Origin of the sequence: Thermus oshimai DSM 12092 (assembly GCF_000373145.1) — a bacterium.
Taxonomy (GTDB): domain Bacteria; phylum Deinococcota; class Deinococci; order Deinococcales; family Thermaceae; genus Thermus; species Thermus oshimai.
In genome coordinates, this window is sequence record NZ_KB890620.1 from 1 (window position 1) to 53198 (window position 53198).

A 53198-nucleotide genomic window follows, 5' to 3' on the forward strand; every position below is an offset into this window, starting at 1 on the left:
TTGGCCCCGGGGTTCCTGTGGCGGAAATCGGCCAGAGCCCCCGGTCCCCCCTCGTTATACCGTTTGACGGTGGCGTGGACCCAGCGAGGGGTGTGGCCGGTGAGCTCGGCGATCTCCCGGGCTCCCAGGCCCCGCTTGGCGTGGTAGACCGCCAGAAACCGCAGGCGGGCCACCGGGTCCTTCTCCTTCTTCACCCTCTCCTTGAGCTCCTGGAAGGTGAGGTGGTCAGCAACCGTCATGAAAGAAGGATACTATGGAAAAGGGTATAAGACGCCGAGGAAAACCAGAAGTTTCCGCATAAAGCCTCCTTTCGTACAGGGGGATTATACACCCCACCCGGCAGCGCCCAAGTATACCCCACCTTGGTGCCAAATCCCTCCACAACGCCTGGGGAAGAACGCTTTTCTTGGGGGCCTCAGCGGGGCGCTTAAGCCCAGCGCACCCAGCCCACCCGGCTGGTAACGGGGTGGCGGAGGGCCAGGCGCAGGCCGTAGGTGTAGCTTCCGGGCCTAGGGGGGCGGAAAAGCCCCCGGTAAACCCCGCCCTCCTCCCCAAGGGGCAGGATCTCCAGCTCCCCCGTGCTCCGCCTCAGGAGGAGCTGGACCTCGAGGAAGGGCCTCAAGACCCCAGGCACCTCCCCCTCCACCCGGGCCCGGACCTCCAGGGGGGTGCCGTTTAGGGTGAGGTCCCCGGGGGCCTCCACCCGGAGGGCCAGGGCGAAGAAGGCGGGCAGGGCCTCCCGGAAGGCCTTTAGGAGGGCCTCGTCCTGGGCCTTTTCCCCTAGGGCCTTGGCCTTCTGGTACAGGCCCCAGTACTCCCCCACCATCCTCTGGGCGCTGAAGCGGGGGCCCACGGTGCGCAGGCTTTCGTGGACCATGGAAAGCCACCCCGAGGAGTACCCCTCCGGCCCCTTGGCGTAGAAGAGGGGCAGGACCTCGGACTCCAGGACGTCGTAGAGGCTTTGGGCGTCGGCCATGTCCTGGGCCTCCTCGCTGGCGTACTCCCGCTCGTCCCCGATGGCGAAGCCGTTTTTGCCGTTGTAGGCCTCCGCCCACCACCCGTCCAGGACGCTCAGGTTCAGGGCCCCGTTCAGGGCGGCCTTCATCCCGCTGGTCCCCGAGGCCTCCAGGGGGCGGCGGGGGGTGTTGAGCCAAACGTCCGAACCGTGGACCAGGACCCGGGCCAGGTACATGTCGTAGTCCTCCAGGACCACGAAGCGGTCCTCGAGGCCAAGCTCCCGGATCTTGGCGACGAGTTCCCTCAGGTAGGCCTTCCCCGGCTCGTCCTTGGGGTGGGCCTTGCCCGCAAAGACCACCTGGAAAGGGTAGGGTCCCTGGAGGAGCTTAAGGAGGCGCTCCGGGTCCTTGAAGAGGAGGAGGGCCCGCTTGTAGGTGGCGAAGCGGCGGGCAAAGCCGATGGTGAGGACCTCGGGGTCCAAGGCCCGCTCCGCGGCCCTTAAGCGGCTTGGGCTTTCCCCGTTGCGCCGCCTTTGCTCGTAGAGGCGGCGGCGCACCTCCCGGATGAGGTCCCCCTTGAGCTCCTGGTGGATGCGCCAGAAGGCCTCCCCTAGCCCCTCCACCCGCCAGGTGCCGGGGTCCTCGGGGGCTTTGAGCCATTCCGGGCCGAAGACCTCCCCGTAGTGGCGCCGTAGCCTCGGGTGGAGGAAAGTCCAGGTGTGCACCCCGTTGGTCACGTGGCCGATGGGCACCTCTTCCAGGAGGAGGTCCGGCCAGAGATGGTGGAACATCCTGCGGGAAACCTCCCCGTGGAGGGCGGAAACCCCCCCGGCCTGGTGGGCGGTGGCAAGGGCCAGGTTGGACATGGAGAAGACCGTGCCCCAGGGCTTTTCCTCCCGGGCCAGGGCCAAGACCTCTTCCCGCCCCAGAAGGGGGTAGAGGAAGCCCAGATAGCGGTCCACCAGGTCCAGGGGAAAGGCGTCGTGCCCCGCGGGCACGGGGGTGTGGATGGTGAAGATGCCCCCGGCGCGCACCCGCTCTAGGGCCTCGGGGAAGGCCACCCCCTGGGCCACCAGCTCCCTTAGGCGCTCCAGGCCCAGGAAGGCGGAGTGGCCCTCGTTCATGTGGAAGGCCTCCGGGAAAAGCCCCAGGGCCCTCAAGACCCGGACGCCCCCGAAGCCCAGGACCATCTCCTGCTGGATGCGCATCTCCAGCCCCGGGGCGTAGAGCCTGGCGGTGATGGCCCGGTCCTCGGGGGCGTTTTCCGGCAGGTTGGTGGTGAGGAGGTAGACCGGCACCGCCCCCACCTGCACCCGGTAGGCCCCCACCCATACGGTGCGCCCCGGGAACTCCACCCCCACCCTAAGGGGCCGCCCCTCCCGGTCCCAAACGGGCAGGAGGGGAAGCTCCTCGGGGTGGAGGGGCTCGTAGACCTCCAGCTGCTCCCCCTCGGGGCTTAGGCGCTGGTGGAAGTAGCCCTCGTGGTAGAAGATCCCCACCCCCAAAAGGGGCAGGCCCAGGTCGCTCGCCGCCTTGATGTGGTCCCCCGCCAACACCCCAAGCCCCCCCGAGTAGATGGGCAGGGAGCTGTGGAAGCCGAACTCCGCGGAGAAGTAGGCGGTGAGGGGGCCTTCCACCTTGGGCTTGCCCTTCAGGTAGGCCCTCAGGGCCTCCAGGATGGCCTGGAGCCGGGCGGGGAAGCTGGTGGAGAGGAGGGCCTCGAGGCGGTGGGGGTCCACCTCCAGGAGGAGCTTGACCGGGTTGCCCCGGAAGCGCTTCCAAAGCACAGGGTCAATCTCCTGGAAAAGCTCCGCCGCCTCCGGGTTCCAGCTCCACCAAAGGTTATAGGCGAGCTCCTTTAGGCCCTTTAAGGGCTCCGGAAGCTCGGGCATGGCGGTGATGCGGCCCAGCACCCTCATGCCCCGGATTATACCTTTACCCTCCGCCAAAGCTCCGGGGTGAAGAGGAGGAAGGCTGGGAGAAGCTCGATCCGCCCCGCCCACATCTCCAGGATGAGGATGACCTTGGAAAGGGGGCTTAGCTCCGCATACGAGCCCATGGGGCCCACGGGGCCAAGCCCAGGGCCGATGTTGCCGATGGCCTGGGCGCTGGCGGTGAAGGCCACCACGAAATCCCCCTCCAAAAGGGCCAGGAAGAGGGTGCTGGTGGCAAAGAGGAGGGTATAGAGGAAGACGAAGACGGAAACCTGGCGGAGCACCTCCTCCCCCAGGCTCCGCCCCCCAAGCCTGAGGGGCAGCACGGCCTGGGGGTGGAGGGTACGGGTGATCTCCCGGCGCAGGAAGCCGAAGAGGACCAGCCAGCGCACCACCTTGACCCCCCCGGCCCCCGAGCCCGCGCTCCCCCCCACGAACATGAGGAGGACCAGGATGGCCTGGGCCGGCACCACCCACTGGGCGAAGTCCACGCTGGCGAAGCCGGTGGTGGTCACGATGGACACCACCTGGAAGAAGGCGTGGCGAAGGCTTGGCTCCAGGCCATAAAGGTGATGGGTGTAGAGGTACAGAGCGAGGAAAAGGGCGCTTACGAGGACGAGAACGGCGTAGGCCCTAAACTCCGCGTCCTTCAGGATGGGCCGCACCTCCCGGCCAAAGAGGAGGCGGTACTGGAGGAGGAAGTTCACCCCCGCCAGGAACATGAAGAGGGTCCCCAGCCACTGGGCCAGGGGGGTGTACTGGGCGAAGCTCTGGGGGTTGGGGCTAAAGCCCCCCGCGGGGAGGGTGGTGAGGGCGTTGGCCAGGGCCTCAAACCAGGGCATGCCCGCAAACCCGTAGGCCAGGAAGGCCAGCAGGGTAAGGAGGACGTAGACCCGGAGCACCGCCTGGGCGGTGTGGCGGAGCCTGGGGGTGAGGCGGTCCTTCTCCACCCCGGTGCTCTCCGCAAAGAAGGCTTGGCGGCCCGCCACCCGGAGCTGGGGCAGCACGGCCACGAAGAGCACCACGATCCCGATCCCCCCCATCCACTGGGCCAGGGCGCGGTAGAGGAAGAGGCTTTTCCCCCAGGTGGAAAACTCCTCGGTGAGGACCGTGGCCCCGGTGGTGGTGAAGCCCGAGACCGCCTCAAAGAGGGCATCCAGATAGGAAAGCCCCCCGGAAAGGGCGAAGGGCAGGGCCCCGAGAAGGGGCACGAAGAGCCAGAGAAGGCCCACGGAAAGGAGGACCTCCGCCCGGTTGGGCTGGGCCTGGGGGTGGCCGAAAAGGGCGAAGCCCCGGCCCAGGAGGAAGCCCAAGAGGGCGGCCCAAAAAAAGCCCGAGGCCTCCTCCTGAAGGGCCAAGGCCAGGAAGCCGAAGAGGAGGAAGAGGAGGCCGAAGCCCTGGGCGGTCACCCCCAGGAGGTACAGGGCGGCCCGAAACCCTCCCCTAGGCGACGAGACGGGCCACGACTTCATCCGCCACCTCCCGGGCGGCCACCAGGTAGACCCGGTCCCCGGGGAGGGCCTCGAGGTCCGGCCGGTAGAGCATCACCCGGTGGTCCCGCTCCAGGCCCACGGGCATGGCGTTGGGGCGGGCCAGGGCCTCGAGGGCCTTTGGGGCAAAGTCCTCGGGGAGCTCCACCTCCAACAGCTCAATGCTCTCCTCCATGGTGGACACGTGCTCCACCTCCTCCGGCCCCATCCAGTCCAGCACCGCCCGCACCGCCGCCTGGCGGGGGGTGAGGGGGAGGTCTATGCCCACCTGCTCAAAGAGCCAGCGGGTCTCCGAGCGGGAAACCCGGGTGATGACCTTCCGCACCCCAAGCTGCTTGGCAAGGAGCGAGGCCAGGAGGTTCTTCTCGTCGTTGTCCGTGACCGCCACCACCGCGTCCGCCTCGGCCATCTGCTCCGCCTGGAGAAGCTCCAGGTCCGTCCCGTCCCCCTGGATGACCAGGGCCCCCGGAAGCTCCTCCGCCAGCCACTCGCACCGCTCCCGGCTGGGCTCTATCACCACCGTCTCCACCCGGCGGCTCGTGAGCTCCCGGGCCACCATGTAGCCCACGTTCCCCCCGCCGATGACCATCACCCGGCGCACCCCCCGGCCGGTGGAGAAGTAGGCCTCCAGCTCGGGAAAGGCCGCGGGGGTGGCCACGAAGAGGATCTTGTCCCCAGGCTCCAGGATGAGCTCGGAATAGGCGGGGTGGACCGGGCTTAAGAAGGCCTGCCCCCGCACCACCCCCGCCACCAAAACCCCCTCCGGCCACTCCAGACCGGAGAGGAGGCGGTGGGCGTAAGGCCCCCCGGGCTTCACCCGGTACTCCACAAAGCGAAGCCGCCCCCCCGCCAAAAGCTCCACGTCCACCGCCTCGGGCACCAGGATGACCTCCACGATCTCCCGGGCCAGGGCCCTTTGGGGCCAGAGGACCTTGTCTATGCGGGTGCCCAGGATCTCCGCGGTCCTGGGGTCGGCCAGGACGTCCACGTACCCCCCCTTGCCCACGAAGCACAAGGCGGCCTTGGCCCCAAGCCCCTTGGCCAGAAGGGAGGCCAGGAGGTTCACCTCGTCGGAGTCCGTGGAGGCGATGAAGAGGTCGGCCCGCTCCACCCCCGCCTCCCTTAGGGTGTCGGGGTCCGTGGCCCCGCCCACCACCACCTTCACGTCCAGGTGGGCCAGGCGGTCCCGGGCCTGGGGGTTGCGGTCGATGACCACCACCTCGTGGGCCTTCTCCAGGGTGCGGGCCAGCTCCCCCCCCACCTCCCCACCCCCCGCGATGACGATGTACATACCGCCCCTATCCTAAACCTGGACCCCGTGGAGGTCGTGGACCTCCGCCCGGGTGATACGCACGGGGATCCTCTCCCCCACCCGCACGGTGCCGTCCGTCTCCACGTAGACCACCCCGTCTATGCCGGGGGCATCCCGGTAGGTGCGGCCCACGGCCAGGCCGGGCTCGGGGAGCTCGTCCACCAGGACCTCCAGAACGCTCCCCACCAGGGCCCGGTTCTTCTCCAGGCTGATCCTCTCTTGGAGCGCCATGAGCCGGGCGCGGCGCTCCTCCTTCACCTCCTCGGGCACGGGGCCGGGAAGGGCGTTGGCCTCCGCCCCTTCCACCTCGGAGTAGGTGAAGACCCCCACCCGGTCCAGCCGGGCCTCCTTGAGGAAGTCCAGGAGGATCTGGAAGTCCTCCTCCGTCTCCCCGGGAAAGCCCACGATGAAGCTGGAGCGCACCGCCAGGTGGGGCACCACCCGGCGCCACTCCTCCAGGGTCTTGAGGTGGCTTTCCGCCCCCCCGGGGCGGCGCATGAGACGGAGGATCCGGGGCGAGGCGTGCTGGAGGGGCACGTCCAGGTAGGGCAGGACCTTGCCCTCGGCCATGAGGGGGAGGATCTCCCGCACGTGGGGGTAGGGGTAGACGTAGTGGAGCCTTATCCAGGCCCCAAGCTCCCCCATGGCGGAAAGGAGGTCGGTGAGGTGGGCCCTTACCAGCCGGTCTCCCCAGAAGCTTGGCCGGTGGCCCAGGTCCGCGCCGTAGGCGGAGAGGTCCTGGGCGATGAGGAGGAGCTCCTTGGTGCCCGTGGCCACCAGGCGGGCGGCCTCGGAGAGGACCTCCGCCGCGTCGCGGGAGCGGAGCCCCCCCCGGAGCTTAGGGATGATGCAGAAGCTGCAGCGGTGGTTGCACCCCTCGCTGATCTTCACGTAGGCGTAGTGGCGGGGGGTGAGCTTCACCTGGGGGGGGATGAGGTCCAACAAGGGGTCGCGCTTGGGGGGCAGGACCCGCTGCACCGCCTCCAGGACCCTCTCCACCTCCCCCGGGCCCGTGACCTCTAAAACCTCCGGGTGCTTGGCCCGGATGACCTCGGGGCGGGCCCCCAGGCAGCCCGTGACCACCACCTTGCCGTTTTCCTTCAGGGCCTCCCCGATGGCCTCGAGGCTCTCCTCAATGGCCGGGGTGATGAAGCCGCAGGTGTTCACCACCACGAGCTCCGCCTCCTCGTAGGTGGGGCTCGTCTCGTAGCCTAAGGCCTTGAGGCGGGAAAGGATCTGTTCGGAGTCCACCAGGGCCTTGGGGCAGCCCAGGCTCACGAAGCCGATTTTCGCCATAGATCTCCCACGGGCCGAAGCCCTAACCATGGAGTATACCCTACCGCGAGGGGGCCTCAAAGCGGCGGGTTACGGGCCTGCCCGCCTCCCCCATGGGCCCAAGGTCCCTTCCCCCAAGGAAGACCCGCACCGCGGCCGGGTTCCCGGCCCGCACCTCCACCGGCAGGGGGAAGGAAAGCTCCGCCCCCACCTCGGGGATGCCCTCGTAGAGCCGCCTCTCCCCTTGGGTCACGCGAAGCCAGCTCCGCCCCTCCAGCCGGAGGACCAAGCCCCCCTCCCCTGGGGGAGGGGAGGCCGCCTCTTCCCCCTCGGCCCTCGGGGCGGGCAGGGGCTTAAGGGTGAAGCGGAGGGCGAGGTCCCGCTCCAGAGCCAGGGTCTCCTCCAGGGGCTCGTACCCGGGAAGCTCCAGGCGCAGGACCCGCCTCCCCCCTTCCAGGGGCGGGGTGGCGAGGGGGGTCTGGCCCAGGTAAAACCCGTCCAGGTAAGCCCGGGCCCCGGGGGGCTCCGTTTCCAGGCGCAGGACGTGGCGCCTGGGGGTGGGGGGTGGGGCCTCGGGCACCTCCACCACCGGGGCCGGCTTGGGGCGGAGGAGGAAAGCGCCCCCCAGGGCGAGAAGCCCGAGGAGGAGGAAGGGCCAAAGGGGGAAGCCTCGCCTGGGGGAAGGGGCCGGGGGAGGTTCTTGGGGCTTTGCCGGGTAGAGGGCCAGGAGGGGCTCGGGGTCCAGGCCCAAAAAGAGGGCGTAGCGGCGGAGGTAGCCCTTGGCCAGGGGGGGCTCGGGGAGCTCCTCGAAGCGGCAGGCCTCGAGGGCCTCCAGAACCTTGACCTTAAGGGAGAGGGCTTGGGCCGCCTCCTTCAGGGAAAGCCCCTTGGCCTCCCGCGCCTCCTTAAGCCTCACCCCTAGCTCGCACACACGCCTATTCTAGCCCCGAAAGGGCCAGGCTCACCCGGGCGGCCAGGCGGGCGTTCTCCAAGAGAAGCCTCCGGTTCACCCGATCCGTCTCGCCCCCCGAAAGCTCGGAAAGCCGCCTTAGGAGGTAGGGGGTGAGGGCCTTGCCCCTAATCCCTTCCCGGGCCGCCATGCGGTTCGCCTCCTCCACCCACCCCGCCACCTCCCCGTACGGGAGCCCTTGGGAGACGGGGTTCAGGAGGAGGACCGCCCCCAGGCCCAGGGCCCGGGCCTTTTGGAGGAGGAGGGCCGCCTCCAGGGGGGTTTCCACCCGGGCCGGGAGGGGGTAGGGGGAGTCGGGGCTGTAGAAGGCGGGGAGGCGGTCCGTGCGGTAGCCCACCACGCTGACCCCCAGGGTCTCCAGGCGCTCCAGGGTGGCCTCGAGGTCCAGGATGGCCTTGGGCCCCGAGGCCACCACCAGGATGGGGGTGCGGGCGAGGGCCACGAGGTCGGCGCTCTCGTCAAAGGGCTCGGGGTGCACCCCCCCGATCCCCCCGGTGGCGAAGACGGGGATCCCGTGGCGGTGGGCCAGGTGGACCGTGGCCGCCACCGTGGTCCCGGCGCTCTTGCCCTGGAGGGCCAAGGCCGCCAGGTTCCACAGGCTCGCCTTCTCCGCCCCGCCTTGGGCCAGGCGGGCCATCTCCTCTTCCTCGAGGCCCACCCGCACCGCCCCCTCCACCAGGGCGATGGTCCGGGGGATGGCCCCTTCCGCCCGCACCGCCTCTTCCAGGGCCAGGGCGGTTTCCAGGTTCAGGGGGTAGGGCAGGCCGTGGGTGAGGAGGGCCGACTCCAGGGCCACCAGGGCTTCAGGCATGGGGCCAGTATACCTAGACCTCGGGCCAGACCAAGACCTCCTCCCCCACCCTAAGCCCGTGAAAAAGGAGGTGCTCCGGGGGAAGGAAAAGCTCCACCCCGAGGCCAGGCCGGGGGTGGACCTCCAGGGGGAAAAGCCTCTCCCCCGCCTTCACCCACACCCGGCGGAAGGGGCCAAAGTGGGCCTTCCAAGCCTCATGGAGCAGGGCCTCCAGCTCGGGACGCTTTCCCCCCAAGGCCAGCCGGAGCCGGGCGGTCTTGGGGGTGCGGGGGCTTACGGAGAGGAGGCGGAGCCGGGCCAGCTGGCCCAGGCGCTTCAAGACCTCCCCCAGGGGCAGGCCGGTGCGGGCGGAGAGGTCCAGGGGGCTGTCCGCCTCCTTCAGGGCGAGGAGGAGGGCCAGGGTCTCGGGGTCTAAGGTGGCCCGGGCGGCCCAAGGGGAGGGGGTGAGGCGGTCAAAGGGGCCCACCTCCACCCGCTCGTCCAAAAGCTGGACCGCCCGGAAAAGGTAGGCCTCCAGGGGGGCCTCGAGGGTGGTGCGGGAGGCCCGCACCGAGAGGAGGAAGCGGAAGGCCCCCTCCTTCCTAAGGAGGATCTCCAAGAAGGCCTCCGGCCCCTCCTTCTCCCCCAGGTGGGCGTGCACCGGCCGCCCCTTTTCCAGGTAGACCTCCCCCTCCACGGGCCCCGAGGGGCGAAAGAGGAGCTGGAAAACCCCCGTCTTTCCCCCCTGGGCCAGAAGCTGGAGGAGGTCGATGGGCCCAAGAAGCCGGAAGTCTCCCTCCACCCCCTTAGGATACGCAGGCGGAAAGGGCGCGCCTTAAGGCGGGAAGGTAGCCCGCCCCGAAGAAATGCACGTGGGCCAGGAGGTAGTAGATCTGGTAGCAGGAAAGGGCCCGCCGCACCGCCTGGGGGATGGGGTAAAGGGCCTCGTAGGCCCGCCAGAAGGCCTCCGGAAAGCCCCCGAAAAGGCGCATCATGGCCAGGTCCACCCCCCTTTCCCCCACGAAGGGGGAGGGGTCCAAAAGGGCAGGCCCCCCCTGGGCGAAGTGCACGTTCCCCCGCCACAGGTCCCCGTGGAGGAGGACGGGCCCCTCGGTGGGAAGGGGCTTCTGGAAGGCCCGCTCCACCTCCTGGGCTAGAGCCCCCAGGAGGGGCCTCGTGGCCTCCAGGAAGGGCAGGACCCGCGCCTCAAAGAAGAAGGCCCTCCAATCCCTCCCCTCCCCCCCAGGGAGGGGAAAGGTGCCGAGGAAGCCCGGCTCGGCCCTATACCCTTCCCGCCGGGCGCGGTGGAGCCGGGCCAGGGCGTGGGCCAGGGCCTCCCAGTCCTCCGGGCCCGGAGGGAGGTATTCCAAAATAAGCCCCTCCTCCCCCACCCAGTAGACCCTGGGCACCCGCACCCCCGCCTCTTCCAGAGCCCTAAGCCCCCGGGCCTCCGCCGGGAAAAAGCCCGGGGGAGGATGGGGGTGGAGCTTCAGCACGTAGGGCCCCGCCCGGTAGACCCGGGCGATGTCCCCCCCGGAAAGGGGTTCTAAGGGGTAAGGGGGAAGCCCGGCCCGTTCAAGAAGGTCCAACCCAGGCCTCCAGGTGGCGCTTCAAGGCCTCCTCCAGGAGGAGGGCCACCTCCCGGCAGTCGTGGAGGTCCCCGTAGTAGGGGTCGGGCACCTCCCCCCCGCCCAGGGGCTCCAGGACCAGGCGCACCTTACCCTCTGCCTCGGGGAAGCGCCTTAGGACCTCCCGAAGGTTCTCCCGGTCCATGACCAGGAGGTGGTCAAAGCGGGCCACGTCCTCCCGGGTAAGCTGCCGGGCCACGTGGGGGAAGTAGGCCCCCTTCTCCTCCAGCACCCGCCGGGCCCTGGGGTCCATGGGCTCCCCGGCGTGCCAGGCCCCGGTGCCCGCGGAGTCCACCTCAAACTGGGCCTCGAGGCCCCCTTCCCGGATCAGCTTGCGGAAAAGCCCCTCGGCCAGGGGGCTACGGCAGATGTTGCCCAGGCAGACGAAAAGCACGCGGATGGGCCGCTCCACAAGCCCCATCCTACACGAACCCTTGCAGCTTCGGCGGGGCGCTCAGTAGGGAAGCTCCGCCCCCACCTCCGTCCCTTTCCCCGGCTCGGAGCGCACCCAGAACCGCCCCCCCCGGGCCTCCACCCGCTCCCGCATCTGGGTGAGGCCAAACCCCCCCAGGGCCCCCGCCTCGGGGTTCTGGAAGCCCCGCCCGTTGTCCCGCACGAGAAGCCTCGCCCCCCGCTCCCCCAAAGGCTCCAAGACCACCTCCACCCGGCTTGGGCGGCCGTGCTTGGCGGCGTTGGTGAGGGCCTCCTGCAGGACGCGGAAGAGCACCAGCTCGCTGGCCTGGGAAAGCCCCACCCCCTCGGGCAGGGCCAGGTGGACCCGGAAGCCCGCCTGCTCGGCGAAGGCCTGGGCGTAGCGGCGCACGGACTCCAGGAAACCGTAGCGCTCGAGGTCTATGGGCCTCAGGGCGAAGATGCTCCGCCGCACCTCCCGGATCTGGGCCCTTAGGGTTTCCTTTACTTCCCCGAGAGCCTTCAGGGCCGCCTCCCTGTCCTTGTCCAAAAGCCTTTCCACCAGGTCCAGCTTGAGGGCCATGAAGGCCAGGCTCTGGGCGATGCCGTCGTGGATCTCCCGGGCGATGCGGTTCCGCTCCTCGTTGATGGCCAGCTCCTCCGCCCTCAGGTAGGCCTGGGCGTTCCGCACCGCCAGGGCCACCTGGGAGGCCAGGAAGGAGAGGAAGGGGATGCGCCGGGAAAGCCCCCCTCCCCGGAGGACCAGAACCCCCACCGCGCCCCGGGCCTTTAGGGGGATGGCCAGGGTGTCCGGGGCCACGAAGAGGGGGCCTTCCAGGGCCCCCCGCCAAGGGCCTTCGGGGAGGAAGGGGTGCGGGGGGAGGTCCAGGCCCTGGACCACCCGGGGCACCAGGAAGCCCTCCTCGTCCAGGAGGAGGACCCCACCCCCCTCGGCCTCCGCCCAAGCGCGGATCCTCTCCAGAAGGCCCTCCAGAAGCCGCTCCAGGTTGGCCTCCGCCTTCAGGGCCTGGTCCACCTCGTAGAGGGTGAGGAGGTCCCGGCTCTTGGCCACCACGGACTGGAGGGCGCTGGCCACCTCGTGGGCCAGGACCTCCAGGAAGGGCCGGTCCGGCCCGGGGGCGCAGGCCTCCAGGTACCCCCTGAGCCCGGGGAGCTCCACCCGCACCCCCCCGCACTCCTCCCCCGAGCGCACCCCCTCCGCCTCCACCGCCACGGGGAAGCCGAGCTCGCCCTCCAAGGCCCGGGCGATGCGGAAGACGGCCTCCTCCAGGTTCTCGCTCTCCAAGGCCTCGCGGAAGACCCGCCCCGCGGCCCTTAGGCGCCGGTTCGCCTCCTCCAACGCCCTTTCCGCCCGGGCCTTCTCCAGCACCTCCTGGGCGATCCACTCCAAAACGGCGAAGGTCACCAAGGGCCCCACCAGGCCGTAGAAGCCGAGGCGCACCCAAAAGGCGAAGTCCGCGTGGCGGTAGGGCAAAAGGGCCACCTCAAAGAGGACCACCGCCAAGGCGATGAGGGGCGGCAGGACCCTCTGGGCCAGCCGCACCAACCCGTAGAGGCTAGTCCCCAGCATCCTTCCTCCCCATGGCGTAGCGGCTTTGGTGGAGGAGCCCCCTCAGCATCTGCACCTCTCCCGGGGTGAGGAGGGCCTTGTGGAAGATGCGCCTCAGGCGGCGCATGGCGTAGGGAAAGCGGTTTTGGTCGGTGAAGCCGATCTCCAAAAGGTAGCGGCCTAGGTCCTCAAAGAGGGCCTCCAGGGCCCTAAGCTCCGCCACCTCTTCCTCCTCGGACTCGGACCCCTGGGCTACGAAGAGCTCGTAGGCGAAGACCACCACCGCCTGGGCCAGGTTCAGGCTGGGCTGTTCCGGGGCGGTGGGGATGGAGCCGATGAGGTGGGCCAGGTCCAGCTCCTCGTTGGTGAGGCCGAAGGTTTCCCGGCCGAAGACCAGGGCCGCCTTGCCCCGGGTGCGCCTTAGGATCTGGGCCACCTCCTTGGGGGTGCGCACCGGCGCGGGGTAGAGCTCCCGGGGGCGGCCCGTGGTGGCCACCACCAGGTGGACCCCCTCCAGGGCCTCCTCCAAGGAGCCCACCGCCTTGGCCCCCTCCAGAACCTCCTGGGCGTGCACCGCCAGCCAGTAGGCCTCCTGGGCCCAGGGCGGGCCCACCCTGGGCCCCGGGTTCACCACGTAGAGCTCCTTTAGGCCGAAGTTCCGCATGGCCCGGGCCACCGCACCCAGGTTCATGGGCTCCTGGGGCTCCACCAAGACGATCCGCACGTCCGCCACCGAAGCCTCCTTTCCTTAGGGCACCTCTGGGGGCGGCCCTTCCATAGGTGCCTCCACCGAGGGGGGAGGCAGGGGCTCGCGGCCCCGGGGGAAGTACACCGCCACCCCGCTGGGGGAGGGGAGGCCGGAAAGGAGGTCCACCCGCACCGCCACCAGGCCGGGGGGCGGGGGGAGGTCCCCCCCCGGGCGGCCCCTCAGGGCCTCGGCCACGAAGGCCCGCCAGATGGGGGGGTTGACCACGGAGCTGGAGGGCTCACGCCCCCCCATGCGCATGGGGCGGTTGTCGTCCCGGCCCACCCAGACCACTGCGGAAAGCCCCCGGGTCACCCCGGCGAACCAGAGGTCCCGGGCCTCGTTGGTGGTGCCCGTCTTCCCCCCCACCACCCGCCCCGGGATGCGGGCCCCCTTGGCCAGGCCCCTCTCCCCCAGGTCGTACACGTAGCCCTTCAGGAGGTCCCAGCCCTGGTAGGCCACCTCGGGGGAGAAGAGGCGCACCCGTTCGGGCGCGGCCTGGTAGAGCACCCGTCCCTTTGCGTCCTCAACCCGGCTCACAAACTGGGGGGCCACCCGGTACCCCCCGTTCACAAAGGCGGCGTAGGCCGCCGCCAGGTCCAAGGGGGTGATGGAGGCCCCGCCGATGGCGATGGCCAAGGTGGGGTAGCGCACGTAAAACCCCGCCCGGGCCAGCCTCTCGGCCACCTTCTCTATCCCCACGCTGTGGGCGGTGTAGACCGCGGGGAGGTTTAGGGAAAGGTCCAGGGCGTAGCGCAGGGTGATCTCCCGGTTCAGGAAGGTGCCGGAAAAGTTCTTGGGCCGCCAGACCCCGTCCTTCTGGCTGGGGTCCGGGAACTCCAGGGGCCGGTCGGGAACCAGGGTGGCCTGGGTCCAGCCGTTCTCCAGGGCCACCGCGTAGACGAAGGGCTTCACCGCGCTCCCCGGGTTTCTCAGGGCGCGGGTGGCCCGGTTGTACTCGTCCCCCGCCCGGCGGACGCCCCCCACCAGGGCCAGGACCTCCCCCGTTTCCGGGTCCAGGCCCACGATGGCGAGCTCCGCCCCTTCAGGAAGCCGAGCCCCTTTGGCCGCGGCCTCCGCCGCCCGCTGCATGACGGGGTCCAGGGTGGTGTAGACCTTAAGCCCCCCCTCCCCGTAGACCTTCTCCTTGCCGAAACGGGCCTCGAGGAACCGCCGCACCTCCAGGACGAAGTGGGGCGCAAAGCGGAAGTCCACCGCCTTCAGGATCCTGGCCTCGGGGTCCACAAGCTCCGCCTCCAGGAGGTTCCCCTCCCCGTCGTAGCGCACCCGCCAGCCCTTGGGGGCGACGGGCTCCCGCCAGGCGGCCTCCGCCACCTCCGGGCTCACCCACCCCTCGGCCACCATCCCGTCCAGGAGGAGGCGCATGCGGGCCCGAACCCCCTTGAGGTCGGCGTAGCGGGCGTTGGGGGCGGGGACGATGGAGGCCAGGTAGAGCCCTTCCGCCAGGGTCAGGGCCGAGGGGTCCTTGCCGAAGTAGGCCTCCGCCGCCCCCTTAAGCCCCACCGCGTTCCCCCCCCAGGGGACCACGTTCAGGTACATCTCCAGGATCTCCGCCTTGGTGTAGCGCCGCTCCAGCTCCAGGGCCAGGGCCCACTCCTTGAACTTCCGCTCCAAGGTGCGGGCCTGGGCCAGGTCCTTGAGGAGGGTGTTCTTGATGACCTGGGTGGTGATGGTGCTCCCCCCCTGGAGGTCGCCCTGGAGGATGGCCCAAAGCGCCCCCAAGAGGCGCACCGGGTCCAGGCCGTAGTGGCTGAAAAAGCGCCGGTCCTCCGAGAAGACCAAAGCGGCCAAAGCCGCGGGGGAAACCTCGGAAAGCCGCACCAGGCTCCGGTGGATGGCCCGCCCCTCCTCCACGCTGGCCAGCGCGGCCAAAAGGGAGCTGTCCCGGGCGTAGAGGGTGGAGGTGGCGGTGAGGCGGAGGCGGTCTAGGGCCTCGAGGTCGGGGAGGTCCCGGGTGAGGGCGTAGGCCAGGTACCCAAGCCCGGCCCCCGCCCCCAGGAAGGCCGCCAGGAACACGAAGAGGAGGAAGCGCAAAACGCGCATGCTGGGGAATAGTTTACAAGGACCCCGGGCTCAGCCCGCCTGGAGGAAGCCGAGGAGCTTCTCCCGGGTGAGGGGCTTCTCCAAAGGCCGCACCCGCACCACCTCCGCGGTGGTCCTGAGCTTTTCCTGGGGTTCAATGATCACCCCCAAGGGGATGTCCTTCAGGCGGCGCACATGGCGGATGCGGCTGGCCACGGCGAAGGGGTCCACGTCCAGATCGGTGTCCAGGAGGATGGCCCTCGGGGTGTGGTCCACAAGCCAGAAGAGCCCCTCCCGGGCGGAATCAAAGTAGACCACGGGGATGCCCTTTTCCATAAGGACCAGCTCCAGATAGGCCCTCAGGGCTTCGTTACGGCTCATGAAGAGAAGGGCATCCGATAAGGCCGCCACGGGTCCAGCTTACCCATGGGGTGCGAAAACCCTATGAAAAAAGCTTGGCTGGGGCGCGTGGACTCGAACCACGACCGGCGGATCCAAAGTCCGCTGTCCTGCCATTAGACGACGCCCCAGCACGGGCCCTAGGCCCAAAGGGATTGTAGCCCAAGGGGAGGCTTCCGTCAAACGTTGAAGAGGATGTAGAGGACATCCCCGTCCTGCACCTCGTAGTCCCGGCCCTCGAGGCGCACCCAGCCCCGCTCCTTGGCCCGGGCCCACCCCCCGGCCTCCACCAGCCGGTCCCAGGGGATGACCTCCGCCCGGATGAAGCCCCGTTCCATGTCCGAGTGGATCTCCCCCGCGGCCTCAGGGGCCCTAGCCCCCCGGCGCACGGTCCAGGCCCGCACCTCCTTTTCCCCCGCGGTGAAGAAGGTGATGAGGCCAAGGGCCCTGTAGCCCGCCCGGGCCAGGCGCTGGAGGCCGCTTTCCTTAAGGCCATAGCTTTCCAAAAGCGCCCGGGCCTCCTCCTCGGGAAGCTCAGCCAGCTCCGCCTCCAGCTTGGCGGAGACCACCACCACCTCCGCCCCTTCCTCTGCCGCCTTGGCCTTCAGGGCGGCCACGTGGGGGTTCCCCTCCCCTTCGGGCAGGTCCTCCTCGGCCACGTTGGCCACGTAGATCACGGGTTTGGCGGTGAGGAGGGGGGTTTCCTTGAGGAAGGCCCTCCCCTCCTCGTCCAGGGGGTAGGTGCGGGCGGGCCTGCCCCCCTGGAGGTGGGCGTAAAGCCCTTCCGCCGCCCTAAGGAGGGGCTCCTTCTCCTTCTGGGCCCGGGCTTCCTTCCTAAGCCTCTCCAGGCGCCGCTCCAAGGTGGAAAGGTCCGCGAGGAGGAGCTCGGTTTCCACCACCTCCGCGTCCTCCAAAGGGTCCACCCGGCCCATCACGTGGACCACGTTGGGGTCGGGAAAGCACCGCACCACGTGGGCGATGGCCGCCACCTCGCGGATGTGGGCCAGAAACTGGTTGCCAAGCCCCTCTCCCCTATGGGCCCCTTGGACAAGCCCGGCGATGTCCACGAACTCCACGTGGGTGGGCACCACGGGGGGCAGGCGCTCCCCCTTGGCGAAGACCTTCTGCAGGGCGTAAAGCCGCTCGTCCTCTAGGGGCACCACCCCCACGTTCTTGTCGATGGTGGCGAAAGGGTAGTTGGCGGCCAGGGCGTTCGCCCGGGTGAGGGCGTTGAAGAGGGTGCTCTTGCCCACGTTGGGTAGTCCCACAATGCCTACGGCTAGCATCTTCACCCCAAAAAAAGGCCCCGCACGGGGCCTACCGCATCCTACCACGCCCTTTGCGTATGATGGCAGGGTATGGACCTCGAGGCCCACATTGACCACACCCTCCTAAGCCCCACGGCCACCCCGGAAGAGATCCTAAGGGTGGCGGAAGAGGCCCTCACCTACGGCTTCTTCGGCCTCTGCATCCCCCCAAGCTACCTGCCCCTGGTGCGCCGGGCCTTCCCCGAGGCCCCGTTCCGGCTGGTGACGGTGGTGGGCTTTCCCTTGGGCTACCAGGCCAAGGAGGTGAAGGCCCTGGAGGCCGCCTGGGCCCGGGCCCAAGGGGCGGACGAGATCGACATGGTGGTCCACCTGGGCCGGGCCAAGGCCGGGGACTACGCCTACCTGGAGGCCGAGGTGCGGGCGGTGCGGGAGGCGGTGCCGGGCGCGGTGCTCAAGGTCATCCTGGAAACGGGGTACTTCGGCGAGGAAGCCCTCAAGGCCATGGCCGAGGCCGCCATCCGGGGCGGGGCGGACTTCCTCAAGACCTCCACCGGCTTCGGCCCCCGGGGGGCCACGGTGGAGGACGTGAGGCTCCTTAAGGCCGTGGCCGGGGAAAAGGCCCAGGTGAAGGCCGCCGGGGGCATCCGCACCCGGGAGGCTGCCCTGGCCCTCCTGGAGGCCGGGGCCAGTCGGCTCGGCACCTCCAGCGGGGTGGCCCTGGTGGCGGGCGGGGAGGGGACGGGGTACTGATGGCCAAAAGGAGGAAGCCCACCATCGGGGGCCTTCCGGGGTACCTGGTCCTCCTGGTCCTCCTCCTGGTCTGGCTCTTCCAGGAGCTAAGGCCCGCCCTGCCCCCACCGGAGGAGAGGGGGCCTCTAGAGGTCTTCTTCATGCCGGAGGAAGGGGAAAGGGCCAAGGCCCAGCTCATCGGCCTCCTGGAGGGGGCCCAGGAGGAGGCCCTAGGAGCCTTCTACGAGTTCCGCGACCTGGGGATCGCCCGCGCCCTCCTTTCGGCCAAGGGGCGGGGGGTGGCGGTGCGGATCTACGGGGAGAGCGACCACCGGGAGGACTTCCGCCGCTACTTGGTGGCGGCCAGGCTGGGCCAGACCCAAGAGCCCCCTAGGGTGACGAGGAGCCTCCTCCAAACCCACCTCCGCCCCTTAGGGGGGGATTGCGAGGAGATCGCCGGGATCCCCGTCTGCTTTGACGAGCGGGAGGGGTTCATGCACCATAAGGTGCTGGTGGTGGACCGGAAGGCGGTCTTCACCGGCAGCACCAACATGACCTGGAACGCCTTCGCCCGCAACAACGAAAACAGCCTCCTCCTCACCTCCCCCACCCTGGCGGAGGGGTACCGGCGGGAGGTCCTGGCCCTCCTGGAGGGGCGCAAGGAGGGCCTAGGGGAGCCCGTGGCCTTCCGGCTGGAGGGGGGGGAAGGCCTTCTTGAGGGCACGGCCTACTTCAGCCCCGCCGGGGGGGAGAGGGCATGGAGGGCCATCCTGGAGCGGATCCGTTCGGCGCGGGAAGAGATCCTGGTGGCGGCCTTCGTGCTCACCGACGAGGAGATCCTAAAGGCCCTCGCCGAGGCCAAGGCCCGGGGGGTGAGGGTGCAGGTCCTCCTGGAGACCCGGAACCTGGACTCCAGCCGGGAAGAAACCCTCCTCCGGGCGGGCATCCCCGTGCGCCGGGACGGCAACCCCTACACCCTGCACCACAAGGTGATGGTGGTGGACGGCCTCTGGGTCATCACCGGGAGCTACAACTTCTCCTACCGGGCGCGGGCGGTGAACAACGAAAACCTCCTGGTCCTGAAGGGCGAGGCCCTGGCGGAGCGGTACCGGAAGGAGGTGGAGAGGCTTTGGGAAGCGGGGTCAGCCCTAGAGCTACCTTGAAGCCCCCTTTAATCCTGGCCTCGGGAAGCCCCAGGCGGAAGGCCCTCCTCGAGGCCCTGGGCTACCGGGTGGAGGTGGTGGTGCCCGGGGTGGAGGAGGAGGCGGAGGGCCTCCCCCCTGAGGCCCTGGCCCTGGCCCTGGCGGAGCGCAAAGGGCAGGGGGTGGCGGGGGAGTGGGTCCTGGCGGCGGACACGGTGGTGGACCTGGAGGGGAAGGCCTTAGGGAAGCCTAGGGATCCGGAGGAAAACCGGGCCTTCCTCCGGGCCCTTTCGGGCAGGGTCCACCGGGTGCACACCGCCTTCTACCTCAGGACCCCAGGGGAGGTTTTCCTAGAGGTCCACACCGCCAAGGTGCGCTTCCGGCCCTTAAGCGAGGAGGAGATCGCCTGGTACGTGCAAAGCGGCGAGGGGCTGGACAAGGCGGGGGGGTACGGGGCCCAGGGGCTTGGGATGGTCCTCTTGGAGGAGATCCAGGGGGACTTCTACACCGTGATGGGCCTCCCCATCGCCCGGGTCTTCGCCCTCCTCTGGGAGAGGGGGTTCAGGCCGTGAGCGAAAACGCCCTCCGCCGCGGGCTTTTCCTCCTTTTCCTTTTCCTGGGCCTCGCCCTTTCCGCCCTCACCCGGCCCCTCACCCCCAAGGTGGCCCTCCTCCTCTCCCCCCTCACCGCCCCCCTGCCCCAGCTGGGCCACCGCCTGGGGCAGAACCTCCGGGCAGGCCTTTCCGCCCTCACAAACCGCCAGGACCTCTACGCGGAGAACCAGGCCCTGAAGGAGGAGCTCGCCCTCCTCCGCTCGGAAAACGCCCGGCTCCGCCTCGAGGTGGAGCGCCTGGCCCGGGCCCTGGAGGTGAAGGCTAAGGCCCCGGGGGTGGTGGCCGTGGCCCCGGTGATCGGGGAGGACCTCTCCGGCCTCTACCGGAGGCTCCTCCTGGGTATGGGAAGCCGCCAGGGCCTCCGGCCGGGGATGCCCGTGGCCGCCCCCCAGGGCCTGGTGGGCCTCATCGTGGAGGTGGAGGAGGACCGGGCCTTGGTGCGCACCCTCCTGGACCCGGAAAGCCGGGTGGGGGTGCGGCCCGAGGGCACGCCGGGGCGGGGGGTGGCCCGGGGGGCCCCCCCGGACCGGCTTTTGGCCGAGTTCCCCCCCACGGTGCCCCTGAAGCCCGGGGATCTCCTCCTAAGCGGGGCCACCTTGGGCCTTTTCCCCGACGGCATCCCCGTGGGCCGGGTGGAACGGGTGGAAAGGGTCCAGGGGGGGCTTAAGCAACAGGCCTGGGTGCGGCCTCTGGTGGAGCTTTCCCTCCTGGAGGAGGTCATCGTGCTAAGGCCCCTTTAGAGGTGGAAGGATGCGAGCCCTTCTCCCGCTCCTTGGCGCCCTCTTCCTCTTGGGGCTTTTCGCCACCCTCCTCCCCGAGGGCTGGCCGGGCCCCGACCTCTTCCTGGCCTACGCCCTCTGGTACGCAGGGGCAAGGCCCTACTTCCTTGGCCTCCCCGTGGCCTTCGCCTTAGGCCTCCTCCAGGACCTCCTGGGCTTCGGCCTCCTCGGGCTCCACGGGGTGGGGCTCCTCATGGCCACCTACGCCCACTACGCGGCAAGCCGGCGCGTGGTGGCGGGGGAAGCCCTGGGCATGGGGCTGGCCTTCCTCTACGCCTTCCTGGCCAAATGGGCGGGGTACTTCCTGGTGGCCTACTGGCTCCGGCTGGAACCTCCCCCCCTGGCCCTGGGGAGCCTCCTCCTGGAAGGGGCCCTCACCCTCCCCTTCTACCTCCTCCTAAGGCGGCTATGACCGGAAGGCTTTACGCCCTCACCGCCTTCTTCCTCCTGGCCTTCGCCCTTCTGGGGCTCAGGGCCTGGCAGCTCCAGGTGCTGGAGTACGAGCGCTACGCCACCCGGAGCCTCGGGAACTACCTGAAGACGGAGGGCATCCCCGCCCCTAGGGGCCGGATCCTGGACCGGAAGGGCCGGGTCATCGCCCAGGACCGGGTGGTGGTGGACCTGGTCTATATGGGGGGAGAGGTGGCCTTCAAGGAGCGGCTCCTCCCCCTTCTCGGGCTTAAGGAGCTCCCCCGGGTCCAGGGCCCCACGGTCCTCAAGGCGGGGGTGCCCGAGGGGCTGGTGCCCACCCTGGCGGAGCTCACCGCGGGGCAGGAAAACCTAAAGCTTGTGGAGCGGATCGAGCGCACCTACCCCAACCCCATCTCCGGCCCCGTGCTGGGCTACGTCCTCCTGGCCAACGCCGAGCAGGTGAAACGGGGGTATAGCCCCGATGAAGAGGTGGGCCAGGCGGGCCTCGAGGCCGCCTTGGAGCCCTACCTAAGGGGCAAGCGGGGGGTGCGGGCGGTGGAGGTGAACGTCCGGGGGGAACGCCTTAAGGAAACCGTGTTGGAGGAGCCCACCCCCGGGCAGGACGTGGTCCTCACCCTGGACCTGGACCTGCAAAAGGCGGCGGAACGGGCCCTGGAGGAGGCCCTTTCGGACATCAACGCCGGGCGCAGGGCCAAGGGGCTTCCCCCCGCGGGGAGGGTCAAGGGGGCCATCGTGGCCCTGGACCCCCGCACGGGGGAGGTCCTGGCCATGGCCAGCGCCCCCTCCTTCAACCCGGCCCTTTTCGCCCAAAGGCCGGTGCCCAAGGCGGTGGAGGCCCTCCTAAGGGACAAAGACCTCCCCCTCCTGAACCGGGCGGTGCAGCCCTACACCCCGGGCTCCACCTTCAAGCTGGCCACCAGCTACGCCCTCCTGGAGGAGGGGTACGTGGGCCCGAGCACCTCCTACCGCTGCTCCCCTTACCTGGTCTACGGGGGGCAGGTGCGGCGGAACTGGGCGGGGCGGGACATGGGCCCCATGACCGTGCGGGAGGCCATCGCCTGGAGCTGCAACACCTGGTACTACCAGGCGGTGGCCCAGGACCCCTTGGGGGTGGTGGACCGCCTGGCCCGGCGGGCGGGCCTCTTGGGGCTTGGGGAGGCCACCGGGCTGGAGATCGCGGAGAGGACGGGCCTCCTCCCCACCCGCGCCTGGAAGGAGGAGGCCTTGGGGGAGCCCTGGTACCCGGGGGAAACCCTTTCCGTGGCCATCGGCCAGGGGCCGGTCCTGGCCACCCCGGCCCAGATCGCCCGGATGCTCGCCACCATCGCCCAAAGCGGCCGGAAGCCCCGGCTCCACCTGGTGAAGGCCATCGGGGGGAAGGAGGTGGCGCCAAAGGTGGAGCGGGTGCCGGGCAGGTTCTGGAGCGTTCTCCAGGAGGGCCTAAGAAAAACCGTCACCGAGGGCACCGCCCGCCACGTCCTGGGGGAGTTTCCCGTCCCCACCGGCGGGAAGACGGGCACCGCGGAAACCCCTGGCAAACGGGCCGGGCTGGAACACGCCTGGTACATGGGCTACGGCCCCACAGACCCAGGAAGCCCCTACCCGCCCCTGGTGGTGGTGGCCTTCTTTGAAAACGGCGGGGAGGGGAGCCGGGTGGCCCTCCCCGCGGTGAGAAAGGTCATGGCCGCCTACTGGAAGGTAGAATAGCGCCATGCGGCTTCGCGCCACCCCCAAGGCCCTGGCCCTCCGCCTGGACGGGGGGGAGAGGCCGGAGGAGATCCGGGCCCTGGCCCTCCCCGAGGGGTTACCCCTGGAGGTGGAGGTGGCGGGCCCCGTGGGGCAGGAGGTCCTGGAGGCCCTTCTCGCCCTAGGGCGGCCCTTCACCCTGGTCCCCCCCCGGGGCCGGGCCCCTTCCGGCACCCTGGTCCTGGCCAAGACCCTGAGGGCCGGGGAGCGGGTGGAGCACCCGGGCACGGTGGTGGTCCTGGGGGACGTGAACCCCGGGGCGGAGGTGGTGGCGGGAGGGGATGTGATCGTGGTGGGCAAGCTCCGGGGCCTGGCCCACGCGGGGGCCCTGGGGGACGAGGAGCGCTTCATCTTCGCCCTCTCCTTAGAGGCCAAGCAACTCCGCATCGCCGGGCACCTGGCCCAAGCCCCAGAGGGGGAGGAGGGGCGGGGGCCGGAGCGGGCCCGCCTTCTGGAAGGGCGGATCGTGGTGGAGCCCTGGGCTAAAACGAGATAGTGCCCGCCTCCACCCCGTAGCGCTTGAGGATCAGGTAGATGGCCCAGCCCGAAAGGGCCACGTAGATCCAGATGGGCACCAGGACCCTAGCCCAGCGCTTGTGCAGGGTAAACTCCCCCCTAAGGGCGCGCCAGATCACATAGAGGGCCAAAGGGCCGTTCAGGGCGGCGAGAAGGGTGTGGGGAATGAGGAGGAGGAGGTAATACGCCCACCGCCAGGCCTCCGGGCCCCCGTAGGCGGTGGTGCCGTACAGGGCCCAGCGGGTGAGGTAGAAGACCAGGAAGAGCGCGGCCAAAAGGGTGGCGGTGAGCATGACCCGGTGGTGGTTCACCCGGTCCCCCCTCCTGATGAGGACCACGCCCCCCACCAGGGCCAACCCCGAAAGGACGATGCTCCACACGGCAAGCAGGCTGATGAGCTCCTTCATGCACCCTCCAAAAGCTTCTCCGCCAGGTTGCGCACCGCCTCGAGGCGGGCGGTGCGGGCGTAGCTGTACCCCCGAAGGAGGTCTTCTTCCCGCCTCAGGGCCTGGTAGAGGCGGAGGTAGGCCAGGGCCAACAGGGCGTCCCGCTCGGGGGAAGGGGGCTTGCGGTGGAGGAGCTTGGCGATCTCCTTGAGGCGCTCCGCAAACCGGGCCTCCCCGGGGGTGTCCTTCAGGGCCCGGGCCAGGTCCTCCAGGGAAGAAAGGCCCCGCATGGGGAAGAGTCTACCATTTAGGGAATCCTGCGCACCGTGCGGTTCCCCGCCGCGTCCACGGCGATGAGGCTGGCCCCGGCGGGGGCCTCCACCGCAAACGGCACGGAAGGGCCCTGGGGGAGGGAAAGGGGGGTGTACCGCTCCCCCACCCTCAGGACCATCCGCGCCACCCCCACGTTGTCCTCCGCCTGGCCAAAGACCCGGTAAAGGCCCCCCTCCCGCTCCACCCGCTCCACCCGGATCCTGGGTGGGGCCGCATCCAGGACCAGGGGGATGACCCGCTCCCCCCGGTTCCCCGCCCCGTCTTGGGCCTGGAGGCGCACCTCCACCTGGCCCGAAACCGGGGCCTGGAGGCGGAAGCGGAAGCGGGCAAGCTTCTTCCCCTGCTCCCCCTCCGGCAGGACCGGCTGGCCGTTCACCCACACCCCCACCACCCCCGAGGGGTCAAAGGCGTAGCCCTCCGCCTGGATGTTCCGCCCCGGGGCCACCCCGCTCCCCGCGGGCTCCACCAGGCCGATCTGGGGGGGAAGGGTGTCCGGCCGGGCGCAGGCGGAAAGAAATAGCGCAAGAAAAAGACAGAGGGGACGCCAACGCATCCCCTCCATCCTAAACCAAGGCTAGCGGAAAATCAGGCCTACGCGGCCAGCAAAATCGGGATTAAAGCCTCTCCAGTTGGCCAAATCCCCGAGGCCAATACCCACCCCCACCTGAAGCTCCCCGTAAGCGCTAAAGGGCATGCCCGGCAAGCGGTATTCCACCCCGGCCAAGCCATGGGGGAAAAGGTAAGCCCCCGTAAAGCCCATAACGGACCAAAACCCCACCCCTCCCCCCAAGCCGTAGTACCAGGCCAGGTCCACGCTCGGCCCGGCTTCCAGCTTGGTCTTGGCCAGAATCAACCCCACGTCTCCTCCAAAGCCATACCCGCTCAGACCCGCCCCTAAACGCAGATTACCCGTTTGAAGCTGAAGTCCAAGATACGTGGGCCAACCGGAATAAACACCATACCCTTCTGACTGGGCCGCGGCTAAAGACAAAACCCCAACTAAAAGAACACCTGCAAGAATCCTTTTCATCGCTTTACCTCCAAAGCCAGTATACACCCTGCAATTACGTAGTGTAAAGCGCATTAATGCGCACATACCCCTCCGTCAGGTCGCACCCCCAGGCCTCGGCCTGGAAGGGGCCTTCCTTGAGGTCCGCCTCCACCACCACCTCCTCCGCCCGCATGGCCTGGCTGGCCTTCTCCCGGTCAAAGGGCAGGGCCCCGCCCCGGTAAAGGGGGATACCCTGGAGGCGGATCTCCACCCTAAAGGGGTCAAAGCGGGCCCCGGAGTTCCCCAGGGCGGCCAGGATCCGGCCCCAGTTGGGGTCGTTCCCGTAGAGGGCGCTTTTCCAAAGGGGGCTTGCCGCCACCGCCCGGGCCGCCCGCCTGGCCTCCTCCTCCGTGGCCGCCCCATAGACGCGCACGGTCATGAGCTTGGTGGCCCCCTCCCCGTCCCGGGCGATCTTCCGGGCCAGCTCCCGGGCCACCTCCTCCAGGGCGGCGAAGAAAGGCTCCAAGGGGACCTCCCCGTAGGCCCCGTTGGCGAGGACCACGGCCAGGTCATTGGTGGAGGTGTCCCCGTCCACCGTGACCTGGTTGAAGGTGCGGTCCACGATGCCCTTCCACCTTTCCCTAAGAACCTCCTGCGGCACCCTTGCGTCCGTCACCAGGAAGGCCAGCATGGTGGCCATGTTGGGGTGGATCATCCCGCTCCCCTTGGCCACGCCCACCAGCCGCGCCCCCTCCACCTCCCTTTCCGCCACCTTCACCGCCAGGTCCGTGGTGAGGATGGCCTCGGCGAAGGGGTCGGCGAAGGGGCCGAGTTCCAGCTGGGGAAGCGCCTTTTCCACCTTCTCCACCGGCAGGGGCACGCCGATGACCCCCGTGGAGGCGGTGAGGACCTCCTCCGGGGAAAGGCCGAGCCGAAAAGCGGCAAGCTCCGCCAGGCGCTCGTCGTCCCTAAAGCCCCTTTCCCCCGTGGCGCAGTTGGCGTTCCCCGCGTTCACCACCACCGCCCTTAGAGGGCGCCCCTCCGCGTAAAGGCGGCGGCCCCGGTGAACGGAAGGGGCGGCGGCCCGGTTCTGGGTGGCCGCGTAGGCCCATAGAGCGGGAAGCCCCGAGGCGAGAAGGGCAAGGTCCGGTTTCCCTGAGGGCTTGATCCCCGCCCGCACCGCCCCCATGCGGAATCCTCTCGGCAGCGTTACGGCCATAGCCCCTCCTTGGGCAGGGCGGTGTCCTCGGGAAAGCCCAGCATGAGGTTCAGGTTCTGCACCGCCTGCCCCGCCATGCCCTTCACCAGGTTGTCCAGGGCGGCGAAGACCAGGACCCGCCCCGTGCGCCCCTCGTAAAGGGGCTTCAGGTCCGCCCGGTTGGAGCCCAGGGTGCCCTTGGTCTGGGGGAGGTCCTCCAGAACCCGCACGAAAGGCTCCCCCGCGTAGAAGCCCCGGTAGAGGGCGTCCAGCTTGCCTTGGTCCCAGGCCCCTTCCACCTCCGCCTCCGCCGTGACCAGGATCCCCCGGGTCATGGGCACCAGGTGGGGGGTGAAGGAAAGGCGCACCTCCCCCCTCGCCCCGTGGGTGCGGGGGGTGCGGCCTTGGGCCAGGAGGCGGCCCAGGTTCAGCTCCATCTCGGGGATGTGCCGGTGGGTGCCCCCCACCTTGTAGGGCTTCAGGTTCTCGTTCACCTCCGCAAAGAAGGTCCCCTCCCCTTCCCGGCCCGCCCCCGAGACCCCGCTTAGGCCCACCACGAAGGCCCCCTTCAGAACCCCTTCCGCCGCCAGGGGGGCCAGGGCCAGGGTGGCCGCGGTCACGTAGCAGCCAGGGTTGGCCACCAGCCTGGCCTCCCTAAGCTCCGCCCGGTGGAGCTCGGGAAGGCCGTAGACCGCCTCCTGGTAAAGCCCCGGGCTCTTGTGGGGGATGCCGTACCAGGCCTCGTAGACCTCCGGGGGCAGGCGGAAGTCCCCGGAGAGGTCAATGGCCCGCTTGCCCGCCCTAAGGATTTCGGGCACCAGCCCCATGGCAAGCCCGTTGGGCAGGGCCAGGAAGACCACCTCCGCGCGCCCCACCACCTCTTCCTGGGGAAGGAAAAGGCGCTCGTCCCAAAGCTGGGGCCAGGCGGCGGAAAGGGGCTTCCCCTCGTATTTCCGGCTGGAAAAGCCCACCAGCTCCACCCCGGGGTGGCCTTGGAGGAGGCGGAGGAGCTCCGCCCCCCCGTACCCCGAGGCCCCCAGAATCCCCACCCTCACCATGGGATCTCCAGAAGGGTTTCGGGGAAGGCCAGGGGGGCCACCCTTTCCCCAGGGCTAAGCCAAAGCTGCTCGCGGTAGTGGTCGCCCTGGGGACCGCGGAAGGCCAAAAGGCGATATCCGGGCAAATCCACCACCCAAACCTCGGGTATCCCCGCCTGGGCGTAAAGGGGAAGCTTCCGCCCCAGGTCGTAGTCCAGGGTGGATTCGGAGAGCTCCACCAGGAGAAGGACATCCTCCGGGTTAGGAAGCCTTTCCGCGTAAGGACCCGGCCGTAATAGCAAAAGGTCAGGCTCCAGATAGGTGTCCGGAGGGATGAGCAAGGGACCTTGCGGCTGAACAATGGCTTGGGGGAAGCGTTCCACAAAAAGCCGGTTAAGGCGGTTTAAAAGGTAAGCGTGCTTGGGTCCAATGGGCGCCATCTGGTATAGCTCCCCTTTGAGGAGCTCCACCCCCCTTTCGGGAAGGGGGAGCTTGAAGAACTCCTCCAGGCTAAAGCGGTAGGGCCGGACCATACCCCTACTTTAGCAGGGCGAGGAGGACGGCCTTGGCGGTGTGAAGGCGGTTTTCCGCCTGGTCGAAGACCCGGCTTCTCTGGCCGTATACCGCCTCCTCCGTGGTCTCCTCCCCATAGTGGGCGGGGAGGCAGTGGAGGAAGATCCCCTCGGGGGCGAGGAGAGCAAGGAGGTCCCCGTTCACCTGGAAGCCCCGGAAGTCCTTAAGGCGCTTTTCCCGCTCCGCCTCCTGGCCCATGCTGGTCCAGACGTCGGTGTAGAGGGCGTGGGCTTGGAAGGCGGCCTCCTTAGGGTCGTGGGTGAGGAAGGCCCCGGCGCGCCTGAGGAGCTCAGGGTCCGGCTCGTAGCCCTTGGGGGTGGCGACCCGCACCCTTAGCCCCACCAGGGGGGCCACCTCCAGGAGGGAGTTCAGGACGTTGTTCCCATCCCCCACCCAGGCCACCTCGAGGCCCCTTAGCCCCCCAAAGGCCTCCTTCAGGGTGAGGAGGTCCGCCAGGGCCTGTAAGGGGTGGGCCCGGTCGGAGAGGGCGTTCACCACGGGGATGCGGGCGTGGCGGGCAAGCTCCTCCACCGTGGCGTGGGCGTAGACCCGGGCGGCGATGCCCTCCACGAAGCGCTCCAGGTTCTTGGCGATGTCCCTTACCGGCTCCCGCTCCCCAATGCCCACCTGCTTCTGGTCCAGGTAGACCGCGTGCCCCCCCAGGTGGGCCATGGCCACCTCCAAGGTGGTGCGGGTGCGCAAGGAGGGCTTCTCAAAGAGGAGGGCCAGGGTCTTGCCCTTCAGGTCCTCCCCCCGGTAGCGGGTGGCCTTGAGCTCCTCCGCCAGGGCCAGGAGGTTCTGGATGGCCTCGAGGCCGTAGCCTCTGAAGTCCAACAGGTCCTTGGGTAAGGTCAGGGCGTCTCCCCCCATGAGGCTTATAGCATACCGCCTCCTTGCAAACTTATGCAAGGGTGCCCCTACGCCCGGCTCCAGGGGACGTAGAGCACAGGCACGGGGCTCACGAAGGGCTCCGCATAGTCCACCCCCAGGTAGTTGCCCCAGTAGCGGCGCAGGGCCTTCCTGGCCTCCACCCCCTTAGGCCCCACGGTCTCGCTCGCCGCCTCCCCGGAAAACTGGCTCCGGTAGGCCAAAACCGCCTGCTCCCAACGGTCTATGAAGGCGGAGATCTTCACCAGAAAGCTCGGGGTGAAGGGGTGGTTTCCGGGGTAAAAGAAAAGCCGCTCCACCCGGTGGGGCGCGCCCTCCAGGGGGGCCTTGGGGAGGGCCGAAAGGTGGACCGCGGCCACGGAGAGGCGGCTTGCCGCGGTGTGGTCGGGGTGGCGGTCGGCCTCGAGGGGGGCAAAGACGATGCGGGGCCTGAGCCGCCTTAGGGCCCCCGCCAGGGCCAGGCGCTCCTCAGGGCCATCCCTCAGGCCCCCATCGGGAAGGCCCAGGTTCCCCCGGAAGTCCAGGCCCAGGATGCGGCTCGCCGCCTCCACCTCCTTGGCCCTTTCCTCCGGGGTGCCCTTGGTGCCCATCTCCCCCCGGGTGAGGTCCAGGATCCCTGTGGAAAGCCCCTCGGCCTTGGCCCGGGCCAGGGTGCCCCCGCAGCCCAGCTCCCCGTCGTCGGGGTGGGGGGCGATCACCAAGAGGTCAAGCACCCTTCACCTCCACCTTCTCCCCAAGCCGCCTTTCCGTGCCTTTCTGAAGCCTTTTCAGGTTCTCCCGGTGGGTCCAGAAGATGAGGACGGCCATGAGGAAGACCGTAACCACCTCCCAAAAGGGACGGCCCAGGGCCAGGGCCAGGACGGAAGCCGCCACCCCCCCAGCCATGCTCCCCGCGGACACGTAGCGGGTGATGAGCATCACGCTCACCCCGATGGGGAAGGTCCAAAGGGCCAGAACCGGGTCCAGGAAGAGCAGGGTGCCGAAGCTGGTGGCCACCCCCTTCCCTCCCCTAAACCCCAGGAAGAGGGAGTAGTTGTGCCCCAGCACCGCGGCCAGGGCCACCCCTCCGAGAAGCCAGCCCTCCACCCCCACCGCCCGGGCGATGAGCACGGCAAGCCCCCCCTTGAACACGTCAAAGAAGGCCACCACCAAAGCGGGGCCCGGACCCAGGGTGCGGAGGACGTTGGTGGCCCCGATGTTGCCGGAACCCACCTTCTGGATATCCACCCCGTAGGTGCGGGCCACCAGGACCCCTGCGGGGACGGAGCCAAAGAGGTAGGAAAGAAGGAGGACGAGGAACACCTCCATGCCCCCATCCTACGGGAAACCTAGCTGCTCGCCGAAGCGTAGCTCCTCAAGGCGAAGCGGAAAAAGGCCCGGGCAAGGAGGAAGAGGAAAAGGGCTAAGGCCAAGGCCAAAAGAAGAGGAGCCTCCCCCCGGCCCAGGGCCACCTCCGCGGGCACGGTGGTGAGGAAGGCCACGGGCACCACAAAGGTGAAGAAGACCCGGTAAAGGGCGGGGTAGGCCCCCACGGGAAAGCGGCCCGCCTCCAGGAGGCCCCTCAAGACCTCGGTGGCGTTGTAGATCTTCACGAACCAGATCCCCGTGGTGGCCAGCATGAACCAGAGGCTGTAGAGGATGAGGCCCCCAAGAAACCAGAAGAGGGCGAAGAGGGCGTAGTCCGGGAATCCAAGCCCAAGCCGCCCCCCGGCCCAAAGGAGGAGCCCCACCCCGAGGAGGACATCCCCTAGCCCCCAAGGGGAAAACTCCCGCAGGGAAAGCCAGAACTGGGGGTCTATGGGCTTCAGGAGGACGAAGTCCAGGGTGCCCCGCTGCACGTGCTCCACGATCTTGTTGAGGTTCGGGGCCAGGAGGACGCTCGCAAGGCCCTGGAGGAGGGTGAAGGCGGCCATGACCAAAAGGGCCTCCTCCAGCCGCCACCCCCCCGGCCGGTACCCCCCCTGGTAGAGGAGGAGGAGGCCGAAGAGGCTCCCAAGAAGGGTGAGGGCCGAGGAGAGGAGGCCTAAGAGGAAGTTCACCCGGTACTCCATCTCCGCGGCCAGGCTCAGGCGGAGGAAAAGGCGAAGCACCCTTAGGTAGCGCATACCCCCTCTAGCTTAGACTGGAAAGGTCATGGAGGCCGTCGTCCTTGCGGAAGACCTCACCAAGCACTACCGGGTGGCCCTCAAAGAGGAAGGCCTCCTGAGCACCCTGCGCCACTTCCTCTTCCGCCGCTACCGGGAGGTGCGGGCGGTGGAAGGGGTGAGCTTCCGGATCGCCCCCGGGGAGAGGGTGGGCTTCCTGGGGCCCAACGGGGCGGGCAAGACCACCACCTTGAAGATGCTGACGGGCCTCGTCCACCCCACCCGGGGAAAGGCCCTGGTGGCGGGGCACGTGCCCTGGCGGCGGGAGAAGGCCTTTCTCAAGAAAATCACCCTGGTCATGGGGAACAAGCAGCAACTTATTTGGGACCTCCCCGCCCTGGACTCCTTCCGCCTGAACGCCGCCATCTACGAGATCCCCGAGGGGGAGTTTAGGAGGCGGGTGGGGGAGCTTTCCGAGATGCTCGGGCTTACGGGAAAACTCCACCAGCCGGTGCGCAAGCTCTCCCTGGGGGAGAGGATGAAGGCGGAGCTTCTGGCCGCCCTCCTCCACCGCCCGGAGGTCCTCTTCCTGGACGAGCCCACCCTGGGCCTGGACGTGAACGCCCAGGTGGCGGTGCGGGAGTTCCTAAAGGCCTACAACGAACGCTACGGGGCCACCCTCCTCCTCACCAGCCACTACATGGCGGACATCAGCGCCCTGTGCGAACGGGTCCTGGTCATCCACCGGGGGCGCCTCCTCTACGACGGGGCCCTGGAGGGCCTCCTGGAGCGCTTCGCCCCCTACCGGGAGGTGGGGCTCGTCCTGGCAAGGCCCCTCCCCAAGGAGGCCCTCCTCCCCTTTGGGGAGGTGCGGGAGCTTGCGGGCCAGGAGGCCAAGCTCCTCGTCCCCCGGGAGCGGCTTACGGAGCGGGTGGCGGAGATCCTGAGGCGGCTTCCCGTGGAGGACCTCGAGGTCCGCGAACCCCCTTTGGAGGAGGTCATCGCCCGGGTGTTCCAAAAGGCGGAGGTGGGCCCGTGAGGAAGGCCAAGACCCTCCTCCAGGTCTACCTGGCCTACATGCTGGAGTACCGGGCGGAGCTGGTGCTCTGGGCCCTCGCCGGGGTCCTCCCCCTCATCCTCATGGGGGTCTGGATGGAGGCGGCGGAAGGAGGGGGCTTCCCCTTGACCTCGGGGGAGTTCGCCCGCTACTTCCTCATGACCTACCTGGTGCGCCAGCTCACCGTGGTCTGGGTGGTGTGGGAGTTTGAGCGGGACGTGGTGGAGGGGAGGCTTTCGTTCCGCCTCCTGAAGCCCCTAGACCCCTTCTTTGAGCACCTGGCGGCCCACGTGGCGGAAAGGCTCGCCCGGCTCCCCTTCGTCCTCCTCCTCATAGGGGTCTTCTTCCTCCTCTTCCCCGAGGCCCGCTTCGTCCCCGCCTGGGATGACCTCTTCCTGGGCCTCCTCCTCACGGCCCTGGCCTTCCTCCTCCGCTACCTCATGCAGTACACCACCGCCCTCCTCACCTTCTGGAGCGAGCGGGCCAGCGCCCTGGAGGAGGTCTTCTTCCTCCTCTACCTCTTCCTTTCGGGCACCATCGCCCCCCTGGAGGTCTTCCCGGAGACCGTGCGCGCCCTCGCCCTCCTCACCCCCTTCCCCTACCTGGTCTACCTCCCCGCGGCCACCCTGGCGGGGCAGGAGGTGGCGCTTTGGCCGGGGGTGGGGGTGGTGCTCCTCTGGGGGGGGTTCTTCCTCCTCCTCTCCCGCCTCCTCTGGCGGCTCGGCCTCAGGCGCTACTCGGGCATGGGGGCATAATGGAGGCGTGGCCACCCGCTACCGCTTCCGCGTGGAGGAGTACGAGCGAGCCTTCCGGGGGGTGCCCCGCGTGGAGCCTACCAGATGAGCCCTCTGGGTCCAAAGCACTTCCTCATGGTCCTGCACCTGGACCATAGGCTCAAGGAGGCCCTAGGGGGAAAGGCCCTGGTGGCGGTCCAGTCCCCTTTGCGCCTTTCGGAAGACTCCGAACCCGAGCCCGACCTCATGGTCCTGAAGGGCCCCCTGGAGCGCTACGGGGAAAGGCTCCCCACCCCGGAGTTCTATACCCCGGAGGAGCCGGTAAGCCCCCTGGCCTTCCCCGGGGCTAGCCTCCCCTGGAGCCCGTAAGGGCCCGCTCCAGAAGGGGCTTGAGAAGAGCGTAGGCGTAGCCGTCGGTGAGGGCCTTCAAGGAGGCCTCGAGGATGTTCTCGCTGGCCCCCACGGTGGCGAAGCGCTCCTCCCCCCTTCGCATCTCCACCAGGACCCGCACCCCGCTGTTCGTGCCCGCCTCCTGGCCCGAGAGGATGCGCACCTTGTAGTCCGCAAGCTCCACGTCCGCAAGCTCGGGGTAGAAGCCCAGGATGGCCTTGCGGAAGGCCCGGTCCAGGGCGGAAACGGGGCCATAGGGGCTTTCCGCCGCGGTGTGCTCCAGGCTCTCCCCCACCCGGACCCGCACCGTGGCCTCGGCCCAGGCGGTGGAAAGGCCACTCCCGTGCACGAAGACGGAAAACCCCTCCACCTGGAAGGGCAGGCCTCCCCCCTTCATGCGGTGGGCCAGGAGGTAGAAGCTGGCCTCCGCCCCCTCAAAGGCGTAGCCCTCGTACTCCAGGGCCTTGACCTCCTCAAGGAGCCGCTTCGCCTCCTCCTTGGAGAGGTCCACCCCCACCTCCTGGAGCTTGGCCAGGAGGTTGGAGCGCCCCGAGACGTCGGAGACCAGAAAGCGGCGGCTATTGCCCACCCACTCGGGGGGAATGTGCTCGTAGGTGCGGGGGTTCTTGAGCACGGCGGAGACGTGCACCCCCGCCTTGTGGGCGAAGGCCGCCTCCCCCACGTAGGGGGCGCGGCGGTTCGGGGTGAGGTTGGCCCGTTCGTCCACGAAGTGGGCGAGCTCCTTGAGCCCCCGAAGCCTTTCCGGAGGGATGGCGGGGATGCCGTACTTGAAGACCAGGGTGGGGAGGAAGGAGGTGAGGTTCAGGTTGCCGCACCGCTCCCCGTAGCCGTTAATCGTGCCCTGGGCGTGGGTGGCCCCGGCCCGGACCGCGGCCAGGGCGTTGGCCACGGCGAGCTCCGCGTCGTTGTGGGGGTGGATGCCGATCCTCACCCCGGGGAAGCGCTCCACCACGGTCTTGGTGATGGCGTAGACCTCCTCGGGGAGGGAGCCGCCGTTGGTGTCGCAGAGGACCAGGGTGTCCGCACCCCCCTCCAGGGCCGCCTCCAGGGTGGCGAGGGCGTAGCCGGGGTCCTCCTTGTACCCGTCAAAGAAGTGCTCCGCGTCGTACACCACCCGCCGGCCCCTCTTTGCAAAGAAGGCCACGGTGTCCCGGATCATGGCCAGGTTCTCCTCCAGGGTGGTCTCCAGGGCCTCGAGGACGTGCAGGGTCCAGCTCTTGCCGAAGAGGACCACCACCGGGGTCTCCGCCTCCAGAAGGGCCAGGACGGAAGGGTCCTCCTCGGGGAGGAGGCCCTTCTTTCGGGTGGCCCCGAAGGCCGCAAGCCGGGCTTCCCCCAGGTCCACCCCCTTCATGCGGGCGAAGAACTCCGCGTCCTTGGGGTTGGAGCCGGGCCACCCCCCCTCAATCAAGTGGACGCCGAAGGCGGCAAGCCTCCTGGCGATGGCCACCTTGTCGTCCACGGAGAGGCTCACCCCCTCCCCTTGGGTCCCGTCCCGTAAGGTGGTGTCTAGGATCTCCACCATGCCGCTTTTCTCCTATTCCGGGCTCCCAAGTACCCCACCCAAGCTTGCGCTTCGGTGGGGTGCTTAGACCCCGCGGTGGACCTCCTCTATGGAAGGCGGGTGGCGCATGGCCCGGCCCGAGGCCAGCTTCCCCGCGGCGTCCAGGAAGGCCCGGGCACTGGCCTCGATGATGTCCGGGGAAACCCCCACCCCCACCGCCTGGAGCTCCCCCAGGCGCAGGCGCACCGTCACCTGGCCCAGGGCCTCGGTGCTTCCCGTAATGGCCTCCACCCGGTAAAGCTCCAGCTCCGGCCTAAGCCCGATGGCCTCCTCCAAAGCCTTGTACACCGCGTCCACCGGCCCGTCCCCGGTGTGGGTGGCCACCTTCTCCCCGCCTGGGGTCTTCACCTTCACCGTGGCCGTGGGCAGGAGGCCGGAGCCGGAGAAGAACTGGACGTGCTGGAGCTCAAAGAAGGTGGAGGTGGGCTCGCGCTCGCTCTCCACCAGGGCCTGGAGCTCCTCCGCGGAAAGGGGGCCCTTCTTCTCCGCGATCTCCTTGAAGCGGGCGAAGAGGACCTTGAGCTGCTCCTCCGTGAGGTCCTTGTAGCCCAGATCCTCCAGGGCCTTCTTGAAAGCCGCCCGGCCGGAGTGCTTGCCGAGCACCAATACCGCGGGGCGGCGGCCGATGAGCTCCGCGTCCATGATCTCGTAGGTGCCCCGGTGCTTCAAAACCCCGTCCTGGTGGATGCCGGACTCGTGGGCGAAGGCGTTGTCCCCCACGATGGCCTTGTTGGGGGGCACGGGCATGCCGGTGTAGCGCTCCACCAGGCGGGAGACGCGGTAGATCTCCCGGGTGTTCACCTTGGTGTAGGCCTTGTAGAAGTCCCGGCGCACGTAAAGGGCCATGACCACCTCCTCCAGGGCGGTGTTCCCGGCCCGTTCCCCGATCCCGTTGATGGTGCACTCCACCTGCCCGGCCCCGTTCTCCACGCCCGCCAGGGCGTTGGCCGTGGCCATGCCCAGGTCGTCGTGGGTGTGGGTGGAGATGATCACGTCCCGCCCCCGCACCACCTCGTCCCGGATCCTGCGGATCAGGGCCCCGTACTCCTGGGGCGTGCCGTAGCCCGTGGTGTCGGGGATGTTGATGGTGGTGGCCCCGGCCTCAATGGCCACCTCGTAAAGCCGCTTGACGAACTCCCAGTCCGCCCGCATCACGTCCTGGGCGGAGAACTCCACGTCGTCCACGTACCTCCTGGCGTAGCGGACCATTCTATCCGCCATCTCCAGGACCTCCTCCTCCGTCTTCCTCAGCATGTACTGCAGGTGGACCTTGGAGGCGGAGGTGAAGACGTGGATCCTGGGCTTCTCCGCCTTCTCCAGGGCCTTGGCCGCCTGGTCAATGTCCAGGGTGTGGGTGCGGGCGAGGGCGGCGATGATGGGGCCCTTGACCTCGGTGGCGATGCGGCGCACCGCCTCAAACTCCATGGGCCCCGATACGGGGAAGCCCGCCTCAATGATGTCCACGTTGAGCCGGGCGAGGGCCTGGGCGATCTCCAGCTTCTGGTCCAAGGAGAGGGCCACCCCTGGGCTTTGCTCCCCGTCCCTGAGCGTGGTGTCAAAAATCCGGATGTGCCGTTCCTTTTCCATCTTCCTTCACCTCCCTAAACGCGCACAGGGGCCACCGAAGGGGCCCCGTCCAAGCCCTTAGCCTACCTCCTCCAGTACCCTGGCCTTGAGGAAGGGCATCATGGCGCGAAGCCTCGAGCCCACCTCCTCAATGGGGTGGGCCGCCCAGCGCTTGCGGTTGGCCTCCAAGACGGGGCTTCCCACCTGGTTCTCCAGCATCCACTCCCGGGCGAACTCCCCCGTCTGGATCTGGCGCAGGATCTCCCGCATGCGGCGCTTGGTCTCCTCCAGGGGCACGGCGAGGTCGCCCCGGGTGTAGTCCCCGTACTCGGCGGTGTTGGAGATGGAGTAGCGCATCCCCTTAAGCCCCGCCTCGTAGATGAGGTCCACGATGAGCTTCACCTCGTGGACGGTCTCAAAGTAGGCCATCTCCGGGGGGTAGCCCGCCTCCACCAGGGTCTCAAACCCCGCCCGGATGAGCCGGGTAAGCCCCCCGCAAAGCACCGCCTGCTCCCCGAAGAGGTCCGTCTCCGTCTCGTCCTTGAAGGTGGTGGCGATGACCCCGGCCCGGGCCGCCCCGATGGCCTTGGCGTAGGCGAGGGCGGTGGGGAAGGCGCTTCCCGAGGCGTCCTGGTGCACGGCCACGAGGGCCGGGACCCCGCTTCCCTTCTGGTACTCCGAGCGCACCAGGTGGCCCGGGCCCTTGGGGGCCACCATCCAGACGTCCAGGTCCTTGCGGGGTTTGATCTGGCCGAAGTGGACGTTGAAGCCGTGGGCGAAGGCCAGGGCCCCGCCCTCCTTGAGGTTGGGCTCCACCTCCTCCCGGTAGACCTGGGCCTGCTTCTCGTCGGGGAGGAGGACCATGACGACGTCGGCCTCCCGCACCGCCTCGGCCACGGGGAGGACCCTAAGCCCTGCGGCCTCCGCCTTCTCCCAGCTCCTAGACCCTTTGCGCAGGCCCACGCGCACGTCCACCCCCGAGTCCTTGAGGTTCAGGGCGTGGGCGTGCCCCTGGGAGCCGAAGCCCAAGACCGCCACCTTCTTGCCCAGGATGAAGCCAAGGTCCGCGTCGTGCTCGTAGTAGATCTTCATACCGCCTCCTTCTTCTCCCGCACCTTCAAGACCCGGTCTCCCCGGCTCATGGCCACCGCGCCGGTGCGCATGACCTCGAGGATCCCGTAGGGTCTCAAGGCCTCAATAAAGGAGTTGACCTTCTGGGTGTCCCCGGTGAGCTCCAGGATGAGGCTCTTCTGGGCCACGTCCACCACCCTCGCCCGGAAGGCCTCCTGGATGTCCTTGACGGCGAGGCGCTCCTCGAGGCCCGCCACGTGGACCTTCACCAGGCAGAGCTCCCGCTCCACGTGGGGCTCGGTGTGGTCCGTGACCTTGAGGACCTCCACGAGCCGGTTGAGCTGCTTCTCCACCTGCTCCAGGGTGCGGTCGTCCCCGGAGACCACGAGGCAGATCCGGGAAAGCCCCGGCAGGTGGGTGGTGCCCACGGCGAGGCTTTCCAGGTTGAAGCCGCGCCTTGCGAAAAGGCCCGTGATGCGGTTCAAGACCCTGGGGTGGTCCTGCACCAAAACGGAGATGACGTGCCTCACGCCCCCACCTCCTCCTTCTCCTCGGGAGGCTCAATGATCATGTCCTCGGCCGCGCCCCCGGCGGGGATCATGGGGAAGACCCCCTCCTCGTGGTAGACCTTGAACTCGGCCACCACGGGGCCGTCGGCGTTCAGGACGGCCTCCACCCCCTTCATGAGGTCCTCCTTCCGCTCCACCCTCACCCCCTTGATCCCGTAGGCCTCGGCGAGGCGGGCGAAGTCGGGGTTGGAGTCCGCCAGATAGACCTCGCTGTAGCGCTTGGCGTGGAAGAGGTCCTGCCACTGGCGCACCATGCCCAGGTAGCCGTTGTTCAGGATGACGACCTTCACGTCCAGCTTGTACTTCACCACCGTGGCCAGCTCCTGCAGGGTCATCTGGAAGGAGCCGTCTCCGTCAAAGTCAATGACGAGCTCCTCGGGGCGGGCGATCTTGGCCCCGATGGCGAAGGGAAGCCCCACCCCCATGGTGCCGAGGCCCCCGCTGGTGAGGAAGCTCCTGGGCCTGGTCACGGGGAAGAACTGGGCGGCGAACATCTGGTGCTGCCCCACCCCCGTGGTGACGATGGCGTTTCCTCCCGTGGCCTCGTGGAAGGCCCGGATCACCTCCTGGCTTTGCAGGTGGGGCTTGGGCTTGTAGCGCAAGGGGTAGCGGGTGCGCCAGTCCTCCAGCTCCCGCCACCAGGCGGCAAGCCTCAAGGCCTTCGCCCCCTTGAGGAGCTCCTTGAGGACGAGCCTCGAGTCCCCCACGATGGGGATGTGGGTGCGCACCACTTTGCCGATCTCGGCGGGGTCTATGTCCACGTGGATGATGGTGTGGGCGTGGGGCGCGAAACGGGAGACCTTGCCCGTGACCCGGTCGTCAAAGCGGAGGCCGATGGCGAGGATCACGTCCGCGTGGTGGATGGCCCGGTTAGCGGCCACGGTGCCGTGCATCCCCGGCATCCCGAGCCACAAGGGGTGGTTCCCGGGAAAGGCCCCGAGGCCCATGAGGGTGGTGATCACGGGAAGCCCCGTCTTCTCGGCGAAGGCGAGGAGCTCGGCGTGGGCGTGCTGCGCCCCACCTCCCACCATGAGGACGGGGCGCTCCGCCTTCTCCAGGGCGTCCAGGGCCCTTTCAATCTGCTTGGGGTGCCCCTTCAGGGTGGGCTTGTACCCGGGGAGGTCCAGCTTCACGTCAAAGCTCCCCGTGAACTCCGCAAGCTGCACGTCCTTGGGGATGTCAATGAGCACGGGGCCGGGGCGGCCGGTGGCGGCGATGTGGAAGGCCTCCTTCACCACCCGGGGGATCTCGTTCACGTCCTGGACCAGGTAGTTGTGCTTGGTGATGGGCATGGTGACCCCGGTGACGTCCGCCTCCTGGAAGGCGTCGGTGCCGATGAGGGCCCGGGGGACGTTCCCGGTGATGGCCACCACCGGGGTGGAGTCCATCATGGCGTCCGCGAGGCCCGTGACCAGGTTCAGGGCCCCGGGGCCCGAGGTGGCCATGACCACCCCCACCCGGCCCGAGGCGCGGGCGTAGGCGGTGGCCGCGTGGACCCCGCCCTGCTCGTGCCGCACCAGGATGTGGCGGATGGGGCTATCGTAGAGGGCGTCGTAGGTGGGCATGATCGCCCCGCCCGGGTGGCCGAAGATCACCTCCACCCCTTCCCGCTCCAGCGCCCTTAAAAGTGCCTCCGCTCCCTTCATGGACCCCTCCTTAAACTTGAAACCCCCCGGTTGGCCCGGGGGGTTATGGGATGCGCCCTAAAGCGCTACGCCCTACCCCCCGCTGGCCCTACGATTAGGACCAGGGCTAGGGATAGGGCGAGTCCGGAACGCATCTTGCCGCTAAGGATAGCCCCCTAAGGCCTTGGTGTCAAGCCCCGCACCCGGGCGGCGATGGCGGTGAGGGCAACCCGGGCGTGTTCCCGGCCGTTCTCAATGAAGACGGAGCGGGTGTCAGGCCCGTAGGCGCAGGAGCCCACGGCGAAGAGGCCGGGGATGGAGGTCTCCCACTCGGAAGAAAGCCAGGGCCTCTCCCCCTCGTAGGCCACCCCCGCCTCCCTAAGGAGGCGGTCTTCCGCCCGGTAGCCGATGAGAACCAGCACGAAGTCGGCGGGCAGGAACTCCCGCCCTTCCGGGCGGCGAAGCCAAAGCCCCTCCGGGGTGATGGCCTCCACCCGGGCCTCCATGACCGCCCGGATGCTCCCCTCCTTGACCCGGTTCTCAAAGTCGGGGAGGAGCCAGTACTTCACCGAGGGCCTGACCCACTTTCCCCGGTGGACGAGGGTGACCTTCGCCCCGCCGCGGTAGAGGTCCAAGGCCGCCTCCACCGCCGAGTTGGACCCCCCCACCACCGCCACCTCCCGCCCGAAGAAGGGGGCGGCCTCCTCGTAGCGGTGGAGGACGTGGGGGAGGTCCTCCCCCGGGACGCCCAGGCGGTTCGGGTTCCCGAAGTAGCCCGTGGCCACCACCACGTACCGGGCCGAGAAGGCCCGCTCCCCCTTGCGATCTTTGGCCAGGACCTGGAAGGCCCCCTCCCGGCCCCGGATGCCCAGGACCTCGGTGTAGGTGAGAACGCTTAGCCCCTCCCGCTCTGCCACCCGCTGGTAGTAGAGGAGGGCCTCCTTGCGGGTGGGCTTGGGACCTTGGGCGACCAAGGGATGGCCCCCGATCTCGATGTTCTTGGCCTCGGAGAAGAAGACCATGTCCCGGGGAAAGCGGTAGACGGTCTCCGCCACCGTGCCCCGCTCCAGGACCAGGTGGGAAAGGCCGAGCCGCTTGGCCCAAAGGGCGGCGCAAAGCCCCACGGGACCCGCGCCCACCACGAGGACGTCCACCATGGCCCTGAGTTTACGGCAACGGGCGGGCCTCCCCCGTGGGGTGGCTCACAAGGGCCCAGGATCCAACGCCTCCCCCATTTGGGGGTGGTGAAGCGCCAAACCGGGGTCTACGCTGGCAACCATGATGCGGAAAGGGGTCGTTACCCCTATTACCCTCGTGGTGCTGATGGTGGTCTTCACCAGCCTCCTCGCGGCCACGAGCTACATGACCCTGGGAACCCTCAAGGGAAGCGCTGTGGAACGGGCTTCCTACCAGGCCTTCCTGTTGGCGGAAAGCGCCCTTGACGTCTTCCCCAAGCTCGTCCGGTGCGGCCAACCCCCGCCCTCCACCTATACCCTCACCGTCTCCGGAGGGCCCACCGCCTCGGTGACCTACGTCTACTCCGAAGGGTCCGCCGGCGCCGCCTTCAGCGGCGGGGAAGTTACGGTCCAGGCCGTGGCGGAGTTCGCCGGGGCCAAGGCCAGGGTCCAGCAGACCTTCACAGGAAGCTGCGGCATCGCCGGGGCCATCCCCGCGGCCCTCACCTCCCGGCCGCGCATAGAGGTCAGGGGAAATGCTCAGGTCATCGGCCAGGACTTTGCCCAGGCCACCGGCCTTCTTACCGGGGTCACCCAGGTAAGCCTGACGGCGAACCTTCCCCTGCTTCAGAACCTAACCCAGGGCGGAAGCCTCAGCCTAAGCGTCCAGGACGCGAGCCTAATCCTTCCCGGAAGCTACGTGCAGATCCCCACCGGAGGCACCCCGAAGACCTACCGGGTGGAGGGCAAGAGCGGAAACACCCTCACCCTCACGCCCCTCTTCACCCCAAGCCTCACCGACGTGATCCTACCCTCGGCCCCAGTCAACCTGGTCCAGTTCGGGGTGAAGGCCTACGATCCGGGTACCAACACCCTGACCCTCTCCGACGCCCGGGGACTGGTCCCGGGGCAGACCGTAAAGGTGAGTAGCTACCAGGGCACCGTCCAGAGCCTTGACCTGGCCACCGGGAAGGTCACCGTGGCCTGGAGCGGGACCCCTCCCCCCGACATCGCCGAAGGCACCCCCCTGGTCCCCCAGGTGCTGGGGGCAGCCAGCAGCCTGACCATTGATACCAGGGGTGGGGGACAGGTTCTTCATGGAACGGCGCCCAACTCCCCCATGGTCCCCTCCGACCCCGACGAGCTCTTCCGGCGGGTCTTCGGCATGTCCAAAGACGCCTTCAGGGCCCTCTATCCGCCTGTTTCGGCCTCCTCCTTCAACGGGACGTTGGCCAACTGGGAGCTCAAGGTGGTCCAGGGAACCGTCAACCTCACCGGAAGCAACCGGCTTTGCGGCCGGGGCATCCTGGTGGTCTTCGGCAACCTCACCGTAAACGGTTCCTGCGGCCAGGGCTTCCAGGGCCTCATCTACGTGGCCGGGGACTACGACCAGCAGGGCAACGCCGTCCTCACGGGAGCGGTGGTGGTGGAGGGCGTGGCGAACCTCCAGGCCTGCAACGGCAACGAGTGCTGGACCCAGATCGCCGGGACGGGGCAGGGGGGCGGCAAAATCGTCTACGACCCTCTGGTGCTCCAAAGGCTCCGGGTGGCGAGCCAGGGGTCGGCCCAGGTGGTGGCCAAGCAGGGTAGCTGGAGGAGGCTGTGAGGCGGGGTCTGAGCCTGCTGGAAGTCCTCGTGGTCATGGCCATCCTGGGGGTGCTTCTGGGCCTCGCCGTCCCCAACTACCTCCGCTGGCGGGCCCAGGCGGAGCTGGACGAGGCCGCCCGATCCCTGGCCCAGGCCTTCCAGTACGCCCGGGCCGAGGCCAAGCGCACGAATAGCCCGCGTTGCCTGAAGGTCTTCCCGGAGGGGTGGGCCCTGGGCCAGGACTGCGACAACCTGAACGCGCCCACCCAACGCTTCCGCCAGGCCCAGGTGGTCGGGAGCAACCTCGGCCTGCCCGTGGGCGTGGCCTTCTTCCCCCCTCATGGCACCACGGACGCGCCCCTAAAAAAGTTCACCCTCCAGCACACCCGCTACCCGGACCTTAGGCGCGACGTGAACGTGATCGGCGTCATCGGAAAGGTGGTGGTGCGGTGAAGAAGGGCTTCTCCTTGGTGGAACTCCTCGTGGCCCTGGCCATATTCGGCCTGCTCAGCGCCGCCATCCTCTCGGGGCTTTTGGGCGTCTTCCGGGTGAACCGAAGCGCCGGGCTGGAAACCCGGGCCGTGGTGGTGGCCAAGGACTACCTGGAGCGGGCCCGGAGGGAGAGCACCTATAACGGCACCACCCTAACCCTCCCCGCCCTCGGCCAGACGGGCGGCTTCTCCGTGACCGTGAGGGCGGCGGGGCGCATGGACCCTGGGGACCCTCTCACCTTCACAACCTGCTCGGGAAGCCCCGGCACGGGCTACTCTTGCGCCGTGAGCTGCCAGCAGGGCACCTCCCCCACCGCCTGCCGCCTGGTGGCGGTGGAGCTCACTTTGCAGGGCGGGGGCAAAACCTACACCTTCTACCGGGAGTGGGCGCCATGAGAAGAGGCTTCACCCTACTGGAAATCCTGGTGGCCCTGGCGGTGCTCGCCATCTTCACCGCAGCCCTCCTGGCCTTCACCCAGGGGACCCTGGCGGCCAACCGCGCGGCCCGCAAACAGGCCCAGCTCCTGGAGGAGCTCAAGGATGCCGCCGGGTACCTTGCGGACACCCTCCAGGAAGCCCAAGCCGTGGTCTCCGGGGCCACCGTGAACGGAGCGGCGTGCCAGCCGCCCACCTGCCTGGCCGCCCTCCTCCCCGACCCCAACAACCCCGGCCTGTGCGCCCTTAGGGCCTACCGCCTCGAGCCCCGCTCCACCCTGGGCCCGGACTACAAGGCCCCCGACCCCTGGGCCGACGCCAACACCTACGTACTTCGGGAGTACCGCCTGGGGAAGCAGGCTTGCACCGCCGCCACCTTCACCAACGCCCAGCCCTACGTGGTGCTGGACCTGGTGGACAACGACCCCAACCTCCCCTTCTTCCAGGTGCAGACGGCTCCCCGCCTCGCCCTCACCCTGAACCTGCGGCTTAAGGCCAGGGAGGGAAACCGCCTCCTCTACGTGCCCGGCCCGGGGCAGGTCTACACCGTGCGGGTCTACCCCAGGAACGCCCCCTAGGCCTTCACACCGCTTTCACACCCCTCCCCCATCCTGAGGATGACCCCCCAAAGGGGGGGTTGACAGGGGCAAGGGGCGGGCGGGAGAATGGCCCCAGAAAGGAGGTGAGAAAGGGGTAAGAAGGCTGAGAGAAGGCAGGGCCAGGTAAGAGGCAGGCAAGTCGGCTTCAGGCACTCATGGCCGCGCGATAGCATAAAAGCGCGGAAAGCTAAAAGGAGAAGAAGGCATGCGGAACGCGAAAGGTTTCACCCTGATTGAGCTCCTGATCGTCATCGCCATCATCGCCATTTTGGCTGCGGTGCTGATCCCCAACCTCATCGGCGCCCGGAAGCGGGCCTTTGACGCGGCGGCGCTCCAGTGCGCCCGTACCATTGCCCTGACCGCGGAATCCAACCGCACTAGTTCCACAAGTCTCAACTACAGCTTTACTGAAGATGACGTAAATGCCCTAGACCCGAAATCTTGCGATGGCATGACGATTACAGGATTACCGGTTAGCGATGCGCCAACCTTCAACATCACGGTGAAGCATCCCAATGGCCTTACCACCTATGCAGTTGAGGGTGATAGTAACGGTGTAAAGGTGGAAAAGCAGTAGCGTTAGCACACTCCTCCTAGGGTCCTCCCAGCTTAACTGGGGGGACCCTTCTGTAGCAGTTTTCGCCAAACTCGTTCCTTCGCGGCCCAGCTCATGCACGGCGAGCCCATGACCCCGCAGACATCCCTTTCCTCCTAAACCCTGGCGGAGCTATGCCAGCGGTACGGGGTGCGGCGGCTCCTGCTCTTTGGCTCCTTCGCCCGGGGAGAGGCGGAGGAGGAAAGCGACCTGGACCTCCTGGTGGAGTTCCTCCCTAGGCGCACCCCGGGCCTGGGCTTTGCGAGGCTTCAGGAGGAGCTGACCCATATCTTCGGGCGCAGGGTGGAGCTCCACACCCTGGGAAGCCTGAGCCCTTACAGGTCCTGAGGGAGGCCCGCCCCATCCATGAGGCGGCGTAGCCTTTTGGCGGTAAACTCTAGGCATGGGCGTGGCCAAGGCGGTGCGGCCCCTCACCCTGGGGTAACCTCCCCAGGCCCGGAAGGAGAGGCGCCGTCATTCTCCACCCCACACCCCCGGCCTGTGCTAACTTGAGGGCAATGACCACGGAGGAGCGCCTCTACAAGCTGGAGGGGATCGTGGAGGGGGTCATGGCCACCCTCCCGGGCCAGGTCACCTCCCTGGAGGGGCGGGTGGACCTCCTCCGCCAGGAGGTGAAGGCGGAGATTGGGGGCCTGCGCCGGGAGGTGGAGGAAAAGTTCAACGGCCTCCGCCAGGAAATCAAGGCAGAGATCCAAAGCCTGCGGCAGGAGATGAAGGCGGAGACCACCGAGCTGCGCGGGGAAATCCAAAGCCTGCGGCAGGAGATGGCGAGCCTCCGCCAGGAGGTGAAGGCGGAGATCAACACCGCCTTCAACAAGCTCATGCTCTACTTCACCGCCCTGGCGGCGGCCCTGGCCGTCCTCACCTTCCTCCGCTAAGCCACCGGGCGGCGCATGGGTGGCCGTCCCGCCATGAGGCGGCGTAGGCTTTCCGGCCTGCGCTACACTCTAGCCATGGGCGCGGCCAAACAGGTGCGGCCCCTGACCTTGGAAGAGTACCTCGCCTTGGAGCGGGAAGCCCCGGTGAAGCACGAGCTGGTGGAAGGCTTCCCCCACGCCATGGCCGGGGCCAGCGATCGGCACAACCGGGTGGTGGTGAACCTGGTCCTGGCCCTTGGCCCCCTGGCTCGGAAGCGGGGCTGCCGCCTCTATGCCAGCGGCATGCGGCTCAAGGTGGACGCGGCCACGGTCTACTACCCGGACCTCATGGTGGTCTGCCAGGAAGACCCCGGGGAATACTACAAGGAGAAGCCCTGCCTGGTGATAGAGGTGCTCTCGGACTCCACGGAGGCCACGGACCGGAGGGAAAAGCTCCGCAAGTACCTGAGCCTGCCCACCCTCCAAGCCTACCTCCTCCTGGACTCCCGTACCCCCCGGGCCTTCGGCTACTACCGAGAAGGAGAGGGCTGGGTGTACCGGGAGGCAGAGGCAGGCACGCTTCCCCTCCCCTGCCTAGGGGGGCACCTGGACCTCGCGGAGGTGTACCAGGGCCTCTAAGCCAGGCTAAAATGAAGGGGTCATGGCCTTGCCTACCCCCGTCTCCCCCCAAGCCCTGGCGGAGCTATGCCAGCGGTACGGGGTCCGGCGCCTCCTTCTCTTTGGTTCCTTCGCCCGGGGCGAGGCCGACGAGAAAAGCGACGTGGACCTCCTGGTGGAGTTCTTTCCCGGTCGCACCCCGGGCCTGGGCTTCGCCAGGCTTCAGGAGGAGCTGACCCGTATCTTCGGGCGCAGGGTGGACCTCCATACCCTGGGGAGCCTGAGCCCTTACCTCCGGGAAGAGGTCCTGAGGGAGGCCCGCCCCATACATGAGGCGGCGTAGCCTTTCCGACCGCGTCCGGCTCCTTCACATGCGGGACGCTTGTAGGCGTGCCCTGGAAATCGCTCGGGGCAAAGATCTAAGAAGCCTCGTCCCAGAAGAAGAAACGTCCCTCGCCCTCGTCCGCCTCTTGGAAATCCTCGGCGAAGCAGCCAGGGGCATTTCCGAGGACTTCAGGCGCCTTCACCCCGAAATCCCCTGGCGGGAGATTGTGGCCACCCGCAACCTCCTTATCCACGAGTATTTCGGTGTGGACATGGAGGTGGTTGCGACCATCCTGGAACAAGACCTCCCCCCACTACTAGAGCGGTTAGAAGTCCTCTTGGCAACCCTGGACCAGCCCGGGCGCTAGGCACGCCCTTTGGGACTGGATATGTGCCCCTCAAATCCCCACTCCTTCGTAGATAGCCTCTAGAGGGAACCGGGCTTCCAGGCAAGGCACCTCCACCTCCCCTTCCCCCTCCCACAGACGGTAGAGCCAGCCCTCCCCCTGGCGAAAGTAGCCCTCCACCCGCCTTTCCCGGGAGTCCACCAAGAGGTAGGTCTGTAGGCTTGGGATCTCCCGGTAGCGCCAGAGCTTCTCCCTTCGGTCTATGGCCTCGGTGGCCTCGGACACCACCTCCACCACCAGGCAGGGGGCCTCCTCGTAGTGGGTGTGGGGCGGAACCCCCTGGCAAACCACCATGAGGTCGGGGTAGTAGAAGGTCCTGGCGGAGACCCGGAGCTTGACGGTTTCCGTGTAAATCCGGCACCCCTTGGCCAGGGCCTCGGGCCTGAGGAGGGCGTAGAGGTTGCCCACAATGCGGTTGTGGGAAAGGCTTGCCCCCGCCATGGCGTAGGGTACGCCCTCCACGAGCTCATGGCGCACCGGGGACCGCTCCTCCAGGGCCAAGTAGGCCTCGGCGTCCAGAAGCTCCAGAGGCCTCGCCGCCTCGCCCATAAGGGCATTGTACCCTCCCTAGGCGGTGCGCTCCAGGTCCCCCTCGAGGGCCCCCACGGGCTCCACGTAAAGGGGCGCGAAGGGGGCTTCCTGGAAGAGGCGCACCCGGCCCAGGCGGCAGGCCTCGAGGAGGGCGGCGAAGCCCACCGCCTTCTCGCCCCAGGTGGCAAGCGGCAGGCTCTGGAAGGCCACCCGGCCCCGGATCGCCCCCTTGAGCCGCTCCCAGGCCTCCCGCACCCCGAAGGCCTCCCGGGGAAGCCGGAGAACGGCCCTGCGGAAGCCCTTCGCCGCCTCGGCCAAAGACTTTGGGGAAAGCCTCAGGGCGGGCCTGGGCAGGGGGGGCGGGGCCACGGGGAGAAGCCGCGCCCGCCGCTCCAAGCGGGCCTCGAGGAAGGCCACCATCTCGGAGAGGTCCACGAGGACCTGGACCAGGGGGGCCTCCTCCCCCTCCTCCTTGGGGAGGAGGGCCCTTTCCGGGGAGAGCTTCAGCACCAGAAGCTCGGCGAGGAGGGGGAGGAGCTCGCTTTTCGTCCGCAGGTCCTCCGGCACCTGGGCCAGGGCCTGCTCCACCACGGAGAGGACGGGGATGGCCCTGGGGGAAAGCCGGCCCCGCCTCAGGGCCTCCCTCAGGGCCTCCGGGGTCCCCTCAAAGCCGGGAAAGGCGATGCGGATCACCGGAGGACCGGGCGCTTCTTGGGCAAGAGGAGGCCTACCTTCTCCCGCACCTCCTCCATGGTCGCCTGGGCCACGGCCCTGGCCCGCTTGGCGCCCTCCAAAAGGGCATCCATCACGTAGTCCGGGTCCTTCTTCAGGGCCTCGGCCCTTTCCCGGATGGGGCGCAGGGCCTCCATGAGGTGGTCAAAGAGGATCCGCTTCACCACGTAGGTCCCCACCCCCGCCTTCCGGTACTCCTCCTTCAGGGCCTCCACCAGGTCCTTGGGGGCGAAGTAGGAGAGGTAGGTGAAGACGATGGTGCGCTCGGGGTCCCCGGGGTCGGAGAGGCGGATCCTCTGGGGGTCGTCGGGGAGATGCTGGATCTTCTGCCAGATGCTCTCCTCAGGCTCCAGGAGGCCGATGGTGTTGCCCAAGGACTTGCTCATCTTGGCCTTGCCGTCAATCCCGGGAACCCGGGGGGCCTCGGGGTTTAAGAGGGCCTGGGGTTCGGGGAAGGTCTCCCCGAAGAGGTGGTTGAAGCGGCGGGCGATCTCCCGGGTGAGCTCAATGTGCTGCACCTGGTCCTCCCCCACGGGGACGGTGTCCGCCTTGTAGATGAGGATGTCCGCCGCCTGGAGCACCGGGTACATGAGGAGGCCAGACCAGACGGTCTCCTGCTTGCTGGCCTTGTCCTTGAACTGGGTCATGCGGGTGAGGTCCCCCAGGGGGGTTAAGGTGGTGAAGACCCAGGAGAGCTCGGTGTGCTCGGGCACGTGGGACTGGACGAAGAGGGTGACCTTCTCCGGGTCAAGCCCCGCGGCGATGTTGACCAGGGCGGCCTCAAAGGTGCGCTGGGCGAGGGTAGAAGGGTCGTAGGCGAGGGGGTTCGTGAGGGCGTGGTAGTCCACGATGCAGAAGAAGGCGTCCCGCCCCAGCTTCTCCCCGATGGCCACCCACTGCTTGATGGCCCCGAGGTAGTTGCCGATGTGGATCTCCCCCGAGGGCTGGATGCCGGAAAGCACCCGCTTCATGGCCTAAGTGTAGCAAAAGCTTAGGCCCCCTCGCGGGGGCCTTCTGGTGCCGGGGGCGGGACTTGAACCCGCACGCCCTTGCGGGCACATGACCCTGAATCATGCGCGTCTACCAATTCCGCCACCCCGGCAGACGCAAGGGTCATTGTAGGGGAGGTGGCTTCGCTCGTCAAGCTTGACCCCGCGGGCCTCGAGGGCTTACCCTTAGGGGCAATGCGGCGGGCGGTGATTCTAGTCCTAGACCGGGCGGGCCCGGTCTAGGGATGGCCGTCGCGTATCCCCCGGGCCCCAAAGGACCCGGGGGTTTTGCGTAAGGGGGGTTTCATGGGAAAGACGCTCTACGAGAAGGTTTGGGAAGCCCACGAGGTGAGGAAGCTCAGAAACGGCCAAAGCCAGCTCTTCATAGACCTCCACCTCCTCCACGAGGTCACGAGCCCCCAGGCCTTCGGGATGCTCAAGGACCTTGGCCTTCGGGTACGCTACCCCCACCGCACCTTCGCCACCGTGGACCACATCGTCCCCACCCACGACCGCACCGAGCCCTTCCAGGACCCTCTGGCCCAGAGCATGCTGGAGGCCCTCAGGGCGAACACAAGGGAGCACGGCATCACCTTCTTTGACCTGGGGAGCGGCAACCAAGGCATCGTCCACGTCATCGGGCCCCAGCTCGGCCTCACCCAGCCCGGGATGACCATCGCCTGCGGGGACTCCCACACCTCCACCCACGGGGCCTTCGGGGCCGTGGCCTTCGGCATCGGCACGAGCCAGGTCCGGGACGTCCTCGCCACCCAGACCCTCGCCGCCCAAAAGCTCAAGGTGCGGCGGATCAACGTGGAGGGAAGGCTCGCCCCCGGGGTCTACGCCAAGGACGTGATCCTCCACATCATCCGCCACCTGGGGGTGAAGGGGGGCTTGGGCTACGCCTATGAATACGGGGGAAGCGCCGTGGAGGCCATGGACATGGAAAGCCGCATGACGCTTTGCAACATGTCCATTGAGGGCGGAGCCCGCATCGGCTACGTGAACCCCGACGAGACCACCTTCCAGTACCTCGAGGGCCGCCCCTACGTCCCCAAGGGGCCTGAATGGGAGGAGGCCAAGAGGAGGTGGCTCGCTTGGCGCTCCGACCCCGACGCCTCCTACGACGACGTGGTCACCTTCCGCGCCGAGGAGATCGCCCCCACCGTCACCTGGGGCATCACCCCGGGCCAGGCCATCCCCATTGACGGCAGGATCCCCCTCTTGGAGGAGTTGCCGGAGGAGGAGCGCCCCGTGGCCGAGGAGGCTTTGGCCTACATGGGCTTCAGGCCAGGCCAGCCCATCAAGGGGGTGCCCATCCAGGTGGCCTTCATCGGAAGCTGCACCAACGCGAGGCTTTCCGACCTCCGGGAGGTCGCCCGCTACCTCAAGGGGCACAAGGTGAAGAAGGGGGTGCGGGCCCTGGTGGTGCCGGGCTCGGAGTGGGTGGCGAGGAAGGCCGAGGAGGAGGGGATCGCCGAGGTCTTCCGCGAGGCGGGGTTTGAATGGCGGATGCCCGGCTGCTCCATGTGCCTCGCCATGAACCCGGACCGGCTGGAAGGGGACGAGCTTTGCGCCAGCAGCTCCAACCGGAACTACAAGGGACGCATGGGAAGCCCCAGGGGCCGCACCGTCCTCATGAGCCCCCTCATGGTGGCGGCGGCGGCCGTGGCCGGGGAGATCGCCGACGCCCGGGAGGTCTTCGGCCTGGCGGGCGTCCGCTGAGGAGGGAAAAGCCATGCTGGAGAAGTTCACCGTGATCCGCGGAAAAGCGGTGCCCTTGAGGGGCGAGGACATTGACACGGACCGGATCCTCCCCGCCCGCTTCATGAAGGTCCTCACCTTTGAGGGCCTGGGGCAGTACCTCTTCTACGACGAGCGCTTTGACGAGAAGGGGAACCCCAAGCCCCACCCCCTGAACGATCCCCGCTACCGGGGGGCCACGATCCTCTTGGTGGAGTCGGGCTTCGGCTCCGGCTCTAGCCGCGAGCACGCCCCCCAGGCCATCAAGCGGGCGGGGTTTAAGGCCATCATCGGGGAGAGCTTCGCCGAGATCTTCTTCGGGAACGCCACCGCCATCGGCCTCCCCTGCGTGAGCCTAGCCCCTGAGGACCTGGGCGTCCTCTTCCGCAGCGTGGAGGAGAACCCGGAGCTGGAGGTGGAGATTGACCTGGTGAACAAAGAGGTGCGCTTCGGGGACCGCACCGCTCCCCTCTCCATCCGGGAAGAGGCCCGGGAGGCCCTGGTGGAGGGGCTTTGGGACCCCATCGGGGAGCTTCTGGAGGCCGGGGAGCTTTTGGACCAGTTTGACCGGAAGCTCCCCTACCCCAGGAGGACGGAATGAAGGTGGCCGTGCTCCCCGGGGACGGGATCGGCCCCGAGGTCACCGAGGCCGCCCTGAAGGTCCTGAGGGCCCTGGACGAGGCCGAGGGCCTGGGCCTCGCCTACGAGGTCTTCCCCTTCGGCGGGGCGGCCATAGACGCCTTCGGCGAGCCCTTCCCCGAGCCCACGAGGAAGGGCGTGGAAAGCGCGGAGGCGGTGCTTCTGGGAAGCGTGGGGGGGCCCAAGTGGGACGGCCTTCCCCGCAAGATCCGCCCGGAGACGGGGCTTTTGGCCTTAAGGAAAAGCCAGGACCTCTTCGCCAACCTCCGCCCGGCCAAGGTCTTCCCCGGGCTGGAAAGGCTTTCCCCCCTGAAGGAGGAGATCGCCCGGGGGGTGGACGTCCTCATCGTCCGGGAGCTCACCGGGGGGATCTACTTCGGGGAGCCCCGGGGGATGTCCGAGGCCGAGGCCTGGAACACGGAGCGCTACAGCAAGCCCGAGGTGGAGCGGGTGGCCCGGGTGGCCTTTGAGGCGGCGAGGAAGCGCAGGAAGCACGTGGTGAGCGTGGACAAGGCGAACGTCCTCGAGGTGGGGGAGTTCTGGCGCAAGACCGTGGAGGAGGTGGGGCGGGGCTACCCCGACGTCGCCCTGGAGCACCAGTACGTGGACGCCATGGCCATGCACCTGGTCCGCTCCCCTGCCCGCTTTGACGTGGTGGTCACGGGGAACATCTTCGGGGACATCCTCTCGGACCTGGCGAGCGTCCTCCCAGGCTCCCTAGGCCTCCTCCCCTCCGCCTCCTTGGGAAGGGGCACCCCGGTCTTTGAGCCCGTGCACGGCTCCGCCCCCGACATCGCCGGCAAAGGCCTCGCCAACCCCACGGCCGCCATCCTCTCCGCGGCCATGATGCTGGAGCACGCCTTCGGCCTGGTGGAGCTGGCGCGGAAGGTGGAAGACGCCGTGGCCAAGGCCCTCCTGGAGACCCCGCCCCCGGACCTCGGGGGAAGCGCGGGCACGGAGGCCTTCACGGCCACGGTCCTCCGCCACCTCGCCTAAGATGGGGATATGATCCGGCACCGCTTCAGCGCCGAGGACTTCCACCGCATGGCCGAGGCAGGGATCCTCGGGGAGGACGACCGGGTGGAGCTCCTGGAGGGGGAGGTGGTGGAGCTGAGCCCCGTGGGGAAGCGGCACATGGCGGCGGTCAAGAAGCTTATGGATGCCTTTTTTCCTCTTCAGGCCCGCCGTCAGGCTCTGCTACAGGTCCAAGACCCACTCCGCCTTTCACCGGACACCGAGCCCCAGCCCGACCTCGCCATCCTTCGCTTTAGGGAGGATTTCTACGCGGGGAAAATCCCCGAGGCGGAGGACGCCCTTCTGGTGATAGAGGTGGCGGAAAGCTCCCTGGACTACGACCTCAAGGTAAAGCTTCCCCTCTACGCCAAGGCCGGGGTCCCCGAGGTCTGGGTGGTGGACCTGGAGAGCCGGCGGGTCCACGTCTTCCGGGCGCCGGAGGGGGGGGCCTACCGGGTGGCCGAGGCCGTGGAGGGGGGGCGCCTCGAGGCCCTGGGGCTTTCCATCCCCTTAGAGGAGGTCCTGCCGTGACCCGCCACAAGATCTCCCTGGAGGAGTTCCACCGCATGGTGGAGGCCGGGGTCTTCCCCGAGGACCTGAGGCTGGAGCTGGTGGAAGGGGAGCTTTTGGAGATGAGCCCCATCGGAAAGCGCCCCGCGGCCACGGTGAACCGGCTCACCGCGCGCTTCGCCCCCCTGGTCCCAGAGCGGGCCATTCTGGCAGTGCAAAACCCCCTGGTGGTGGGGGAATCCGAGCTCTACCCCGACCTGGCCCTCCTCAAGCCCCGGCCGGACTTCTATGAAAAGCGCCTCCCCGAGGGGCGGGATGCCCTTCTGGTGGTGGAGGTGGCGGACACCACCCTAGACTACGACCTCAAGGTGAAGCTTCCCCTTTACGCGGCCGGGGGGGTGCCCGAGGTCTGGGTGGTGGACCTTACGGGGAGGCGGGTTCTGGTGCACCGCAACCCCGAGGGGCGGGCCTACCGGGAAGCCGAGGCCCTGGGGCCGGGGGCAACCCTGGCCTTCCTCGGGGTCCAGATCCCCTTGGAGGAACTCCTGTGAGAAAGACCCTTATCCTCACCGGGGCGAGCCGGGGCATCGGCAGGGCCCTGGCCCTGGAGCTGGCCCGCGCTGGGTACAACCTGGTGCTAAACGCCCGCTCGGAAGGGCCCCTAAGGGAAGCGCTGGAGGAGGTGCGGGCCCTCGGGGCCAAGGCGGAGATGGTGGCGGGAAGCGCGGGAAAAAGGGAGGTGGCCGAGGCCCTGGTGGAAAAGGCCAAGGCCCTGGAGGGGTTTTACGGCTACATCCACAACGCCGGGGTCCTCCACCCGGGGCCCTTCCTCTTTGAGCTGGCGGAGGAGCTCTTCCTGGAGGTCCTCGAGGCCAACCTCCTCGCGGGCTACCAGCTGGCCCGCTTCGCCTACCCCTACCTCAAGGCCCAAGGGGAAGGGCTTGCGGTCTACGTGGGCTCGGGGGCGGCGGAGACCAACCTCCCCGGCATCGGGGCCTACGCGGTGGCCAAGGCGGCGGAGGAGCACCTGGCCCGGCAGCTGGCCGCGGAGGCCCCGGAGGTGGCCTGCTTCATCTACCGCCCCGGGGTGGTGGA

The 53198-nt window shown here is 68.5% G+C and carries 61 protein-coding genes and 2 tRNA genes (1 of these 63 running past the window's edge); 26 read left to right on the plus strand and 37 right to left on the minus strand.

The genetic code is table 11. The features are described from left to right. From B043_RS0108430 to ychF, 16 genes are all read right to left on the minus strand, one after another. Positions 1–239 (minus strand): helix-turn-helix domain-containing protein (locus B043_RS0108430; protein ID WP_018461660.1); only part of this gene is annotated, 239 nt, incomplete at its 3' end. Positions 240–427: 188 nt separating this feature from the next. Continuing rightward, positions 428–2875 (minus strand): alpha-glucan family phosphorylase, encoded by a 2448-nt coding sequence (glgP, locus tag B043_RS0108435; protein WP_018461661.1) that lies wholly within the window; start codon positions 2873–2875, stop codon positions 428–430. 8 nt (positions 2876–2883) lie between these two features. Beyond that, positions 2884–4362 (minus strand): TrkH family potassium uptake protein, encoded by a 1479-nt coding sequence (locus B043_RS0108440; protein WP_026234198.1) that lies wholly within the window; start codon positions 4360–4362, stop codon positions 2884–2886. Then, positions 4334–5671: a Trk system potassium transporter TrkA gene (gene trkA / locus B043_RS0108445; protein WP_016329423.1), complete on the minus strand. Its 1338-nt coding sequence runs from the start codon at positions 5669–5671 to the stop codon at positions 4334–4336. Before trkA ends, B043_RS0108440 begins: the two co-directional genes overlap by 29 nt. A gap of 12 nt (positions 5672–5683) precedes the next feature. Then, on the minus strand, positions 5684–6988 hold the full coding sequence (gene rimO / locus B043_RS0108450; protein ID WP_018461663.1) for a 30S ribosomal protein S12 methylthiotransferase RimO: 1305 nt from the start codon (positions 6986–6988) through the stop codon (positions 5684–5686). A gap of 40 nt (positions 6989–7028) precedes the next feature. Continuing rightward, complete coding sequence (locus B043_RS0108455) at positions 7029–7898, minus strand: RodZ domain-containing protein (protein WP_018461664.1); 870 nt, start codon at positions 7896–7898, stop codon at positions 7029–7031. Between the two features lie 4 nt (positions 7899–7902). Beyond that, on the minus strand, positions 7903–8748 hold the full coding sequence (locus B043_RS0108460; RefSeq protein ID WP_018461665.1) for a pseudouridine-5'-phosphate glycosidase: 846 nt from the start codon (positions 8746–8748) through the stop codon (positions 7903–7905). A gap of 13 nt (positions 8749–8761) precedes the next feature. Then, on the minus strand, positions 8762–9529 hold the full coding sequence (locus tag B043_RS0108465; RefSeq protein ID WP_018461666.1) for a DUF4388 domain-containing protein: 768 nt from the start codon (positions 9527–9529) through the stop codon (positions 8762–8764). 4 nt (positions 9530–9533) lie between these two features. Beyond that, positions 9534–10316 carry a fructosamine kinase family protein gene (locus B043_RS0108470; RefSeq protein ID WP_018461667.1) on the minus strand — a complete coding sequence of 261 codons (783 nt, stop codon included), beginning with the start codon at positions 10314–10316 and terminating at the stop codon, positions 9534–9536. Beyond that, positions 10303–10776, minus strand: coding sequence for a low molecular weight protein-tyrosine-phosphatase (locus B043_RS0108475; RefSeq protein WP_018461668.1), 474 nt, complete (start codon positions 10774–10776; stop codon positions 10303–10305). Before B043_RS0108475 ends, B043_RS0108470 begins: the two co-directional genes overlap by 14 nt. Before the next feature lie 33 nt (positions 10777–10809). Next, positions 10810–12357 carry a sensor histidine kinase gene (locus B043_RS0108480; RefSeq protein WP_018461669.1) on the minus strand — a complete coding sequence of 516 codons (1548 nt, stop codon included), beginning with the start codon at positions 12355–12357 and terminating at the stop codon, positions 10810–10812. After that, on the minus strand, positions 12344–13069 hold the full coding sequence (locus tag B043_RS0108485; protein WP_018461670.1) for an RNA methyltransferase: 726 nt from the start codon (positions 13067–13069) through the stop codon (positions 12344–12346). The genes B043_RS0108480 and B043_RS0108485 overlap by 14 nt, the downstream gene beginning before the upstream one ends. 15 nt (positions 13070–13084) lie before the next feature. Next, complete coding sequence (locus B043_RS0108490; RefSeq protein ID WP_018461671.1) at positions 13085–15145, minus strand: transglycosylase domain-containing protein; 2061 nt, start codon at positions 15143–15145, stop codon at positions 13085–13087. Positions 15146–15175: 30 nt separating this feature from the next. Next, on the minus strand, positions 15176–15535 hold the full coding sequence (locus tag B043_RS0108495) for a PleD family two-component system response regulator (protein ID WP_018461672.1): 360 nt from the start codon (positions 15533–15535) through the stop codon (positions 15176–15178). A 45-nt stretch (positions 15536–15580) separates the two neighbouring features. Continuing rightward, positions 15581–15654 (minus strand) — tRNA-Gln (locus tag B043_RS0108500). Between the two features lie 48 nt (positions 15655–15702). Then, complete coding sequence (gene ychF, locus B043_RS0108505; RefSeq protein WP_016329434.1) at positions 15703–16809, minus strand: redox-regulated ATPase YchF; 1107 nt, start codon at positions 16807–16809, stop codon at positions 15703–15705. Positions 16810–16881: 72 nt separating this feature from the next. Between ychF and deoC the strand changes: the two genes are divergently transcribed. The 7 genes from deoC to B043_RS0108540 are packed head-to-tail and all read left to right on the plus strand — an operon-like array spanning position 16882 to position 22729. Continuing rightward, complete coding sequence (gene deoC, locus B043_RS0108510; protein ID WP_018461674.1) at positions 16882–17541, plus strand: deoxyribose-phosphate aldolase; 660 nt, start codon at positions 16882–16884, stop codon at positions 17539–17541. Next, on the plus strand, positions 17541–18683 hold the full coding sequence (locus B043_RS0108515) for a phospholipase D-like domain-containing protein (RefSeq protein ID WP_018461675.1): 1143 nt from the start codon (positions 17541–17543) through the stop codon (positions 18681–18683). The genes deoC and B043_RS0108515 overlap by 1 nt, the downstream gene beginning before the upstream one ends. Next, positions 18680–19234 carry a Maf family protein gene (locus B043_RS0108520; protein WP_018461676.1) on the plus strand — a complete coding sequence of 185 codons (555 nt, stop codon included), beginning with the start codon at positions 18680–18682 and terminating at the stop codon, positions 19232–19234. Before B043_RS0108515 ends, B043_RS0108520 begins: the two co-directional genes overlap by 4 nt. Then, positions 19231–20016 carry a rod shape-determining protein MreC gene (mreC, locus tag B043_RS0108525; protein WP_018461677.1) on the plus strand — a complete coding sequence of 262 codons (786 nt, stop codon included), beginning with the start codon at positions 19231–19233 and terminating at the stop codon, positions 20014–20016. Before B043_RS0108520 ends, mreC begins: the two co-directional genes overlap by 4 nt. 10 nt (positions 20017–20026) lie before the next feature. Beyond that, complete coding sequence (locus B043_RS0108530; protein WP_016329439.1) at positions 20027–20467, plus strand: hypothetical protein; 441 nt, start codon at positions 20027–20029, stop codon at positions 20465–20467. Then, positions 20464–22194: a penicillin-binding transpeptidase domain-containing protein gene (locus B043_RS0108535; RefSeq protein ID WP_016329440.1), complete on the plus strand. Its 1731-nt coding sequence runs from the start codon at positions 20464–20466 to the stop codon at positions 22192–22194. The genes B043_RS0108530 and B043_RS0108535 overlap by 4 nt, the downstream gene beginning before the upstream one ends. A 4-nt stretch (positions 22195–22198) precedes the next feature. After that, positions 22199–22729 carry a septum site-determining protein MinC gene (locus B043_RS0108540; protein ID WP_016329441.1) on the plus strand — a complete coding sequence of 177 codons (531 nt, stop codon included), beginning with the start codon at positions 22199–22201 and terminating at the stop codon, positions 22727–22729. Here B043_RS0108540 and B043_RS0108545 read toward each other — a convergent pair. The 11 genes from B043_RS0108545 to B043_RS0108595 are packed head-to-tail and all read right to left on the minus strand — an operon-like array spanning position 22716 to position 30260. Beyond that, positions 22716–23156 carry a DUF420 domain-containing protein gene (locus tag B043_RS0108545; RefSeq protein WP_018461678.1) on the minus strand — a complete coding sequence of 147 codons (441 nt, stop codon included), beginning with the start codon at positions 23154–23156 and terminating at the stop codon, positions 22716–22718. The genes B043_RS0108540 and B043_RS0108545 overlap by 14 nt on opposite strands. Then, positions 23153–23425, minus strand: a complete 273-nt coding sequence (locus tag B043_RS0108550; protein ID WP_018461679.1) for a hypothetical protein — start codon at positions 23423–23425, stop codon at positions 23153–23155. The genes B043_RS0108545 and B043_RS0108550 overlap by 4 nt, the downstream gene beginning before the upstream one ends. A gap of 17 nt (positions 23426–23442) precedes the next feature. After that, a complete protein-coding gene (locus B043_RS0108555; RefSeq protein ID WP_018461680.1) occupies positions 23443–24021 on the minus strand; it encodes a hypothetical protein in 579 nt (192 codons plus the stop codon). Positions 24022–24042: 21 nt separating this feature from the next. Continuing rightward, the gene (locus B043_RS13150; protein ID WP_026234199.1) at positions 24043–24498 is read right to left on the minus strand and encodes a hypothetical protein; all 456 of its coding nucleotides are present in this window, start codon (positions 24496–24498) and stop codon (positions 24043–24045) included. A gap of 34 nt (positions 24499–24532) precedes the next feature. Next, complete coding sequence (argJ, locus tag B043_RS0108565) at positions 24533–25678, minus strand: bifunctional glutamate N-acetyltransferase/amino-acid acetyltransferase ArgJ (RefSeq protein WP_026234200.1); 1146 nt, start codon at positions 25676–25678, stop codon at positions 24533–24535. Then, a complete protein-coding gene (gene argC, locus B043_RS0108570) occupies positions 25669–26706 on the minus strand; it encodes an N-acetyl-gamma-glutamyl-phosphate reductase (RefSeq protein ID WP_211207623.1) in 1038 nt (345 codons plus the stop codon). The genes argJ and argC overlap by 10 nt, the downstream gene beginning before the upstream one ends. A gap of 2 nt (positions 26707–26708) precedes the next feature. After that, on the minus strand, positions 26709–27227 hold the full coding sequence (locus B043_RS0108575) for a Uma2 family endonuclease (RefSeq protein WP_016329449.1): 519 nt from the start codon (positions 27225–27227) through the stop codon (positions 26709–26711). Between the two features lie 4 nt (positions 27228–27231). After that, positions 27232–28137: an ornithine carbamoyltransferase gene (gene argF, locus B043_RS0108580; RefSeq protein WP_018461684.1), complete on the minus strand. Its 906-nt coding sequence runs from the start codon at positions 28135–28137 to the stop codon at positions 27232–27234. 47 nt (positions 28138–28184) lie between these two features. Next, complete coding sequence (bshB1, locus tag B043_RS0108585; RefSeq protein WP_018461685.1) at positions 28185–28868, minus strand: bacillithiol biosynthesis deacetylase BshB1; 684 nt, start codon at positions 28866–28868, stop codon at positions 28185–28187. Then, positions 28861–29463: a glycerol-3-phosphate 1-O-acyltransferase PlsY gene (gene plsY, locus B043_RS0108590; RefSeq protein ID WP_018461686.1), complete on the minus strand. Its 603-nt coding sequence runs from the start codon at positions 29461–29463 to the stop codon at positions 28861–28863. The genes bshB1 and plsY overlap by 8 nt, the downstream gene beginning before the upstream one ends. Positions 29464–29483: 20 nt before the next feature. Further along, positions 29484–30260, minus strand: coding sequence for an ABC transporter permease (locus B043_RS0108595; protein WP_018461687.1), 777 nt, complete (start codon positions 30258–30260; stop codon positions 29484–29486). A gap of 28 nt (positions 30261–30288) precedes the next feature. Between B043_RS0108595 and B043_RS0108600 the strand changes: the two genes are divergently transcribed. From B043_RS0108600 to B043_RS12370, 3 genes are all read left to right on the plus strand, one after another. Beyond that, complete coding sequence (locus B043_RS0108600) at positions 30289–31278, plus strand: ABC transporter ATP-binding protein (RefSeq protein WP_018461688.1); 990 nt, start codon at positions 30289–30291, stop codon at positions 31276–31278. Then, the gene (locus tag B043_RS0108605) at positions 31275–32051 is read left to right on the plus strand and encodes an ABC transporter permease (RefSeq protein ID WP_018461689.1); all 777 of its coding nucleotides are present in this window, start codon (positions 31275–31277) and stop codon (positions 32049–32051) included. Before B043_RS0108600 ends, B043_RS0108605 begins: the two co-directional genes overlap by 4 nt. Before the next feature lie 84 nt (positions 32052–32135). Next, positions 32136–32399 (plus strand): Uma2 family endonuclease, encoded by a 264-nt coding sequence (locus tag B043_RS12370; RefSeq protein ID WP_245538900.1) that lies wholly within the window; start codon positions 32136–32138, stop codon positions 32397–32399. Here B043_RS12370 and cimA read toward each other — a convergent pair. The 6 genes from cimA to B043_RS0108640 all read right to left on the minus strand — a co-directional run bounded on the left by cimA (position 32377) and on the right by B043_RS0108640 (position 39993). After that, positions 32377–33966: a citramalate synthase gene (cimA, locus tag B043_RS0108615; protein ID WP_018461690.1), complete on the minus strand. Its 1590-nt coding sequence runs from the start codon at positions 33964–33966 to the stop codon at positions 32377–32379. The two genes, B043_RS12370 and cimA, sit on opposite strands and share 23 nt — an antisense overlap. Positions 33967–34029: 63 nt before the next feature. Continuing rightward, positions 34030–35592 (minus strand): 2-isopropylmalate synthase, encoded by a 1563-nt coding sequence (locus tag B043_RS0108620; protein WP_018461691.1) that lies wholly within the window; start codon positions 35590–35592, stop codon positions 34030–34032. A gap of 57 nt (positions 35593–35649) precedes the next feature. Further along, positions 35650–36663 (minus strand): ketol-acid reductoisomerase, encoded by a 1014-nt coding sequence (ilvC, locus tag B043_RS0108625; protein ID WP_018461692.1) that lies wholly within the window; start codon positions 36661–36663, stop codon positions 35650–35652. Continuing rightward, positions 36660–37172 carry an acetolactate synthase small subunit gene (gene ilvN, locus B043_RS0108630; protein ID WP_018461693.1) on the minus strand — a complete coding sequence of 171 codons (513 nt, stop codon included), beginning with the start codon at positions 37170–37172 and terminating at the stop codon, positions 36660–36662. The genes ilvC and ilvN overlap by 4 nt, the downstream gene beginning before the upstream one ends. Continuing rightward, positions 37169–38857 (minus strand): biosynthetic-type acetolactate synthase large subunit, encoded by a 1689-nt coding sequence (gene ilvB / locus B043_RS0108635; RefSeq protein ID WP_018461694.1) that lies wholly within the window; start codon positions 38855–38857, stop codon positions 37169–37171. The genes ilvN and ilvB overlap by 4 nt, the downstream gene beginning before the upstream one ends. Before the next feature lie 155 nt (positions 38858–39012). Then, positions 39013–39993: a YpdA family putative bacillithiol disulfide reductase gene (locus B043_RS0108640; RefSeq protein WP_018461695.1), complete on the minus strand. Its 981-nt coding sequence runs from the start codon at positions 39991–39993 to the stop codon at positions 39013–39015. Positions 39994–40159: 166 nt separating this feature from the next. On the opposite strand from B043_RS0108640, the gene B043_RS0108645 reads away from it, so the two are divergent. From B043_RS0108645 to B043_RS0108690, 10 genes are all read left to right on the plus strand, one after another. After that, on the plus strand, positions 40160–41617 hold the full coding sequence (locus B043_RS0108645) for a hypothetical protein (RefSeq protein ID WP_245538901.1): 1458 nt from the start codon (positions 40160–40162) through the stop codon (positions 41615–41617). Further along, complete coding sequence (locus tag B043_RS12375) at positions 41614–42051, plus strand: GspH/FimT family pseudopilin (protein ID WP_018461697.1); 438 nt, start codon at positions 41614–41616, stop codon at positions 42049–42051. The genes B043_RS0108645 and B043_RS12375 overlap by 4 nt, the downstream gene beginning before the upstream one ends. After that, on the plus strand, positions 42048–42485 hold the full coding sequence (locus B043_RS0108655; protein WP_018461698.1) for a type II secretion system protein: 438 nt from the start codon (positions 42048–42050) through the stop codon (positions 42483–42485). The genes B043_RS12375 and B043_RS0108655 overlap by 4 nt, the downstream gene beginning before the upstream one ends. Then, complete coding sequence (locus B043_RS13350) at positions 42482–43102, plus strand: PulJ/GspJ family protein (protein WP_018461699.1); 621 nt, start codon at positions 42482–42484, stop codon at positions 43100–43102. The genes B043_RS0108655 and B043_RS13350 overlap by 4 nt, the downstream gene beginning before the upstream one ends. Before the next feature lie 226 nt (positions 43103–43328). Beyond that, positions 43329–43700, plus strand: coding sequence for a prepilin-type N-terminal cleavage/methylation domain-containing protein (locus B043_RS0108665; RefSeq protein WP_018461700.1), 372 nt, complete (start codon positions 43329–43331; stop codon positions 43698–43700). A gap of 168 nt (positions 43701–43868) precedes the next feature. Then, the gene (locus B043_RS12380) at positions 43869–44066 is read left to right on the plus strand and encodes a nucleotidyltransferase family protein (RefSeq protein ID WP_018461701.1); all 198 of its coding nucleotides are present in this window, start codon (positions 43869–43871) and stop codon (positions 44064–44066) included. A gap of 170 nt (positions 44067–44236) precedes the next feature. Continuing rightward, on the plus strand, positions 44237–44617 hold the full coding sequence (locus B043_RS0108675; protein WP_018461702.1) for a DUF1640 domain-containing protein: 381 nt from the start codon (positions 44237–44239) through the stop codon (positions 44615–44617). 75 nt (positions 44618–44692) lie between these two features. Next, positions 44693–45235, plus strand: coding sequence for a Uma2 family endonuclease (locus tag B043_RS0108680; RefSeq protein WP_026234201.1), 543 nt, complete (start codon positions 44693–44695; stop codon positions 45233–45235). A 22-nt stretch (positions 45236–45257) separates the two neighbouring features. Next, a complete protein-coding gene (locus B043_RS0108685; RefSeq protein ID WP_018461704.1) occupies positions 45258–45557 on the plus strand; it encodes a nucleotidyltransferase family protein in 300 nt (99 codons plus the stop codon). After that, positions 45544–45906, plus strand: coding sequence for a HepT-like ribonuclease domain-containing protein (locus tag B043_RS0108690; protein WP_018461705.1), 363 nt, complete (start codon positions 45544–45546; stop codon positions 45904–45906). Before B043_RS0108685 ends, B043_RS0108690 begins: the two co-directional genes overlap by 14 nt. Before the next feature lie 30 nt (positions 45907–45936). On the opposite strand, the gene B043_RS0108695 is transcribed toward B043_RS0108690, so the two are convergent. The 4 genes from B043_RS0108695 to B043_RS0108710 form a co-directional block, all read right to left on the minus strand. Beyond that, complete coding sequence (locus B043_RS0108695) at positions 45937–46494, minus strand: Uma2 family endonuclease (protein WP_018461706.1); 558 nt, start codon at positions 46492–46494, stop codon at positions 45937–45939. A gap of 18 nt (positions 46495–46512) precedes the next feature. Continuing rightward, positions 46513–47169 carry a chromosome segregation protein ScpA gene (locus B043_RS0108700; protein WP_018461707.1) on the minus strand — a complete coding sequence of 219 codons (657 nt, stop codon included), beginning with the start codon at positions 47167–47169 and terminating at the stop codon, positions 46513–46515. Next, a complete protein-coding gene (trpS, locus tag B043_RS0108705; protein ID WP_018461708.1) occupies positions 47166–48179 on the minus strand; it encodes a tryptophan--tRNA ligase in 1014 nt (337 codons plus the stop codon). Before trpS ends, B043_RS0108700 begins: the two co-directional genes overlap by 4 nt. Positions 48180–48223: 44 nt before the next feature. Beyond that, positions 48224–48310: transfer RNA gene (locus B043_RS0108710), tRNA-Leu, on the minus strand. Positions 48311–48503: 193 nt separating this feature from the next. On the opposite strand from B043_RS0108710, the gene leuC reads away from it, so the two are divergent. The 6 genes in view from leuC to B043_RS0108740 are tightly spaced (at most 13 nt apart) and all read left to right on the plus strand, a layout consistent with a single transcriptional unit that may run on beyond the window. After that, entirely contained in the window at positions 48504–49922 is a 1419-nt protein-coding gene (leuC, locus tag B043_RS0108715; protein ID WP_018461709.1) for a 3-isopropylmalate dehydratase large subunit, read from the plus strand. Between the two features lie 13 nt (positions 49923–49935). Next, a complete protein-coding gene (leuD, locus tag B043_RS0108720; RefSeq protein ID WP_018461710.1) occupies positions 49936–50541 on the plus strand; it encodes a 3-isopropylmalate dehydratase small subunit in 606 nt (201 codons plus the stop codon). After that, positions 50538–51575 (plus strand): 3-isopropylmalate dehydrogenase, encoded by a 1038-nt coding sequence (leuB, locus tag B043_RS0108725; protein ID WP_018461711.1) that lies wholly within the window; start codon positions 50538–50540, stop codon positions 51573–51575. The genes leuD and leuB overlap by 4 nt, the downstream gene beginning before the upstream one ends. A gap of 9 nt (positions 51576–51584) precedes the next feature. Next, complete coding sequence (locus B043_RS0108730; RefSeq protein WP_018461712.1) at positions 51585–52124, plus strand: Uma2 family endonuclease; 540 nt, start codon at positions 51585–51587, stop codon at positions 52122–52124. Further along, on the plus strand, positions 52121–52654 hold the full coding sequence (locus tag B043_RS0108735; protein ID WP_018461713.1) for a Uma2 family endonuclease: 534 nt from the start codon (positions 52121–52123) through the stop codon (positions 52652–52654). Before B043_RS0108730 ends, B043_RS0108735 begins: the two co-directional genes overlap by 4 nt. Continuing rightward, positions 52651–53198 carry the 5' portion of an SDR family NAD(P)-dependent oxidoreductase gene (locus B043_RS0108740; RefSeq protein WP_016329483.1) on the plus strand. It continues 187 nt past the right edge of the window, so 548 of the gene's 735 nt are visible here — the first part of the coding sequence; it begins with the start codon at positions 52651–52653; its stop codon lies off the right edge, out of view. The genes B043_RS0108735 and B043_RS0108740 overlap by 4 nt, the downstream gene beginning before the upstream one ends.

Excerpts from the sequence above, each read along its gene's own strand:
- B043_RS0108545 (WP_018461678.1), bottom strand. The coding sequence starts at position 23,156 with ATGAAGGAGCTCATCAGCCTGCTTGCCGTGTGGAGCATCGTCCTTTCG.
- deoC (WP_018461674.1), top strand. The coding sequence starts at position 16,882 with ATGGACCTCGAGGCCCACATTGACCACACCCTCCTAAGCCCCACGGCC.
- trkA (WP_016329423.1), bottom strand. The coding sequence starts at position 5,671 with ATGTACATCGTCATCGCGGGGGGTGGGGAGGTGGGGGGGGAGCTGGCC.
- B043_RS0108645 (WP_245538901.1), top strand. The coding sequence starts at position 40,160 with ATGGTGGTCTTCACCAGCCTCCTCGCGGCCACGAGCTACATGACCCTG.
- argJ (WP_026234200.1), bottom strand. The coding sequence starts at position 25,678 with ATGGCCGTAACGCTGCCGAGAGGATTCCGCATGGGGGCGGTGCGGGCG.
- B043_RS12370 (WP_245538900.1), top strand. The coding sequence starts at position 32,136 with ATGAGCCCTCTGGGTCCAAAGCACTTCCTCATGGTCCTGCACCTGGAC.
- B043_RS13150 (WP_026234199.1), bottom strand. The coding sequence starts at position 24,498 with ATGAAAAGGATTCTTGCAGGTGTTCTTTTAGTTGGGGTTTTGTCTTTA.
- B043_RS0108480 (WP_018461669.1), bottom strand. The coding sequence starts at position 12,357 with ATGCTGGGGACTAGCCTCTACGGGTTGGTGCGGCTGGCCCAGAGGGTC.
- B043_RS0108685 (WP_018461704.1), top strand. The coding sequence starts at position 45,258 with ATGGCCTTGCCTACCCCCGTCTCCCCCCAAGCCCTGGCGGAGCTATGC.
- ilvB (WP_018461694.1), bottom strand. The coding sequence starts at position 38,857 with ATGAAGGGAGCGGAGGCACTTTTAAGGGCGCTGGAGCGGGAAGGGGTG.
- cimA (WP_018461690.1), bottom strand. The coding sequence starts at position 33,966 with ATGGTGGAGATCCTAGACACCACCTTACGGGACGGGACCCAAGGGGAG.
- ychF (WP_016329434.1), bottom strand. The coding sequence starts at position 16,809 with ATGCTAGCCGTAGGCATTGTGGGACTACCCAACGTGGGCAAGAGCACC.
- B043_RS0108530 (WP_016329439.1), top strand. The coding sequence starts at position 20,027 with ATGCGAGCCCTTCTCCCGCTCCTTGGCGCCCTCTTCCTCTTGGGGCTT.
- B043_RS0108640 (WP_018461695.1), bottom strand. The coding sequence starts at position 39,993 with ATGGTGGACGTCCTCGTGGTGGGCGCGGGTCCCGTGGGGCTTTGCGCC.
- B043_RS0108675 (WP_018461702.1), top strand. The coding sequence starts at position 44,237 with ATGACCACGGAGGAGCGCCTCTACAAGCTGGAGGGGATCGTGGAGGGG.
- leuB (WP_018461711.1), top strand. The coding sequence starts at position 50,538 with ATGAAGGTGGCCGTGCTCCCCGGGGACGGGATCGGCCCCGAGGTCACC.
- B043_RS0108575 (WP_016329449.1), bottom strand. The coding sequence starts at position 27,227 with ATGGTCCGGCCCTACCGCTTTAGCCTGGAGGAGTTCTTCAAGCTCCCC.
- B043_RS0108555 (WP_018461680.1), bottom strand. The coding sequence starts at position 24,021 with ATGCGTTGGCGTCCCCTCTGTCTTTTTCTTGCGCTATTTCTTTCCGCC.
- B043_RS0108695 (WP_018461706.1), bottom strand. The coding sequence starts at position 46,494 with ATGGGCGAGGCGGCGAGGCCTCTGGAGCTTCTGGACGCCGAGGCCTAC.
- B043_RS0108535 (WP_016329440.1), top strand. The coding sequence starts at position 20,464 with ATGACCGGAAGGCTTTACGCCCTCACCGCCTTCTTCCTCCTGGCCTTC.
- B043_RS0108665 (WP_018461700.1), top strand. The coding sequence starts at position 43,329 with ATGCGGAACGCGAAAGGTTTCACCCTGATTGAGCTCCTGATCGTCATC.
- B043_RS0108540 (WP_016329441.1), top strand. The coding sequence starts at position 22,199 with ATGCGGCTTCGCGCCACCCCCAAGGCCCTGGCCCTCCGCCTGGACGGG.
- B043_RS0108620 (WP_018461691.1), bottom strand. The coding sequence starts at position 35,592 with ATGGAAAAGGAACGGCACATCCGGATTTTTGACACCACGCTCAGGGAC.
- glgP (WP_018461661.1), bottom strand. The coding sequence starts at position 2,875 with ATGAGGGTGCTGGGCCGCATCACCGCCATGCCCGAGCTTCCGGAGCCC.
- rimO (WP_018461663.1), bottom strand. The coding sequence starts at position 6,988 with ATGGCGAAAATCGGCTTCGTGAGCCTGGGCTGCCCCAAGGCCCTGGTG.
- argF (WP_018461684.1), bottom strand. The coding sequence starts at position 28,137 with ATGGGGGGAGACGCCCTGACCTTACCCAAGGACCTGTTGGACTTCAGA.
- B043_RS0108600 (WP_018461688.1), top strand. The coding sequence starts at position 30,289 with ATGGAGGCCGTCGTCCTTGCGGAAGACCTCACCAAGCACTACCGGGTG.
- B043_RS0108730 (WP_018461712.1), top strand. The coding sequence starts at position 51,585 with ATGATCCGGCACCGCTTCAGCGCCGAGGACTTCCACCGCATGGCCGAG.
- trpS (WP_018461708.1), bottom strand. The coding sequence starts at position 48,179 with ATGAAGCGGGTGCTTTCCGGCATCCAGCCCTCGGGGGAGATCCACATC.
- B043_RS0108680 (WP_026234201.1), top strand. The coding sequence starts at position 44,693 with ATGGGCGCGGCCAAACAGGTGCGGCCCCTGACCTTGGAAGAGTACCTC.
- B043_RS0108460 (WP_018461665.1), bottom strand. The coding sequence starts at position 8,748 with ATGCCTGAAGCCCTGGTGGCCCTGGAGTCGGCCCTCCTCACCCACGGC.
- leuC (WP_018461709.1), top strand. The coding sequence starts at position 48,504 with ATGGGAAAGACGCTCTACGAGAAGGTTTGGGAAGCCCACGAGGTGAGG.
- B043_RS13350 (WP_018461699.1), top strand. The coding sequence starts at position 42,482 with ATGAGAAGAGGCTTCACCCTACTGGAAATCCTGGTGGCCCTGGCGGTG.
- B043_RS0108475 (WP_018461668.1), bottom strand. The coding sequence starts at position 10,776 with ATGGGGCTTGTGGAGCGGCCCATCCGCGTGCTTTTCGTCTGCCTGGGC.
- B043_RS0108490 (WP_018461671.1), bottom strand. The coding sequence starts at position 15,145 with ATGCGCGTTTTGCGCTTCCTCCTCTTCGTGTTCCTGGCGGCCTTCCTG.
- ilvC (WP_018461692.1), bottom strand. The coding sequence starts at position 36,663 with ATGAAGATCTACTACGAGCACGACGCGGACCTTGGCTTCATCCTGGGC.
- B043_RS0108595 (WP_018461687.1), bottom strand. The coding sequence starts at position 30,260 with ATGCGCTACCTAAGGGTGCTTCGCCTTTTCCTCCGCCTGAGCCTGGCC.
- plsY (WP_018461686.1), bottom strand. The coding sequence starts at position 29,463 with ATGGAGGTGTTCCTCGTCCTCCTTCTTTCCTACCTCTTTGGCTCCGTC.
- B043_RS0108690 (WP_018461705.1), top strand. The coding sequence starts at position 45,544 with ATGAGGCGGCGTAGCCTTTCCGACCGCGTCCGGCTCCTTCACATGCGG.
- B043_RS0108515 (WP_018461675.1), top strand. The coding sequence starts at position 17,541 with ATGGCCAAAAGGAGGAAGCCCACCATCGGGGGCCTTCCGGGGTACCTG.
- B043_RS0108550 (WP_018461679.1), bottom strand. The coding sequence starts at position 23,425 with ATGCGGGGCCTTTCTTCCCTGGAGGACCTGGCCCGGGCCCTGAAGGAC.
- leuD (WP_018461710.1), top strand. The coding sequence starts at position 49,936 with ATGCTGGAGAAGTTCACCGTGATCCGCGGAAAAGCGGTGCCCTTGAGG.
- B043_RS0108440 (WP_026234198.1), bottom strand. The coding sequence starts at position 4,362 with ATGAAGTCGTGGCCCGTCTCGTCGCCTAGGGGAGGGTTTCGGGCCGCC.